This is a genomic window from Curtobacterium sp. AG1037 (assembly GCF_003349855.1).
Classification (GTDB): domain Bacteria; phylum Actinomycetota; class Actinomycetes; order Actinomycetales; family Microbacteriaceae; genus Curtobacterium; species Curtobacterium citreum.
In genome coordinates this window covers 113,240-166,659 of sequence record NZ_QQAO01000008.1, presented here as the reverse complement: position 1 = coordinate 166,659, position 53,420 = coordinate 113,240, and the positions used below count along the sequence as shown (strand labels likewise).

The window sequence follows — 53,420 nt, the reverse complement described above, 5'->3', positions numbered from 1 at the left end:
CCAGACCCTCGACTGGGACAGCCCAGCCGAGGCCCTGACCCGACTACTCTCAGAACCCCAACAAGGCGGTGTTGCAACCACCCCCTGAAACCGCCGGGCTGGACCCGACGGTTCCTGCTCCATCGACGGCGCAACGAGTCCGGCGCCGACACCGGCGCCGGCTCGACGTCCGCGCGCGCTCAGCGCGCGGCGCGCCGCAGCCGACGACGCCGGAGACGGTTGATCCGCGTCGCCCAGGTCGGCCCCTCGTAGAGGAACGCCGTGTAGCCCTGCACGAGCGTCGCCCCCGCATCGATGCGGTCCTGCACGTCCTGCTCGGTGGTGACCCCACCGACGGCCACGACGCAGAAGTCCGACGGCACCGCGGCGCGCACCCGCCGCAGGACCTCGAGCGACCGGGCAGCGATCGGCGCACCGGACAGACCGCCGGCGCCCATCGCCGCGACCTGCTCGGCCGGGGTCACGAGCCCGGTCCGCTCGATCGTCGTGTTGTTCGCGATGATGCCCGCGAGCCCGAGCGCCACCGCGAGTCCGGCGACGGCGTCGATCTGCTCGTCGGTCAGGTCCGGCGCGATCTTCACCAGTACCGGGGTCTTCCCGGCGGCGTCCCGCACGGCGGTCAGGAGCGGTCGGAGCTGGTCCTCCTCCTGCAGGCCGCGGAGGCCGGGCGTGTTCGGGGAGCTGACGTTCACCGCGAGGTAGTCCGCGAACGGCGCGAGGAGCCGGGTCGACTCCAGGTAGTCGTCGACGGCGTCCTCGACCGCGACGACGCGGCTCTTCCCGATGTTGACGCCGATCACCGGTCGCCCCGGGTTCCGTCGCGCGCGCTCGAGGCGACGGGCGGCGCGGGCTGCACCGTGGTTGTTGAAGCCCATCCGGTTGACGAGCGCCCGGTCGGCGATCAGGCGGAACAGCCGCGGACGGTCGTTGCCGGGCTGCGGCTTCGCCGTGATGGTGCCGACCTCGACGTGGCCGAAGCCGAGCAGTCCGAGGCCGGCGATGCCGCGGGCGTCCTTGTCGAAGCCGGCCGCAAGCCCGAATCGCGACGGGAAGTGGATGCCCATCGTCGTCACGCCGTCCTCGGCCGCGGGGCGGGAGTACCGCTCGACGATGCCGCTCACGACGGGGATCCCGGGCAGCGCCTTGATCACCCCGAAGGCCAGGTGGTGTGCCCGTTCCGGGTCCATGTTCGCGAACACGGCACGGAACACGACGGCGTACCCGCCGCGGACGATCCGCTCGGCGACGCCGCTCACGCCGCGCCGCCGGCAGGGTCCGCCGCGTGGTGGTCGAGGCGCAGCTGTCCGATGGCGTCCTCGAAGTCCTCGAGCGACTCGAACGCCTGGTAGACGCTCGCGAACCGCAGGAACGCGACCTCGTCGAGCTCACGAAGCGGCGCGAGGATCGCGAGCCCGATGTCGTTCGCATCGATCTGGCTCGAGCCCGAGGACCGCACGGTCTCCTCGACGCGCTGCGCGAGCACGGCCAGGTCGCCGTCGGTGACCGGGCGGCCCTGGCACGCCTTGCGCACGCCGGAGACGATCTTGTCGCGGCTGAACGGCTCGGTGACGCCGTTGCGCTTCACCACGTTGAGCGAGGCGGTCTCGGTCGTCGAGAACCGACGCCCGCAGTTCGGGCACTGGCGGCGGCGACGGATCGAGGTGCCGTCGTCACTCGTGCGGGAGTCGACGACGCGGGAGTCCGGGTGGCGGCAGAAGGGGCAGAACATGTCCGTCCCAGGCTACCGGCTTCCCGGTCCGTCCAGGCGCGAGCGGTCGGCTCAGGCGCGCCCGGTCCGCTCGGTGACCGCGGCGCCGTGGCCGGGCAGCTGCTCCTCGGTCGCGAGCGCGACGATGTGCGGTGCGACCTCGGTCAGGGCCGTCGCGGAGTACCGGATGACCTGCTGGGGGCGGAGGAACGTCGACGCGGAGAGTCCGGAGCCGAAGCGCGCCTGGCCGCCGGTCGGCAGCACGTGGTTCGACCCCGCCAGGTAGTCGCCGAGGCTGACGGGCGTGCTCGGCCCGACGAACACGGCACCCGCGGCGTCGATGTCCGCGAGCACAGCGTCGTCGTCCGCGGTCTGGATCTCGAGGTGCTCCGGCCCGTACGCGTTGCTGACTGCTGCCGCGTCGGCGAGCGAGTCCACCAGGACGACCGCCGACTGCGGACCGTCCAGGGCGGCCTGGAGGCGCGTGGCCGTCCCGAGCGCAGCCACCCGTTCCGGGATGGCCGCCTCCACCGCATCGGCGAACGACGCCGACGTCGTCACGAGGACGCTGCCGGCCTGCTCGTCGTGCTCGGCCTGGCTGACCAGGTCTGCCGCGACGAAGCCCGCGTCGGCGCTGTCGTCCGCGATGACGAGGATCTCGGTCGCTCCGGCCTCGGAGTCGATGCCGACGACGCCGCGCACGAGACGCTTCGCCGCGGCGACGTAGTTGTTCCCGGGCCCGGTGACCAGGTCGACGGGCTCGAGGCCGATCGACGCGACGCCGTAGGCCAGCGCGCCGACCGCTCCGGCGCCGCCCATCGCGTAGACCTCGTCGATGCCGAGGAGCCCTGCCGCCGCGAGGATCGTCGGGTGCACCCGCCCGCCGTGGTCCCGCTGCGGCGGGGAGACGAGGGCGATGGACCCGACGCCGGCGACCTGCGCGGGGACGACGTTCATCACGACGCTCGAGGGGTACACGGCCTTGCCGCCAGGGACGTAGAGTCCCACGCGGCGCATCGGCTGCCAGCGCTGGTGCACCTCGGCGCCGTCGGCGAGCGTCGTCACCGAACCGGCCGGCACCTGGGCCGCACTCGCGGCACGGACGCGGCGGATCGCCTCGTCCAGCGCCGCGCGGAGCTCCGTGGTGAGCCCGGCGACCGCGGCGGCGATCTCGTCCGCGGGGACCCGGACCTGCTCGGGCGCTCCCCCATCGAAGCGCTCGGCCTGCTCGTGCAGCGCATCGGCCCCGCGGTGTCGCACGTCGTCCACGAGCTCCCGAGCGGCGGCGACGGCGGACGAGACGTCACCGGCGGCACGCGGCATCAGGCGGAGGAGGTCGGCACGGGCGGGCAGGCCGCCACGGAGGTCGATTCGCTGCATCATGGGACGTCCAGCGTACCGGCGCTCCCCGACAGCAGTGCGTCCACGACGGGTCGGCACCCGCTGCCCCGTCCCCCGCCTGACGCAGCGACGGGGCGCGGCGTGCGGAACGCGACCGTGTGCGGGAGGTGGGCCAGCACGTCGGACCGCCACTGGGCCTCCTGGACGTCACCCGCCGGACGCAGGACGACGTGCCCGACGCGCCACGTCGTGCCCCGGCCGCCGGGGAGCCGCTCCGGGACGTGCCCCGCGACACGGAACGCCCGGAGCACCGCGGCCGAGGGCCGTGGTGCTCCGGGCGTCGTCACCGCTCTCCTAGACCAGGCAGCGCGGGCCGAGCAGGCTCTTCAGCTCGCCGAAGAGGTCCGGCGTCAGGTTGACCGGGAACGGCAGCTCGAAGGTGCGCGCGACGTCCTCCTTGAGGAGCCGCAGCCGCACCTCCGTCTCGCCCTGGTGCCGCCCGAGCACCGCCGCGAGCTCGGTGACCGTCGTCGTGGTGGCCTGGCGCTCCGGCAGGGACAGCGTGAGCGGACCGGACCCCATCGCGTCGCCGACGTTCGGCTGGAACATGCTGACCGCGTGCAGCGCCTTGCCGTCGTCGCGGACGTTCACCCGGCCGCGCAGCACGACGATCGAGTCGGCCACGAGCGAGGGCCCGAACTCGGCGTACGTCTTACCGAGGAACATGACGCCGATCTCGCCGCCGAAGTCCTCGATCTGGACGATGCCGTACGGGTTGCCGCTCGACTTCGCGACGCGGTGCTGCACGCTCGTCAGGAGCCCCGCGACCGTGACGGTCTCGCCCTCGACCGAGTCGTCCGCCGCGATGAGGTCGGCGATGGTGATCGACTGGTGCTTCGCGAGCTCGATCTCGAGCCCGGCGAGCGGGTGGTCGGACACGTAGAGGCCGAGCATGTCGCGCTCGAAGGCGAGCTTGTCGCGCTTGGCCCACTCCGGGCGTTCCGGCACCTGCGACACCGGGGCCGAGGACGGCTGTTCCTCGGCGACCTCGGCGAACAGCGAGTCGAAGTCGAAGCCGACGTTCCCGTGGGCCTCGTCGCGCTTGACCTTGACGGCGCTCTCGACCGCGCCCTCGTGGATCTCGACGAGGGCGCGGCGGCTGTCGCCGAACTCGTCGAAGGCGCCCGCCTTGATGAGCGACTCGACGGTCCGCTTGTTCGCCGACGAGATCGGGATCTTCCGCAGGAAGTCGTGGAACGACTCGAACGCGCCCTTTTCGGTCCGGGCCTGCACGATGTCGTCGACGACGTTGAAGCCGACGTTGCGGATCGCGCCCATGCCGAAGCGGATGTCGTCACCGACGGCCGCGAAGAAGCCGATCGACTCGTTGACGTCCGGCGGCATGACCTTGATGCCCATCCGGCGGCACTCGTTGAGGTACAGCGCGAGCTTGTCGCGCGCGTCGCCGACGCTCGTCAGCAGCGCGGCCATGTACTCGGCCGGGTAGTGGGCCTTGAGGTAGGCCGTCCAGAACGAGACCACGCCGTACGCCGCGGAGTGCGCCTTGTTGAACGCGTAGTCGGAGAACGGCAGCAGGATGTCCCACAGCGTCTTGATCGCGGCGGCCGAGTAGCCGTTGTCCTGCATGCCCTTCTCGAAGCCGGCGTACTGCTTGTCGAGCTCGGACTTCTTCTTCTTGCCCATCGCGCGGCGGAGGATGTCGGCCTGTCCGAGGGAGAAGCCGGCGACCTTCTGCGCGATGGCCATGACCTGCTCCTGGTAGATGATCAGGCCGTAGGTCGTGCCGATGATGTCCTGGAGCGGCTCCTCGAGCTCGGGGTGGATCGGGGTGATCGGCTGCTCGCCGTTCTTGCGGAGCGCGTAGTTCGTGTGCGAGTTCGCCCCCATCGGCCCCGGACGGTACAGGGCGATGAGCGCGGAGATGTCCTCGAAGTTGTCCGGCTTCATCAGGCGGAGGAGCCCGCGCATCGGGCCGCCGTCGAGCTGGAACACCCCGAGCGTGTCGCCGCGCTGCAGGAGCTGGTACGCGGCTTCGTCCTCGAGGCCCATCGTCTCGAGGTCGAGGTCGACGCCCCGGTTGCTCTTGATGTTGTCGAGGGCGTCACTGATGATCGTCAGGTTCCGGAGGCCCAGGAAATCCATCTTGATCAGGCCGAGCGACTCCGCGGCCGGGTAGTCGAACTGCGTGACGATCTGGCCGTCCTGCTCGCGCTTCATCACCGGGATGATGTCGATGAGCGGCTCGCTCGACATGATCACACCGGCCGCGTGCACGCCCCACTGCCGCTTCAGGCCCTCGAGCCCGAGTGCGGTGTCGAAGACGGTCTTCGCCTCGGGGTCGGTCTCGACGACCGTCCGGACGTCCACCGCCTCCTTGTAGCGCGGGTGGTCCTTGTCGAAGATCCCGGTGAGCGGGATGTCCTTGCCCATCACGGGCGGCGGCATCGCCTTGGTGAGCTTCTCGCCCATGCCGAACGGGAAGCCGAGGACGCGCGACGAGTCCTTCAGCGCCTGCTTCGCCTTGATCGTGCCGTACGTGACGATCTGCGCGACGCGCTCCGACCCGTACTTCTCGGTGACGTACTTGATCGCCTCACCGCGGCGCCGGTCGTCGAAGTCGACGTCGAAGTCGGGCATCGAGACGCGGTCCGGGTTGAGGAACCGCTCGAAGATCAGGCCGTGCCGGATCGGGTCGAGGTCGGTGATGCGCATCGCGTACGCCACCATCGAGCCGGCACCCGAACCACGACCGGGACCGACGCGGATACCGTTGTTCTTCGACCAGTTGATGAAGTCGGCGACGACCAGGAAGTAGCCCGGGAAGCCCATCTGGTTGATGATCCCGACCTCGTAGTCGGCGCGCTCCTGGACCTCTCTCGTGATGCCTTCGGGGTACCGGTACTCCAGCCCCTTCGCCACTTCCTTCTCGAACCACGAGTGCTCGGTCTCGCCCTCGGGGACCGGGAACTTCGGCATGTAGTTCGCTGCGGTGTCGAACTCGACCTCACACCGCTCCGCGATGAGCAGCGTGTTGTCGCAGGCCTCGGGGTGGTCGCGGAAGACGTGGCGCATCTGCTGCGGGGTCTTCAGGTAGAACTCGTCGGCGTCGAACTTGAAGCGGTTCGGGTCGTTCAGGGTCGAGCCGGACTGCACGCAGAGCAGGGCCGCGTGCGACTTGGCGTCGTGCGCGTGCGTGTAGTGCAGGTCGTTCGTGCCGACGAGCGGGATGCCGAGGTCCTTCGAGATCCGGACGACGTCCTCGATGACCCGGCGCTCGATCTCGAGCCCGTGGTCCATGATCTCGGCGAAGTAGTTGTCCTTGCCGAAGATGTCGCGGTAGTCGGCCGCGGCCTTGAGCGCCTCGTCGTACTGGCCGAGCCGCAGGCGTGTCTGGATCTCGCCGGAGGGGCAGCCCGTCGTCGCGATGATCCCCTCGTGGTACTGGTCGAGCAACTCGATGTCCATGCGGGGCTTGAAGTAGTAGCCCTCGATCGAGGCCCGCGACGACAGCCGGAACAGGTTGTGCATGCCCGTCGTGTTCTCGGCGAACATCGTCATGTGCGTGTACGCACCCGAACCGGACACGTCGTCACCGCCACCGTCGCCCCAGCGCACTCGGGTCTTGTCGGAGCGGTGCGTCCGCGGCGTGATGTAGGCCTCGGTCCCGATGATCGGCTTGACGCCGCCGGCCTTCGCGGCCTTCCAGAACTCGAACGCCCCGAACATGTTGCCGTGGTCGGTCACCGCAACCGCGGGCATGCCCTGCGCGGCGGTCTCGGCGACCAGGTCGGTCAACCGCGCTGCGCCGTCGAGCATCGAGTACTCGCTGTGCACGTGCAGGTGGACGAAGGAGTCGGAATCCGACACGGGACCTCCGGTTCGACGGATGGCTGCGGGGCGGGACAAGCCTAACCGCGGGCACCGACTTCTCCGCGCGTGTCGTCGGGGCGCTCGGTGCGCCCTGCGCGCTCGCGCGGCGCGCTCGCTCGCTCGCTCGACAGCGTCGCTCGAGCGGGCAGGACACGCCGTCGGTGTGTCGCCGAACGCGCACGACCGGTCGCCGGAGGCGACCCGTCGTGACAGATGTGGCGCGCTCGGGGGGCGGACCAGCACATCGAGCGCGGCACGGGCGGGCGGTGACCGAGTGGCGGACTGGAGGCGCGGGGCGGCGCCGCCACGGGCCTCCAGTCCGACGCTGTCCAGCCGCGGCCGACGCGAGCGGGCACGATCGACGCGAGCGGGCACGATCGACGCGAGCGGGCACGATCGACGCGAGCGGGCACGATCGACGCGAGCGGGCACGATCGACGCGAGCGGGCACGATCGACGCGAGCGGGCACGATCGACGCGAGCGGGCACGACATGCCGCGCGCGTTGCGCGGCGTGGGCAGTACTGGTCACCTCGAGGGACCGAGCGTGACAGATGTGGCCCGCTCGCGAGCGGACCGCCCCGCCTGCCCGGCTACGCCGCGCGGATGCGGTCCAGAGCCTGCTGCAGGTCGTCGGGGTAGGACGCCTCGAACGTGACCCAGTCCCCCGTGCGCGGGTGCTCGAACCCGAGCCGCACGGCGTCGAGCCACTGGCGGGTCAGCCCGAGCTCGTTCGCGAGCACCGGATCCGCGCCGTACATCGTGTCGCCGACGAGCGGGTGCCGCGTCGCCGCCATGTGCACGCGGATCTGGTGCGTCCGGCCGGTCTCCAGGTGCACCTCGAGCAGGGTCGCGGCGCGGAAGGCCTCGAGCGTCTCGTAGTGCGTGACGCTCGGCTTGCCGTCGGCCGTGACCGCGAACTTCCAGTCGCTCGACGGGTGTCGACCGATCGGGGCGTCGATCGTCCCCGAGGTCGGGTCCGGGTGTCCCTGGGCGAGGGCGTGGTAGACCTTCTCGACCGTGCGCTCCTTGAAGGCACGCTTGAGGTGCGTGTAGGCGAGCTCGGTCTTGGCGACGACCATCAGGCCGGACGTACCGACGTCGAGCCGGTGCACGATCCCCGCGCGCTCGGCGGCGCCCGAGGTGGCGATGGTGAAGCCGGCCGCGGCGAGGCCGCCGGGCACGGTCGGACCGTCCCACCCGGGCGAGGGGTGCGCGGCGACACCGATCGGCTTGTCCACCACGACGATGTCGTCGTCGTCGTGCACGACCGTCATGCCCGGGACCGCGACCGGGACGATGCGCGGGGGTTCCTTCGGCGACCACTCGACCTGGAGCCATGCGTCGGGGTGCAGGCGGTCCGACTTGTCGACGGTGACCCCGTCGACGGTCACGCCGCCGGCGGCGACGACCTCGGCCGCGAAGGACCGGCTGAACCCGAGGAGCTTCGCGATGGCGGCGTCGACCCGCTCACCGGCGAGCCCGTCGGGCACGGGCAGGGAACGCGACTCGGTCACGTCGCGTCGTGCCCGAGGGCGTCCCGGTCGTCGCGCGGGGCCCGGGGGTCCGGGGCGCCGGCGGTCCGAGCGGCCGCAGGAGCCGTGTCGGAGGGAGCTGCGGCGGCGTCCGCTCGGGCGTCGGCTGCGCGCTGCTGCTTCGCGGAGAGCGCCCGCGTGCCGTCGAGGTTCACGCCGAAGACGACGAGCAGGACGAAGACCACCATGCTCACGCAGATGAACGAGTCGGCGATGTTGTAGATCGCAGGCATCATCCACGGCGTCGAGATGAAGTCGACCACGTGCCCGCGGCCGAAGCCGGGCTCACGGAAGAGCCGGTCGAGCAGGTTGCCGAGCGCGCCGCCGAGGAGCATGCCGAGCACGATCGCCCACCACATCGAGCGGATGCGCCGGGCGAAGACGATGATCCCGACGACGACGGCCGTGCTGACGATCGAGAACACCCAGGTCATGTTCACCGCGAACGAGAACGCGGCACCGGGGTTCCGGACGTACAGGAGCTGCAGCGCGTCGCCGAGGACCGGCACGGCCTGGCCGTACGGCAGGTTCGCGACGACGAGCGCCTTCACGCCCTGGTCGAGCGCCACCACGACGACAGCGGCGAAGGCCAGTGCCGCGATCGCGCGGACACTGACCTTCGCTCGTGTTGCTGGTCGCGACAACGTCAGTTGCCGAAGCCCTGCGCCGAGGCCGGCGCCGGGGTGAGACCGGACTGCTCCGAGCCCGACCCGTCCAGCTCGGACAGCTGGGACTGGATGTAGCTCTTGAGCTGCGCACGGTAGTCGCGCTCGAACGTGCGGAGCTCGTCGATCTTGCCCTCGAGCTGACGCTGCTCCTGCTCGAGCACGGCGACCCGCTGGCGGTTCGTGTTCTCGGTGTCGGCGATGATCTGGCGCTGCTTCGCCTCGGCCTCGGAGACCAGCCGGGCGGCCTGCGCGGTGCCCTCGGCGATGAGCGCGTCGCGCTTCTCGATGCCCTCGCGCACGTGCTCCTCGTGCAGACGACGAGCGAGCGTGAGGAGGTTCGTGGTGCCCTCGGTGTCCTCGTCGGCGGGGACCGTCGAGGCAGCCGGCGCTGCTGCGGCGACCGGAGCGGGCTCCGGGGCGGCGGCGACGGGAGCCGGGGTGGGCTCGGGCTCGGGAGCGGCGGCCGGCTCCGGCTGCTCGGTCTTCTCGAGCTTCGGCGCCGACTCGGCGGCCTGCAGGCGCTGGCGGAGCTCGTCGTTCTCGGCCGTCAGGCGGCGGAGCTCGACCACGACCTCGTCCAGGAAGTCGTCGACCTCGTCCTGGTCGTAGCCCTCGCGGAACTTCGTCGGCTGGAACCGCTTGTTGACTACGTCTTCCGGCGTCAAAGCCATTGCCGTCACCTCAATAGAACTGCTGAACGTGTGGAACCACTTGCGTCACGACCGAACCTACCAGTCGTGCCGTGTGGTGCGGAGGCCCGCCGGGGCGGGCATCGATCCCGACCACCGTACACCGACGCGCGTGTCCGACCGTGACCTCTGGGCGGGCGTGGCGCGATTCGTGTGCGGGTGGTGGATCAGAAGGAGCGAGCGAGTCCGCCGACGATCACCCGGAGGATGATCACGACGAGCATCACGATGGTCCAGCCGAAGTCGAGCGCGACGGGTCCCATCCGCAGCGGCGGGAGCAGCCGACGGACGAACCGGATCGGCGGGTCCGTCAGCGTGTAGACGACGTCGGCGACCACGAGCATCGCGCCACGGGGACGCCAGCTGCGGTTGTAGGCCTGGACGATGTCGAACGCGAACCGACCCCACATCACGAAGAAGTAGAGCAGGAGGGCGAAGGACAAGATCCCGAAGACCAGTGACACGGTGGGGCTCGCTCGGCTCGGGTGCGGTGCTCAGGCGATCACCGCACAGGGGCTACTGGGCCGGGGTCCGGCTCAGGACTGGGCGAAGAAGGACGCCTCGATGTCGGACTCTACCTCAGCGGGCTCACCGCTCACCGCGACGTGCGCCGGCGACAGCAGGAAGACCTTGTTGGTGACGCGCTCGATCTTGCCGTACAGCCCGAGCGACAGCCCCGAGGCGAAGTCGATCATGCGGCGGGCGTCGGACTCGGTCATCTGCGAGAGGTTGATGATGACGGGGATGCCGTCTCGGAAGCTCTCGGCGATGGACTGGGCGTCCTTGTACTCGCGCGGGTGGACGGTGAGGATCTCGTTCATTTCCTGGACCGGGGTCGCCTTCTGTGCGGTCGTGTGCGCGCGCCGGAGCGGGGTGACCTGCGCGCCGCGCTGGTGGGTGTGCGTCTTGGGCTCCGCGGGCACCGCGGCGGGGGCGGCCGCGACGGGGGCCTCCTGCACGGGAGCAGCGGCGGGGACCGCGGTGGGGGCCGGAGCGGCCTGCTGGCGCGCCTGGGCGGGCGCCGGCTGCTGCTGCTCGTCCTCGTACAGTTCCTCGTCGGCGAGGCCGAGGTAGACCATCGTCTTCTTGAGCGGGTTGGCCATGGTTCCTCCGGAGTTCGTGCTCGTGGATGCCCTGGGACGAGGCTAGGGCGCGGTGGGCCGGTTTCCCGTGATTGCGGTCCCGATCCGGAGGTGTGTCGCGCCCTCGGCGATCGCGTCGGCGTAGTCACCGCTCATGCCGGCGGACACGTCCGTTGCGTCGGGCGCGAGCGAGACCACGCGCTCCGAGATCGTGCGGAGCCGGGCGAAGGCCCGTCGGGGCTCCTCGTCGAGCGGTGCGACGGCCATCACGCCGCGGAGTCGGATGGTCCCGGTGTCGAGCACGCGGGTCACCATCGCCTCCACGTCGTCCGGCTGCACCCCACCACGACCGGGGTCGTCGGTGAGGTTGACCTGCACGAAGCCGTCGACCACCCGCGGGTCCGGCTCGGCCTCGGTCGGCGCGAAGGCGTCCACCACCGAGTCGCGGTCGAGCGACTGCACCACGTCGGCGTACCGGCGCACTTGGCGGGCCTTCTTCGACTGGAGCTGCCCGACGAAGTGCCAGGTCAGGTCGAGGTCGGCCAGCTCGGCGGCCTTGGCCTGCGCCTCCTGGTGGCGGTTCTCCCCCACGTCCGTGACACCGAGGGCGGCGAGCTCGCGGACGAGCGACGCCGGGTGGTACTTCGTCACGACGACGAGCGTCAGCTCGTCGACGCTCCGACCCGCGGCGCGGGCCGCGTCCGCGATCCCGGACCGTACGGACGCGAGACGCGCCTCCGGTCCGTCGTCGGGTGACGAGGCGGACGGGAGGCGCGTGTCGGCTACCAAGGACGGCTTACTTCAGGAAGTCGGGGACGTCGAGCTCGTCGTCGCCGTCGAAGGCCGGGTCGGCCGCGCGCTGCGCGGGGGCCTCGTGCTGCTGCGACGCCCAGGACGGGCTCGTGGTCGCGGTGTCCTCCACCGAACCGGTCGCACCGGCGGCGGACGACGCGGCGCCCGACTCCGGGTCGACCCAGCTCGAGCGACGCTCCTTCTGCTGCGTGCTCGGCTCGCCACCGTCGAACCCGGCGGCGATGACCGTCACGCGGACCTCGTCGCCGAGGGTGTCGTCGATGACCGCACCGAAGATGATGTTCGCCTCGGGGTGGACCGCCTCCTGCACCAGGCGCGCGGCGTCGTTGATCTCGAAGATGCCGAGGTTCGAGCCGCCCTGGATCGAGAGCAGCACGCCGTGCGCACCGTCGATCGAGGCCTCGAGCAGCGGGGACGCCACGGCGAGCTCGGCCGCCTTGATCGCCCGGTCCGCCCCGCGGGACGAGCCGATGCCCATGAGCGCCGAGCCGGCACCCTGCATGACCGACTTGACGTCGGCGAAGTCGAGGTTGATCAGACCCGGGGTCGTAATGAGGTCCGTGATGCCCTGCACGCCGGCGAGGAGCACCTGGTCGGCGGTCGCGAACGCCTCGACCATCGAGATGCCGCGGTCGGAGATCTCGAGCAGGCGGTCGTTCGGCACGACGATGAGGGTGTCGACCTCGTCCTTGAGGCCCGCGACGCCGTTCTCGGCCTGGGACTGGCGGCGCTTGCCCTCGAAGCTGAACGGCTTCGTGACGACACCGATGGTGAGCGCACCGATCGACTTCGCGATGCGCGCGACGACGGGCGCACCACCCGTGCCGGTGCCGCCACCCTCGCCCGCGGTGACGAAGACCATGTCGGCACCCGCGAGGGCCTCCTCGATCTCCTCGGCGTGGTCCTCGGCGGCGCGACGGCCGACCTCGGGGTCCGCGCCGGCGCCGAGACCACGGGTGATCTCGCGGCCCACGTCGAGCTTGACGTCGGCGTCGCTCAGCAGCAGTGCCTGCGCGTCGGTGTTGATCGCGATGAACTCGACGCCGCGGAGGCCGAGCTCGATCATGCGGTTCACGGCGTTCACGCCGCCGCCGCCGACACCGACGACCTTGATGACGGCGAGGTAGTTGTGGTTCGTGGTCACGTCAGTCGGGCCTCCGGTTGAACCCTCAACCTCTACTTGAAGTTCAGGGGCAATGCTGGTAGATGTGGTACTCCCGACGACGCTACGGGTGCGCTCCGCGCACTGTCGCCCCGCCACGCCGCGTGTCGCGCGATTCCGCCTCGACATCGCCGGTCGACCGACGCACCGCCCGGCCCCGTGGTCAGGACTTCGCGCGGACGATGCCGTTGTCCGGCGCCGACACGTCGTACTCGACGACCGAGCCGGGGCTGCGGGCCTCGTGGTCCTTGACGAGCGCGGCGAGCAGGGCCGCCTTGGCGCTCGAGTCCTCGGGACTCCCCCACACCACCGTCGACCCGCCCTGCAGGGTGAGCGTCACGTCGTCGGCGGTCGAGGCGGCGACGTCGGTGACCTGCGCCCGCACGGTCGACGGCAGCGCGAGGACGACCTCGGTCATCGTGCGGAACACCGGCGAGCCGAGCTTCGCACGGGCGACGTCGGCGAGCGGCATGCCGTCCGGACGCGAGGGCGAGGACTGCACGACGATGCCCGCGGGGTCCACGAGGTCGAACGCGTCGCCCGACTGCACCGCGACGACCGGCGTCCGCTCGGTGACGGTGACGACGAGCGTGTGCGGCGGCACCTCTTCCGTCACGTAGCTCTCGATGAGCGGGAAGCTCGCGATGTCGCGCTTCACCTCGTCGAAGTCGAGCCGCGCGAGCGGGGTGCCGACCTGGTCGGACAGCGCCTGCCGGAGCGCGGCGTCGTCGACCCGGTTCGTGCCCTTGACCTCGATGGTCTGCAGCGCCATGAGCGGCGAGTAGACCGCCACCAGGAGCGATGCGCCGAAGACCACGACCACCACGCCCGCCGTGATCCAGGCCGCTCGGCGGTGGCGGGCGCGACGGGTGAACCGTCGGACCTCGGCCCGCTCGAGCAAGCGCCGGCGCCGCTTCGCGACGCGCGCCTCACGCGCGGTCTCCGCAGCGCGGACACCGGCACCGATCGGCGCGTCGCCGTGGTCGTCCCGGGTGTCGTGGCCGTCCGCCTCCGGGTCGGTCGACCGGGAGGCACGGTGCACGTCGAGCACGTCGGTCACGGTCGCGACGTGGTCGCGCTCGGCGGTCCGACGCGACGCGCTCGGGTGCTCTTCGTCCGGTGAGTAGCCGCGGAGCTGCTCGGCCACCGACGAGAAGCCGGCGCCGAGCCGCCGTCCGGCGGCACCCGCGAGCGCACCCGCGCGCTCCCGGTTGGAGGGTAGGGCCGTGCGGTCGGCCGTGCGGTCGTCGGCGGGACCGGCCGTCTCGTCGTCCGTCACGGGCGCGTCGGGCGCGGGGCGTGCCTCCAGGCCGTCGTCCGGAGCACCCGCGTCGGCGACCGGACGGGACGGACGGCGCGCCGACCAAGGAACAGGGCGCTGCCGGGGACCACGACGCTGCCGGGGAGCCGACGCGCCCTCGGCCGGACCGGCCGGCTCGTCCGGTCGGTCGTCGAAGCCCTCCGGCCGCTTCATCGCGCCGGGGTGTCCTCGTCCTGGCGCAGGGCGCCGAGCACCTGCGGGATGATGCGGTACACGTCGCCGCAGCTCAGGGTCATGATGATGTCGCCGTCGCGCGCGACGGCGGCCGCGCGGGCCGAGGCCTCGTCCCAGTCCGGCAGGAACTCGACGCGTGACTGGTCCGCGAAGCGCTCCTGGACCAGGGCGCCGGTGACGCCGGGCTCCGGGTCCTCGCGCGCGCCGTAGACGTCGAGCACCACCGTGTGGTCGGCGAGCTCCTCGTAGACCTTCGCGAAGTCGCCGGCCATCAGCCGGGTGCGCGAGTACAGGTGCGGCTGGTGGATCGCGATGATCCGGCCGTCGCCGACCACGTTGCGGGCCGCGCGGAGGGCGGCCGCGACCTCGGTCGGGTGGTGCGCGTAGTCGTCGTAGACCGACACGCCGCGCTCGACGCCGTGCAGCTCGAAACGGCGCTCGGTCCCGCCGAACGCCTCGATGCCCCGGATCGCGTCCGTCCGCTCGACGCCGAGCCCGGTGAGCACGGCGAAGGCGCCGACCGCGTTCACCGCGTTGTGGCGGCCCGGGACGCGCAGCGTCAGGTGGTGCGACGCACCGCCCGCGGTGAAGTCGACCTCGACGCTCGCGGCCTCGACGATGCGGTCGATCCGGACGTCGGCGTCGGCGGCCTCGCCGAAGGTGACGATCTCGGGCGCGTGCTCGCGTGCACGGACCCCCGCGGTGACGCGCTGCGCCCCGGCGTCGTCGCTCGACACGACGATGCGCTCGCTCGCCTTGCCGGCGAACTCGACGAACGCGTCGATGAACGCCTCCTCGCTGCCGTAGTGGTCGAGGTGGTCCGCGTCGACGTTCGTGATCAGCGCGACCGCGACGTCGTAGAGCAGGAAGGAACCGTCGGACTCGTCGGCCTCGACCACGAACAGGTCGCTGCTGCCGGGGGCGGAGCTCGTGCCGAGGGACTGGATGACCCCGCCGTTGACGAAGCTCGGGTCCAGGCCGAGCTCGACCATCGCCGTGACGATCATGCCCGTGGAGGTGGTCTTGCCGTGGGCGCCGGCGACCGCGACGAGGCGGTGCTCGGCGATGAGCGCGGCGAGGGCCTGGGACCGGTGCAGGACCGGCAGACCACGGCGCTGCGCCTCGAGCAGCTCGGGGTTGTCCGGCCAGAGGGCGCTGGTCACGACGATCGTGTCCGCCGCGCCGACGTTCGCCGCGTCGTGGCCGATGTGCACCTCGGCACCGAGGTCGCGCATCGTGGCCGTGGTCGCGGTCTCGCGGGAGTCGCTGCCGGTCACGCGGTGCCCCGCGGCGAGGAACATGCGGGCGATGCCGCTCATGCCGGAGCCGCCGATGCCGACGAAGTGGACCGTGCCGAGGTCGTCCGGGATCGGCTGGGTCAGGTCCGGCTTGATGGTCATCGTTCCTCCGTGGTGCTGGTCGTGCTCGGGGCTGCAGCCGCGTCGCGGACGAGCTCGGTCATCCGGTCGGCGCCGTCGCGGTGTCCGACGCTGCCGGCCCGGACGGCCATGTCCGCGATCCGGGCGCGGTCCTGCAGGATGCCGAGCAGGTGGAACGTCACCCACTGCTCGTCGAATTCCCCGTCCGCCACGAGCACCGCTCCCCCGGCGTCGACGACGTCCTTGGCGTTGTGCCGCTGCTCGCCGTTGCCGACCGGGTAGGGCACCAGGACGCTCGGCAGCCCAACGGCCGTGAGCTCGCACACCATGCCGGCGCCCGAGCGGGACACCACGAAGTCGGACGCCGCGTACGCCAGGTCCATCCGGTCGCAGTACGGCAGCACGTGGTAGCCGTCGAGGTCGCTCGGGCCGATGTCCGACTTGCCACCGACGACGTGCAGCACCTGCCACCCGGCGCCGACGATCGTCGCCGCCGCGCGGTTCACGGTGCGGTTGATGCTGCGTGCGCCCGAGGACCCGCCGGTCACGAGCAGCACCGGGCGGTCCGGGTCGAGCCCGAACTCGGCGAGGCCCTCGGCACGGGACACCCGGCGGTCGAGCGTCTCGATCTCGCGGCGGAGCGGCATGCCCACCACGCGGCCGTGCCGGAGTCGGGTGTTCGAGAAGGTCAGGCCGACGTGCTTCGTCAGGAACGCCGCGAGCCGGTTCGCGAGCCCGGGCTTGGCGTTCTGCTCGTGCACGACGATCGGGGTGCCGGTCCGCTTCGCGGCGATGTACGCCGGCGCGGCCGCGTAGCCCCCGACGCCGAGGACGACCTCGACGTCGTGCTCGCGGATGAGCTGCTCGGTCCGACGGACGGCGGCCAGGAAGCGGCCGGGGAACCGGAGTGCGGCGCCGTTCAGCTTCCGCGGGAACGGCAGGCGCGGGATCGTCAGCAGCTCGTAACCGCGCATCGGGACGAGCCGGGCCTCGAGGCCCTCCGCCGTGCCGAGGACGAGGACGCGGGCGTCCGGGTCACGCTCGGTCAGCCGGTCGGCGACCGCGAGCAGCGGGTTCACGTGCCCGGCGGTCCCGCCGCCGGCGAAGAGGTAGGTGCTCACCGGAGCCGTCCGTTCTGTGGTGCGGTGCCGCCCGCGCCGAAGGTCCTCGGGTCGAGGCCGGTGTCGGTGCGGCGGCCGGGGAGGTCGCGCGCGAAGGACAGCACGACGCCGATGGCGATGAGCGTCATGATGAGCGCGGACCCACCGGCGGAGATGAGTGGGAGGGGCACGCCGAGCACCGGCAGCAGCCCGAGCACGACGGCGATGTTGACGAGCGCCTGCCCGATGATCCAGGCCATGATCGCGCCGGTCACGGTCTTGACGAACGGGTCGTCCGACTGCCGGATCACCTTGATCATGCTCACCGCGAGGACGATGAACAGCGCCAGCACGACGACGGCGCCGACGAGCCCGAGCTCCTCGCCGATGATCGCGAAGATGTAGTCGTTGTCCGCCTCGGGCAGCCACGACCACTTCGCCTTGGAGTTGCCGAGCCCGACGCCGAACACGCCGCCGGACGCGAGCGCCCACATGCCGTGGACGGGCTGCCAGCAGAGGTCCTGGTACTGGTTCGAGTCGGTGCACCCGGACAGCCACGCACTGATGCGGACCTGGCGGGACGCTGAGGACATCGTGACGAACGGCAGCACGACCGCGATCGACCCGAGGATCACGAGCAGGTGCCGCGCCCGGGCACCGCCGATGTACAGCGCGCCGAGCACGAGGATGAGCATGATCATCGCCGTGCCCTGGTCGCCGCCGAGGAGCACCATGCCGAGCGGCAGCACCGTGGCGATGCCGACCGGGACGAAGATCTCCTTCCAGTCGTCGAGCTTGTCGCGCTTGACGTACATGATCGCGCCGATGCCGAGCGCGAGGGCGAGCTTGATCGCCTCGGACGGCTGCGCCGTGAAGGAGCCGAACCCGACCCAGTTCCGGTTGCCCTGCACCTCGATGCCGAGCGGTGTGTAGACGAGCAGCTGCAGCGCGAGGGCCGCGCCGAAGAAGCGCATCGCCCACTTCCGCCAGACCCGCGCCGGGATGCGGCTCGCGACGAGCATGAGCGGCACTCCGAGGACGGCGTAGAGACCCTGGCGCGACGCCGCACCGAAGAAGTCGTGCGTCTTGGCGTACTGCTCGACGCTCGACGACGACAGCACCATCACGACGCCGAAGACGACCAGGAACAGCGTGACGCCGAGGATCGTGTAGAACGTGCTCGACTCGGCGACGAAGACGTTCTTCACCGCGACGACCGCACCGTGCGGACGGCGGAGAGCAGTCCCGCTCGCGCCGCGTCCAGCGCTGCTGCCGGGACGCCCGCTACGGCTGCTCGGGAGATCCGTGGTCGCCATCGGCTGTGCCTCCCAGGTGCTCGTGGACCGCCGCCGCGAATCGTTGCCCCCGGTCCGCGTACGACCCGAACTGGTCGAACGACGCGGCGGCCGGGGCGAGGAGGACCGTGTCGCCCGGTCGTGCGACCGAGGCGGCATGCCGGACCGCCTCGGGCATGACCTGCTCAGTGTCCGTCGCCTCGACCTGGAGGACCGGGACCCCGGGCGCGTGTCGCGCGAATGCCTCGAGCACGGGCGTCCGGTCGGTGCCGATCACGACGACCGCGCGCACACCGGGACCGAAGCGCTCGACGAGCCCGTCGACGTCGACGCCCTTGAACAGGCCGCCGACGATCCACACCACGGTGTCGAACGACGCCAGCGAGGCCGTCGCCGCGTGCGGGTTCGTGGCCTTGGAGTCGTCCACCCACGCGACGCCGTCGGCGGTCGCCACGTGCTCGGTGCGGTGGTGGTCGGCACGGAAGCCCTGCACGGCGGCCCGGATGTGCGCGGGCTCGACCGAGGCGGCGCGGGCGAGAGCCGCCGCGGCCAGGACGTTCATCGTCATGTGCGGGCTCGCCAGCCCGGCCTGCTCGAGGTCGGCCAGGGTCGCGAGCTCGAGTGCGCTGTTCCGCCGGTCCTCGGTGAAGGCGCGGTCGCAGAGCACGTCGTCGACGATCCCGACGTCGCCGGGCGCCGGCACCCCCGGGGTGAAGCCGACGGCGCGGCAGCCCTCGACGACGTCAGCGCCCTCGACCATGCGCCGCGTGGCGTCGTCGGAGGTGTTGTAGACGCACGCCATCACCGAGCGCTCGTACACCTTGGCCTTGGCGGCGCGGTAGGCCTCGGCCGAGCCGTGCCACTCGAGGTGGTCGTCGGCGATGTTCAGGCACGCGCTGGCGAGCGGGACGACGGCGCCGTCGCCGGTGGTCGGCATGTAGTGCAGCTGGTGGCTCGACAGCTCGACCACGAGCACGTCGAAGCCCTCGGGGTCGCGGACCACGTCGAGCACCGGCACGCCGATGTTCCCGCAGGCGACCGCCCGGAGCCCGGCGGCGGCGAACATCGCCGTCGTCAGCTGCGTGGTGGTGGTCTTGCCGTTCGTGCCGGTGATGGTCACCCACGGCGCCGCGATCGGTCCGCGGACGACCTTGTCGCGCACGCGCCAGGCGAGCTCGACGTCGCCCCAGACGGTGCTGTGCTCGACGGCCCAGCGGACGGAGGCGTTGTGCGGCGGCAGACCGGGCGAGACGACGACCAGGTCCGGTGCCTGCTGCTCGAGCGCTGCGGGCACGGTGTCGAGCGCGGTGCGTTCGAACCCGGCGCCGATCACGTCGAGCAGCTCGACCGTGTCGGCGGGGCCGTCCGGCGCGTACACCGTGACGGCGCTGCCGAGCTCGACGAGGGTGTCGGCGACCGAGAACCCGGTGGCGCCGAGGCCGAGGACGGCGACCCGCAGCCCCTTCCAACCCTCGGCGTACCAGCTGTCGAGTCCGTCCAGGCGTTCAGCCGACACGCGCGATCCACTCCAGGTAGAAGAGCCCGACCCCGGCCGCGACGCAGAGCCCCGCGATGATCCAGAACCGGACGACGACGGTCACCTCGGCCCACCCCTTCAACTCGAAGTGGTGGTGCAGCGGACTCATCCGGAAGATCCGCTTGCCGTGGGTGATCTTGAAGTACGCGCGCTGCAGGATGACCGACCCGGTGACGATGAAGAACAGGCCGCCGATCAGGATCAGCAGGAGCTCGGTACGGCTGAGGATCGCGAGACCGGCCAGGGCACCGCCGAGGCCGAGCGAGCCGGTGTCGCCGAGGAAGATCTGCGCGGGCGACGTGTTGTACCAGAGGAAGCCGATCAGCCCACCGCACACGGCGGCCGCGACGACCGCGAGGTCGAGCGGGTCCGAGGTGCTGTAGCAGGCGTGCTCCGTCGAGGCGTCGAGCCGGACACCGCCGCAGATCTGGTTCGACTGCCAGAAGCCGATGATGACGTACGAGCCGATCGCGAGGATGCTCGAACCGGTCGCCAGGCCGTCGAGGCCGTCCGCCACGTTCACGCCGTTCGACGTCGAGACCGTGAGCAGCACGATCCACGCGAGGAACAGCACGGTGCCGATCACGGTGCCGAGTGCCATGAAGTCGAGCCACGGCACGTCCCGGATCGCCGAGATCATGGTCGACGCCGGAGGCTTGCCGTTGCCGGTCGGCACCACGAGCGCGATCGTCGCGAACACGACGCCGACGATCACCTGCCCGAGGACCTTCGCCCAGCCGCCGAGCCCGAGGCTCCGCTGCCGCCGGACCTTGAGGAAGTCGTCGATGAAGCCGACGAAGCCGAGTCCGACCATGAGGAACAGCACGAGGAGGCCGGACAGCGTCACCGAATCACGGCCGACGAGGTGTCCGACGAAGTACCCGAGCACCGCGCCGATGATGAGGACGATGCCGCCCATGGTCGCCGTGCCGCGCTTGGTGTGGTGCGACTGCGGACCGTCGTCGCGGATGAACTGTCCCCAGCCGAGGCGGTGGAACAGCTTGATGAACAGCGGCGTGGTCAGCAGTGTGAACACCAGCGCGACGGCGCCGGCGATCAGGAGTGCGATCATTCGGGGACACCTCCGAGGCGGTCGCCGAGGAATCGCAGTTCGGCGGACTTCGAGGACTTGACGAGGACGACGTCGCCGGGGCGCACCATCTCCTGCAGGGTGTGGACGGCGTCGTCGACGTCCTCGATGAACACGGACTCGCCGTCCCACGATCCCTCGAGGGTGGCGGCCTGGTGGATGGCCATCGCACCGCGGCCGACGACCACGAGCTGTCCGATGCCGAGACGGACGACGAGCCGGCCGATGCGGTCGTGCTCCTCCGTCGAGAACTCCCCGAGCTCGGCCATCTCGCCGAGCACGGCGACGGACCGCTCCCCCGGTCGGACGATCTGCGCGAGGGTGCGCAGCGCCGCGGCGGTCGAGTCCGGCGACGCGTTGTACGCGTCGTTGATCACGGTGACGCCCTCGGGGCCGCCCTGCAGGAGCTCCATGCGCCAGCGCTCGGCGCGCGTCATCGACGCGAGCGCAGCGGCGCCGTCCGCGAGCGGCACGCCCCACAGGTGGGCGACCGTGAGCGCGGCGGACGCGTTCATCGCGTGGTGCTCACCCAGGATGGCGAGCCGGACGTCGACCTGCTCCGTCCCGGCGGGACGGCTGTCGCCACCGCTCACGGGAGGCGCGGTGAGGGTGAAGCGTGTGCCGCTGCGGTCCGTCTCGATGCCGGTGATGCGATAGTCGGCCGTCTCCGACGTGCCGAACCCGACGACGTGGGCGGCCGTGAGGCCGCGCATCGACGCGACGCGGTCGTCGTCGACGTTCAGCAGGGCTGTGGCGGTCGCGGGGAGGTCGGTGACCATCTCCGACTTCGCGCGCTGCGTGGCCTCGATCCCGCCGAACTCGCCGGCGTGCGCGAGTCCGACCTTGAGGACGACGCCGACGTCCGGCTCGGCGATCGAGACGAGCTTGGCGATGTGGCCCTTGCCGCTCGCGCCCATCTCGACGACCAGGAACCGGGTGTCGTGCGTGATCCCGAGCATCGAGATCGGGGCGCCGACGTGGTTGTTGAACGAGCCCTGCGGCGCGACCGTCTCGCCCTGGGTGGCGAGGATCGTGCGGAGCATGTTCTTCGTGCTCGTCTTGCCGTTCGACCCGGTGATGCCGACGACGCGCAGCGGTGCCGGGCGCCCGTCGGCGTCCACGCGGTCCGCGGTCGATGCCCGGACGCGGGCGACGACCTCGTGCGCGAGCGCGGCGAGGGCGGCGTACCCGTCGGACACGACGACCTGCGCGGTGGCGGAGCCCTCGGGCAGGTCGACCACGCGCTCGGTGACGACGAGCGCCGCACCGGCCTCGGCGGCGGCCGGGACGAAGCGGTGGCCGTCGGTCTCCTCGCCGAGCAGGGCGAAGAACACGCTGCCGGGGCCGACGAGCCGCGAGTCCGTCTGCACGGACCCGTCGACGACCTGCTCCGGGGCGCCGCTGACGAGCTCGCCGCCGATCGCGGCAGCGATCTCGGCGAGGGTCACGGCGATCATCGGATCTCCTCCGCCGGGCCGCTGTTGGGCTCCCATCCGGCCTCGCGGAGCGCCTGACGCGCTTCGTCGCGGGCCGAGTAGGGCGTGCGGACGCCCTGGATGTCGCGGTAGTCCTGGTGACCGGGACCGGCCCACAGGATCGAGTCGCCCTCGCCGACCAGGCCGACGGCCGTGCGGATCGCCGCCTCGGGCGGGCTGACCTCGTGGAGCTCGTGGTCGGGGAACGCCTCGCGCGCCGCGTCGACCAGCGTCTTCCGGATGCTCGCGGCGTCCTCGAAGCGCGGGTGGTGGTCGGTGATCACGAGGATGTCGCTCCCCGCGGCGGCGACGCGCGCCATGTCGCCGCGCTTCGTCGTGTCGCGGTCGCCGTCGGCGCCGAACAGCATCAGGACACGGCCGGGCGTGAACTGCCGGACGGCGGCGAGGGTGTTCTCGAAGGCGTCGGCGGAGTGACCGAAGTCGACGTAGACGCTCGGGCCGTGCGGCCCGGACACCCGCTCGGTGCGACCGGGCAGGTAGCACTCGATCGCGCTGACGCGGGGGCCGTCCTCGGTCTCGTCCGGGTAGCGGCGGTGCCCGGACTCGAGCGCCTGGGCGATCGCGCCGAGCTCGAAGCCGCCCTCGACGAGCATGACGATCGCGAGCGCCGCGTTCGCCGCCATGTGCCACCCGATGAGCGGCACACGCGTGGTGAGCTCGCGGCCCTCAGGACCGGTCAGGCGGAACTCGGTGTAGGCCGCGTGTGCGGCGGTGACGTCGACGTGCCACTCGGCCTCGACGTCGGGGTGCACCGTGATGGTCGTCACCGGGATGCGGGAGTCCTGCACCACGCGGTGGCCCCAGTCCGTGTCCAGCGAGACGACGCCGCGGCGGGCGTGCTCGGGCTGGAACAGCGGGAGCTTCGCCTGGTAGTACTCCTCCATGTCGGCGTAGTCGTCGAGGTGGTCGTGCGACAGGTTCGTGAAGCCGGCCACGTCGAAGACGATGCCGTCGACCCGGTGCCGGCTGAGGGCCTGGGCGCTGACCTCGACGGCCACGGCGCGGACCTCGAACTCGCGCATGCGGGCGAGCAGGGCGTGCATCTCGCTGGCCTCCGGCGTGGTCAGACGGCTCGTCACGCTGAGCGAGCCGATGTGGCGCTCGGCGGTCGAGCTCAGGCCGGAGACCAGGCCGAGCTGCTTGAGGATGCCCTCGAGGATGTAGGACGTGCTCGTCTTGCCGTTCGTGCCGGTCGTCGCGAAGAGCTGCGGCAGGTCGGTGGCCTCGTCCGGGTGGGTGCGGTAGACCCACGCCGAGACGTCGCCGAGGGCCGCGCGCGGGTCCTCGACCACGAGCACCGGCAGCCCGGAGGGCTCTGCCAGGGCGGCGCCGTTGGCGTCGGTCAGGACGGCCACCGCGCCACGCTCGGCGGCCTCGGCGGCGAACTGCGCACCGTGCCGGTTCGCTCCGTGCACGCCGACGAACAGGTCACCCGGCTGCACCTCGGCGGCGCTCAGGGTGACACCCGTCGTCTCGACGGCGTCGACCGTCCCCATGACGCGCATGCCGAACGCGTTCGCGAGCTCGGCCACGCTCCTCGGGGTCGGGTGTTCGGGTCGGAGGACCGGGGGGATCCGTGCGGACAAGTGCTCCTTCTTCCTCACCACGTGGACGGGTACAGCTGCGCCTCGGACGTGGAGGGGGCTACTCGGTACTTCTCGAGCACCTGGGACATGAGTGTGCGGAACGCCGGAGCCGCTCCGCTGGACCACTTGTTGGTCTGCGGCTTCGTGAACGTCACCGTGACAACATACTGGGGGTCCTCGGCGGGTGCCATTCCGGCCACCGAGGTGATGCGCTGCCCGCCGTAGCCCTTCGAGCCCTCGGCGACCTCGGCGGTACCGGTCTTCGCGGCCACGTTGTAGCCGGAGATCGGCTTCATGCCGACGAGCGTGCCACCCGTGACGACGCTCTGCAGCATCTTCACCGTCTGCTGCGCGGCGGCCGGCGAGACGACCTGCGTCCCCTGCACGTCGGGCGCGTCGATCATCTTGCCGTCGGCCGTCTGGCAGCCCTTGACCATGTGCAGCGGGATCCGGACGCCGTTGTTCGCCAGGGTCTGGAAGACGCTCGCGACCTGGATCGCGGTCGTCGAGATGCCCTGGCCGAACATCGAGTTGATGTTCGTCTGGCTGCTCCAGTCGGGGGTGGCGCCGTACTGCATCGACGGCTGGCCCGGGTACTCGATCGCCGACTCGGGCTCGAACAGGCCGAACTTCTTCATGTACTCGTAGCGCTGCTGCTGCGTCAGGCGTTCACCGAGCTCGGTGATGCCGACGTTCGACGAGTTCTGCAGGATGCCGGTCAGCGTCAGGTTCTCGGTGGGGTGGAACTCCGAGTCCTGGATCCGTCCGCCCCACGGGAACGAGCGGGAGTACGGCACGACGGCGCGGTCGGTCGGGCTCGACTTGCCCTCGTTGATGAGCGCGGCGGCGATCGCCGCCTTGATGGTCGAGCCGGGCTCGTACGTCGCGGTCAGGGCGCGGGAGCCGTAGGCACCGGTGTCCTTCGTCGCGTCGACGTCGTTCGGGTCCACCGTCGGGTAGTCCGCGACCGCGAGGAGCTCACCGGTCTTCGCGTTCGTCACCGTGGCGGTCGCCGACTCGGCCTGCAGCTCCTTCGCCGCGGACGCGATGGTCTGCTGCGCCATGTACTGCAGGTCGCTGTCGATCGTGGTCTGCAGCGTGCCGCCGTCCTTGGCCTGCTGCTTCGTCACCGTGCTGCCGGGGAGCTGGACGCCGTCCTCGCCGCGCTCGTACGTCTCCGAGCCGTTCGTGCCCGCGAGGCACTGGTTGTAGGAGTACTCGAGGCCGGCCTGGGCGCCGTCGGTCCCCATGAAGCCGGTCAGGGCACCGGCGGTCGCACCGGTCGGGTAGATGCGCGCGGACTGCTGCTCCGGGTAGAGCCACGGCACCTCGAGGTCGCGGACGGCCTCGTAGTGCTTCACGTCGAGGCCCTTGACCAGGTACGCGAAGTCCGACTTCGGGTTCGCCGCGATGTTCTTCTGCATCGTGGCGACGTCTCCGCCGGACGCCTTCGCGATCGCCTGGAGGGCGTCGTCGACCGACACGTCCTTCACACGGGTGCCGCCGAGCTTGCCCTTGAAGGGTGCGACCAGGCGCGGGGCCGTCGTGATGTTGTAGCGGTTCACACTGTCCGCGAGCTCGACGCCGTTGCGGTCGACGATGTCACCGCGGGTGCCGTAGATCGTGACCGGGATGCTGCGCTTGGCCTTCGACTGCTCGTTGAGCTCGGCGGCCTGCACGACCTGGATGTCCACGAGACGGATCACGAAGACCGCCACGAGGGCGATCACCGCCATCATCACGATGCCGTAGCGCAGTCGGCGGTTGCGGATCGTCTTCGTCACGCGGTGCGGTCCTTCCCGGATGGTGCGGCAGGGTGTCCCGACCCGCAGGTCACCGGGTGGCGGGGGCCTGGAGCTGGTTCGGGTCGGACTCTACGTCGGGGGTGGAGGATGCCCCGGCCGACGCGCTGGACCCTGTGGTCTTCCCAGCGTCGCCGCTCGACGGTGCGCGCGTCGAGGACGCGTCCGTCGAGGGTGCGCTCGTCGCCGATGCGTCGGCTGCGCCGCCCGTCTCCTTGCTGGCGGCCGTGTCGCCGGACTTCGCGGCGAGCGGCACCTGGTCGAGCAGGGCGTTCGGGACCTGGTTGTCGCTGCTCGCCGTCGCCTCGTCCGGGGCGGCGGGCGTCGGCGTGCCGAACACCTGCCCGGTCTTCGGGTCGAGGTACACCGGCGTCGAGTTCGCGATCATCCCGAGGGACTGCGCGTTCCTGGCGAGGTTCTGCGGGGAGTCGAGCACCCGGAGCTCCTCGGACAGCGACTGCTGCGTCCGGGAGAGCGCGGTCTGCTCAGCCCCGAGTGAGCTGAGCGTGTACGCGCCCTGGCTCAGGACCATGCTGATGCCGAGCTGCGCGAGCAGCAGCACGCCGAGCGCCGCGACCGCCACCACCGCGTAGGCGATGCGGGGGCGGGCCCGTCGCTGCGCCTTGGTCGGGGCGACCTCGACGAGCTCGGGACGCTCGTGACGGGAGCCGCGGGGCGCACGGGGCGGGGCGACGGCAGGGTCGACGAGTGCGAGGTTCGTGCTCATGTCACTTCCGGATCCGCTGGGCCGCGCGCAGGCGCACGGGGATGGCTCGGGGGTTGGCGGCGCGTTCGGCCTCGTCGGCCAGTTCCGCGCCCTTGACGACGAGGGAGAAGGTGGGGGCGTGCTCGGGCAGCTCGACCGGCAGGCCGGCGGGGGCGCTCGAGGTGGTGCGCTCGACGAGGGCCCGCTTGACGAGCCGGTCCTCGAGGGACTGGTAGGACTCGACGACGATCCGACCGCCGACCGCGACGGCGTCGAGCGCCGCCGGGATCGCCCGCTCGAGGACCGCCAGTTCGGCGTTGACCTCGATCCGGAGTGCCTGGAAGACCCGCTTGGCGGGGTGCCCCTGCCGCTGCACGGCGACGGGGGTCGCGTCGTGCAGGACCTGGACGAGGTCGCCGGACATCTCGAACGGACGCTCGGCCCGCCGCGCGACGATCGCCCGGGCGTAGCGGCCGGCGAGTTTCTCCTCGCCGTAGCGCTGGAAGATCCGGCGCAGCTCGCCCTCGTCGTACGTGGCCAGGACGTCGGCGGCGGTCTGCCCCCCGGTCCGGTCCATGCGCATGTCGAGTGGCGCGTCCTGGCTGTACGCGAAGCCGCGCTCGGCCCGGTCGAGCTGCAGCGAGGACACGCCGAGGTCGAACAGCACGCCGTCCACCGCGTCGAAGCCCTCGCCCGCGATCGCGTCGGCGATCCCGTCGTAGACCGTGTGCACCAGGCGGACGCGGTCACCGAAGCGGGCGAGCCGCTCCCCCGCGATGCCGAGCGCGTCGGTGTCCCGGTCGAGCCCGATGAGCGTCAGGTCCGGGAAGCGCTCGAGCAGGCCCTCGGAGTGACCGCCCATGCCGAGGGTGGCGTCGACGACGACCTTGCCCGGGCCGTCGAGGGCGGGCACGAAGAGCTCGACGATGCGGTCGAGCATCACCGGCGTGTGCGGGAACTTCGGCTGGTCGTCGGCCATGTGCAGCCCCTCGGACTCCTGGGCCACGCACCCGGATCCCCATCCATGCGACCTGACACCGGGGAAGGTGTGTCAGGGCACCACGGCTGGGAGTCCCGATCCGCGGATCAGAAGATCCCCGGGATCACCTCCTCGTCGTTGTCGGCGAAGCCCTCTTCGACCTCGGCGTAGTAGGCCTCCCACGCGGGGGTCGACCAGATCTCGGCACGGTCACCGCTGCCGATGACCGTGAGGTCCCGCTCGAGCCCCGCGTACTCGCGGAGGTTCTGCGGGATCGTCACGCGGTTCTGCTTGTCCGGGGTCTCCGCGCTCGCTCCGGAGAGGAACAGGCGCATGTAGTCCCGGGTGCGCTTCGAGGTCATCGGCGCCGTGCGGATCCGCTCGTGCAGCTGCTCGAACGTGTCCGCGCTGAAGACCACGACGCAGCGCTCCTGCCCACGGGTCATCACGAGCCCGCCGGACAGTTCGTCCCGGAACTTGGCGGGGAGGATCACGCGACCCTTCTCGTCGAGCTTCGGGGCATGGGTACCGAGCAGCACGTCGGGGCCTCCCCTCCGCTCCACCGGACCGTCGTGTTCCCCACTTTACTCCACTTCGCTCCCCGCGAACCGGAAGCGGCCCCGTGAATTCCCCGGATCCCCCGGAATGGGGGCGTCCAGGGCAGGGTCGGCAAGCTGGCGCGCGGCTCACTCCCCCGGAACGACGGCGATCAGGGCGCGGCTCGACGCCGTGGAGGAAAGTGGAGGACTTTTGGAGGGTGATGGCGGTCCAAGGGCGCGCCGGACGGGAGGATCGTGGCGGTGCCGCCACGATCCTCCCGTCCGCCCTCCCCCCACCTGGCGCGCGATCCTTCCCATCGCAGGTGACCTGGGATGCCGATCCGCGCGTGGGATGCCGGGAGGAACGGCATCCGATGCGCGGTTCGGCTTCCCGTGCGCGGATCGACCTCCGACGCGCGGATCGGCACCAGGCGCGCCAGGAAACCACGCTCCCCCACGCACGACGACGGGGCCGGTCCCGAAGGACCGGCCCCGTCGTGGTGGAGGCGTGTGGAGGGGCTGCTACTGCTGCCCGGGGTCGTTGCGCTTGTCCCAGCGCTCGTTCATGCGGTCCATGAACGAGCCACCGGACGAGGACGGTCGCGCGGGCTTCGCGGAGCCACCGGACCGAGGCGCCTTCGCCCCGGACTTCGGCATCCGCATGCCCGGCCGCAGCGCCCACAGGACGCCGGCGAGCATGACGACGAAGCCGGGCAGACCGAGCCACGGCTGCTTGAAGGCGAGTGCGAGGACGACGATCGCGACGCCGACCAGCGCAGCGAGGACGCCCAGCGTGATGGACGTGTAACTCGGACGACCCTGGCGGCGCGTGACCCGCGCCACGAAGTCGGAGTCGTTCTGGTAGAGGCTGCGCTCCATCTCCTCGAGGAGTCGCTGCTCTTGCTCCGAGAGTGGCATCTCGTTTCCCTCTGTTCCTGGGGATGCTGTTGCCTGGCGGCATCGGGTGTCGACGTCGCCAGAAGTGGACCGATTCTATGTCTCGACCGCTCCACTAGGGTAGGGACCGTGGCTGAGAGTACGCGATTAGTGGACCTCGTTTCGGCGCGGATCGACCGGGCGCTCGACGAGCAGCGGGAGCGGCTCCTCGCCATCAGTCCCGACCTCGAGCAGTTCGACCGGTACGCCCGCGACCTGCTGTCCGGCGGGAAGCGCTTCCGAGCGCTGTTCTGCTACTGGGGATGGCAGTCCGTGGCGGGGCGGTCCGGCTCGTTCGACCCCCTGGCCGAGGGCTCCCGGCAGACCACGGCCGAGGCCGTCGTCACGGTCGCCGCCGCGCTCGAGGTCTTCCACGCGGCCGCCCTCGTGCACGACGACATCATGGACCGCTCGGACACCCGTCGTGGGCGTCCCGCCGCGCACCGCCGCTTCGAGTCCCAGCACGCGGAGTCCGGGTGGGCCGGCGACCGCGCCCTGTACGGCACGAACTCCGCACTGCTCCTCGGCGACCTGCTGCTGTCGCTCAGCGACTCGGTCTTCGACGAGGGCCTCGCGCTGCTCGACCCGGCACGCGCCCGCATCGTGCGCCAGGAGTTCCACACCATGCGGCTCGACGTCACCGCGGGGCAGTACCTCGACGTGCACGAGGAGACCGCCTGGCCGACGATCGACGAGTCCGAGCACCTCGTGCGGGCGCAGCGCGTCATCGTCTTCAAGTCGGCGAAGTACTCGATCGAGGCGCCGCTCGTGATCGGCGCCCTCGTGGCCGGTGCCACCGAGGCGCAGCTCGAGGGCCTGCGGTCCTTCGGCCTGCCGCTCGGCGTGGCCTACCAGCTGCGCGACGACCTGCTCGGGGTGTTCGGCGACCCCGAGGTCACCGGGAAGCCGGCCGGCGACGACCTCCGCGAAGGCAAGCGCACCGTCCTCATCGCCTCGGCGCGGAAGACCCTGGGGGCCGGTCCGCGCCAGCTGCTCGACGAGCTCCTCGGCGACCCGGACCTCGACGAGGCCCAGGTGCAGATGCTCCGGGCGACCCTCACCGAGTCCGGCGCGGTCGCGGCCGTCGAGCGCTCGATCGAACGGCACGTGCAGCGCGCGAAGGCCGCGCTCGACGCCGCACCGCTCACACCGTCGGCGCGCGACCAGCTGGTCGCGCTGGCCGACACCGTGAGCCGCCGCGTCGCGTAGACGGGGACGACGAGACGGACAGGAGGATCGTGGCGGCGCCGCCACGATCCTCCCGTCCGAGCAGTGGTGGGGTCTAGAGCAGTGACTGGGCCACGCGGCGCACCTCGGCCTTGCGGCCGGCGCGCAGCGCCGCGATCGGCGAGGTGCCGAGTGCGGGTTCCTCGCTGAGCATCCAGCGCACGGCCTCGTCGTCGGAGAACCCGTTGTCACCGAGGACGACGAGGGTGCCGCGGAGTTCGGGCAGGGGCTCGTCACCGTCGAGGAACTCGCTCGGGACGCGGAGCACGCCGCCGACCCGTGCCGGCAGCAGGGTCTTCTGCTCGAAGAGCCGGTGGATGCGACCCGGGGTCACGCCGAAGCGTTCCACGAGGTCGGGCACCGTCAGCCAGCGCTCGGAGAGGGTCGTGTCGTCGGTGGGTGCAGCGCTCACGCGCCCCATGTTGCCAGAGTGTCCGGCCACCTCGGCGCGTCCCGTTGGTCACACGAGTCACACACACCACATCCGACTCTCTGGTTGACTTGGGAATCAGCCCATGCCAGCGTTGAGTCACCTGTGAGTGCTCGCACACGCGCGCACGGCCCGAGATCAGGCCCCGAGATCAGGAGAGTCCCGTGGACAACGCTGCAGACGAAGGCGCCCGCCGCGCACGATCGGCCCGGTTCGCCACCATGCCAATCGTGCTCGCGGGGACGATCGCCGTGACCGCCGGCCTGACGGGCCCGATCGCGCACGCCGAGCCCCGGCACGACGACGACGCCGCGAAGAAGCGGCACGTCGACCAGGACCGCAACGTCGGCGACCGCCCGGTGTTCGGCACGGCCGTCGCCCGTCCGGCGGAGACCACGGTGACCACGGTGGCCGCCGTGCAGCGCACCCCGACGACCGCTGCGCCCACGAACTACACCGTCCAGCAGGGCGACACCGTCTCGGGCATCGCCGCCCGCTACGGCCTCTCCGCGCAGGAGGTCCTGGTGCGGAACGGCCTCGGCTGGAACACGATCATCCACCCGGGGCAGACCCTGCACCTGACCTCCCAGCCGGCGTCGGCCCCGGTCGCCGCCGCGTCGTCGTCGAGCACCGCGACCGGGAGCTACCACGTCAAGCAGGGCGACACCGTGTCGGGCATCGCGGCCCGCGTCGGCGTGTCGACCTCGGCGCTCCTCGGCGCGAACAACCTGTCGCAGCGCTCGGTCATCTACCCCGGGCAGACGCTCACGGTCCCCCGCGCCGGGACCCCGGCGCCCGCTCCCGCCCCAGCCGCGAAGCCCGCCGCGACGACCTCGACCGCGTCGGCCCGCTCGAACAGCGTGAAGATCGTCGCCGGAGACACCATCGCGGCGATCGCCGTCAAGCACGGGGTGTCCGTCAAGGCGCTCCTGGCGGCGAACGGCCTCAGCTACACGAGCACCATCTACGCGGGCAAGACGCTCGTGATCCCCGGCTCCGGTGCCGTCGCGACGACGTCCTCGTCCCGGCCGACGAGCGTCAACGGCGTCTCGCTCTCCGCCGAGCAGCGCGCCAACGCGGCCACGATCGTCTCCGTCGGCCGCACCATGGGCGTGCCGGACCGCGGCATCGTCATCGCCCTCGCCGCCGCGCTGCAGGAGTCGAGCCTCCGGAACCTGTCGCACGGCGACCGCGACTCGGTGGGGCTGTTCCAGCAGCGGCCGAGCCAGGGCTGGGGCGACAAGGCGACGCTGCAGGACCCGTCCGCCGCGACGAAGCTCTTCTTCCGCGGCAACCCCGGCAAGACGCGCGGACTGCTGTCCGTCCCCGGGTGGTCGTCGATGCAGCTGACCGACGCCGCGCAGGCCGTGCAGGTGTCCGCGTACCCGGGCGAGTACGCCAAGTGGGAGCAGACCGCCTCGGCGCTGCTCGCCTCGTTCTGACGCCCGGCCCGTCCGGGCGACCGAGCCGACTCATCCTCGAGATCGAGATTGGGTCACGACCGGTGCGTCAGTGCGGGACCGGCCAGCGCCGCTTCGTAGAATGCCGCCGATGACCACGAACGCCGCCACGGACCCGATGATCGGTCGCATGATCGACCAGCGGTACCGCGTGCGCTCCCGCATCGCGCGCGGGGGCATGGCGACCGTGTACCTCGCGACCGACGTCCGGCTCGAGCGCCGGGTCGCGATCAAGATCATGCACGGGCACCTGGCCGACGACCAGGCCTTCCGGGAGCGCTTCATCCAGGAGGCCCGGAGCGCCGCCCGGCTGTCGCACCCGAACCTGGTCGGCGTGTACGACCAGGGCGCCGAGGACGACACGGCGTACATCGTGATGGAGTACATCCCGGGCATCACGCTGCGGGACCTGCTGCAGGAGCACCACGCGCTGACCCCGGAGCAGGCGACGGACATCCTCCGCGCCGTGCTCGCCGGCCTGGCCTCGGCCCACCGCGCCGGGATCGTGCACCGCGACCTCAAGCCCGAGAACGTCCTGCTCGCCGACGACGGCCGGATCAAGCTCGGCGACTTCGGGCTCGCCCGTGCAACGACCGCGAACACCGCGACCGGTGCCGCCCTGCTCGGGACGATCGCGTACCTGTCCCCCGAGCTCGTCACGCGCGGCGCGGCGGACTCCCGGAGCGACATCTACGCGCTCGGCATCATGCTCTACGAGATGCTCACCGGCGAGCAGCCGTACAAGGGCGACCAGCCGATGCAGATCGCGTACCAGCACGCGAACGACACCGTGCCCGCGCCGAGCGCCGCCGTTCCGGGGGTCCCGCCGGAGCTCGACGACCTCGTCGCCTGGGCCACGGCCCGCGACCCCGAGGACCGCCCCCGCGACGCGCGCGAACTGCTCGACCACATGTCGGGCAACCAGCAGCGTGCCACCGGGCAGTACCGCACGGCTGTCCTGCGCCCCGAGAACGCGACCGCGATCCTCCCGGCCGGCGGCGCCTCGCCGGACTCGGCACCGGACACCGACGACCCGACGACCGTGCTCGACCGGACGCCGGCGGACACGCGCTCCCCGGTCCGCCGGGGTGCACCGGGCCTGCGACGCACCGGATCCCAGCCGGGCGTCCTCTCCCCCGCCGGGCAGCGCCTGGCGGACCTGTCGGCACGGCGCCGGAAGCGCGGCTGGATCGCCCTGGCGATCGTGCTCGTGCTCGTCCTGGCCGCCGGGGTCGTCGGCTGGGCGTTCGGACCCGGACCGTGGGGCAACGTCCGGATCCCCGAGGTCACGGGCAAGTCCGTCTCCCAGGCCCGGCAGCTGCTCGAGGCCCAGGGGCTCCAGACCGCCCGCGCGACGGCGACCCGCTTCGACGCCGTCGTCGCGAAGGGTCAGGTCTCCACGACGAAGCCCGCCGCCGACCGCGAGGTCCGGAAGGGCACGGCCGTCCAGATCGTCGTGTCGGACGGCCCGCGGCTGATCACCCTGCCGGCCATCGTCGGCCAGCCGGTGTCGACCGTGACGGCCGCGCTCGACGACGACTTCCAGCTGCAGGACGACCAGTACCAGTTCTCTGCCGACGCGCCGAAGGACACCGTCATCGCGGCGACCGGCGTCGGCACCGACGGTGCGACCGTCGACCTCGCGCAGGTGCAGCAGTACGGCGAACGCGGCCCGGTGACCCTCACGGTGTCGCTCGGACCGGTGCCGGACGTCGCCGGCAAGTCCGTCGCCGACGCCACCGCCGCCCTCGACGCCGTCGGGCTGACCGTGGGCGCGCAGTCCGCGCAGTTCTCGGACGACGTCCCGAGCGGCCAGGTCATCTCGCAGTCGGTGCAGGACGACCCTGCGAAGCAGGGCTCGGCGGTCGACCTCGTGGTGTCGAAGGGTCCGGCGCCGATCGCGCTGCCGGACGTCGCGGGCAAGACGGTGCGCGACGCCACGAGCACGCTCGAGGCCCTCGGGCTCCAGGTGAAGGTGCCGGACTGCACGAACATCCTGTGCCGCATCTCGGACTGGAAGTCTGTCCTGCCCGTGACCTCGACGGACCCGCCGGCCAAGTCGACGGTGCACCGCGGCGACACGATCACCCTCGCCTACGACGACTGAGCCCGTCCCGCCCGCCGCAGGCCGTTCCGCGCGTCGGAGACCGTTCCGCGCGTCGGGGCTCGTTCCGCGCGTCGAAGGACGTTCCGCGCGTCGGAGACCGATCCGCGCGTAGAACGTCGTTCCTTCCGCCCTCCGACGCGCGGATCGTCCTCCCATCACACCCGCGATGGGTAGGAACGTCGCGGGCGGTCGCACGGCGACCAGGCGACGAACGGGAGGCGCGGTGCCAGCTGGCACCGCGCCTCCCGTCCGTGAGCCCGTCCCGCGGGCCGCTCGTGGCTACGCCCGCTGGTACGGGTGCGCGCTGAGCTCCTCGGCGACGAGGAACGCGAGCTCGAGCGACTGCATGTGGTTCAGGCGTGGGTCGCACAGCGACTCGTACCGGGTGGCCAGGGTCGCCTCGTCGATCTGCTCCGACCCGCCGAGGCACTCCGTGACGTCGTCACCGGTGAGCTCGACGTGCATGCCGCCGGGGTACGTGCCGACCTGCCGGTGCGCCTCGAAGAAGCCGAGGACCTCGTCCACGACGTCGTCGAAGCGGCGGGTCTTGTAGCCCGTGGGCGTGGTCAGGCCGTTGCCGTGCATCGGGTCGGTGACCCAGAGCGGCTTCGCGTCCATGCCCTTGATCGCCTCGAGGAGCTTCGGGAGCTCGTCGCGGATCTTGCCGGCGCCCATGCGGGTGATGAACGTGAGCCGGCCGGGCTCGCGCTCCGGGTCCAGCTTGTCGACCAGGGCACGCATGTCGTCGACCGAGGTCGTCGGGCCGAGCTTCACGCCGATCGGGTTCCGCACCCGCGACAGGAAGTCGACGTGCGCACCGTCGATGTCGCGCGTGCGCTCCCCGATCCAGATGAAGTGGCCGGAGGTGTCGTACGCCTGCCCGGAGCGGGAGTCGATCCGGGTCATCGGGCGCTCGTAGTCCATGAGCAGGCCTTCGTGCGAGGCGTAGAACTCGGTGTGCTTGAGCGCCTCGAAGTCGGCACCGCAGGCGTCCATGAAGCGGACCGCGCGGTCGATCTCCTGCGCCATGTGCTCGTACCGGGCGTTCGCCGGGTTCGACGCGAAGCCCTTGTTCCACGAGTGCACCTGGCGGAGGTCCGCGAACCCGCCCTGCGTGAAGGCGCGCACGAGGTTCAGCGTGGAGGCGGCCGTGTGGTACCCCTGCACGAGGCGCCGCGGGTCGGCCTGGCGGCTCTCCGGCGTGAAGTCGTACCCGTTGACGATGTCGCCGCGGTAGGCCGGCAGCGTGACGTCGCCGCGCGTCTCGAAGTCGCTCGAGCGCGGCTTGGCGAACTGCCCCGCCATGCGACCCATCTTGATGATCGGCATCGAGGCGCCGTAGGTCAGGACGACGGCCATCTGCAGGATCGTCTTGACGCGGTCGCGGATGGAGTCAGCGGTCGCGCCGGCGAAGGTCTCGGCGCAGTCACCGCCCTGGAGCAGGAACGCGCGGCCCGAGGCGGCTGCAGCGAGCCTATCGCGGAGCTTGTCGACCTCGCCGGCGAACACGAGCGGGGGAAGCGTGGCGATCTCGGCCGAGGCGGCCTCGGCCGCGGCGGTGTCCGGCCAGGTCGGCTGCTGCTTGATCGGGAGCGTCCGCCAGTGGTCGAGGCCCTCGATCACGTCCGGATCCTGCAGGGCGACGAAGTCGGTCGACTCGAGCACGGTGGTACCTCGGGGGTTCTGGGGCGTACCGCCTGCGGCGCAGGCGCACCGGCGGGCGCCGGAGTCCTCAGATCCTACCGTCCGGGTGCCGCTGCCCGGTCCTTCATGACCTGCTCGCGGGCGCTGCTCGCGCGCTCCTTGACGCTCGTCGCGTAGACGTCGACGTACTCCTGCCGGCTCAGCCCGGCGAGCTCGTGCATGACCTCGTCCGTGACGCTCCGGAGGATGAAGCGGTCGGTCTCGAAGCCCTCGAAACGCGAGAAGTCGAGCGGCTTGCCGAACACGACGCCGACCCGCTTGAACTTCGGGAACTTCTGGCCGATCTGCTGCACCTCGCGCGTGCCGATCATCGCGACCGGCACGACGGTGACGCGCCCCTCGAGGATCATCCGGGCGATGCCGGTGCGACCGCGGTACAGCTTGCCGTCGGGGCTGCGCGTGCCCTCGGGGTAGATGCCGAGCTGCTCGCCGCGGGCGAGGACCTGGAGTCCGGTGCGGAGCGACGCCTCTGATGCCTTGCCGCCGGAGCGGTCGATCGGGAGCTGGCCGATGGCGTTGAAGAACGTCTTCGTCGCCCAGCCCTTGAGCCCCCGGCCGGTGAAGTAGTCGCTCTTCGCGAGGAACGACATCCGGCGGTCCAGCACGGCCGGCAGGATCACCGAGTCGATGAACGAGATGTGGTTCGAGGCGAAGATCACCGGCCCCTTCGCGGGGACGTGCTCGCGCCCGATGACCCACGGTCGGAACAGGGTGAGGATGAGCGGGCCGAGCAGGAAGTTCTTCAGCAGCCAGTAGGTCATCGTCGACTCCAGTCGTTCGCCGAGGCGACCCTACGCCGTGCGGGCGTGGATCCGGGCGAGGTCCGCGGCACCGACGACGCCGGCGTCGTTCACGAGCTCGGCGATGACGAAGTCGGGCTCCGGGTGGTAGCCGCGCGCCGGCAGGTTGCTCAGGTAGGCCTGCTTGATCGGCTCGAGCAGCCGGTCCCCCGCGCTGGCGACACCGCCGCCGAACACGAAGAGCTGCGGGTCGAGCACGGCGGAGAGCGACGCGCAGGCCTCGCCGAGGTGACGGCCGAGTCGGCGGAGGGCCGCGAGGGCGCCCGGGTCGTCCGCCAGGATCAGGTCGCCGACGATCCTGCCGTCGAGCTGGCCACCGTTCTGCTCGCGGGCGTCGGCCAGGGCGGAACCGATGCCGCCGGCGTCCGCGACGTCGTTCGCCATGCGCTGCAGGGCACGACCCGAGCCGTACTGCTCGATGCAGCCGCGGGCACCGCAGCCGCACGGCAGCCCGTTCGGGACGATGCGCAGGTGCCCGATCTCGCCGCCGGTGCCGAAGCCGCCGCGGAACAGGCGGTCCTCGGTCACGATCGCGCCGCCGACCCCGGTACCGATGGTCAGCATGGTCATGTCCGACACGAGCCGGCCGGCACCGAAGCGGAACTCCGCCCAGCCGGCGGCGTTCGCGTCGTTGTCGACCGTGATGTGCAGGTCGCCGAGCCGCTCCTGGAGCTTCTGCCGCAGGGGTTCGTTCCGCCACCGGATGTTCGGCGTGTAGTAGACGATCGACTGCGAGGCGTCGATGAAGCCAGGGGCCGCGACGCCCACCGCGCCGACCTCGTGGGCCGCCCGGAGTCGCGACACCATGGTCACGACGTCGTCGAGCATGGCGTCCGGGTCCGCCGCGTTGGTGGCCACGCGGTCCTCGGCGACGATCTCGCCGAGTTCCGTCACGACCGCTCCCGCGATCTTGGTGCCCCCGATGTCGATTCCGATGGCATGCACGAGCATCGACCCTACCGTCTCCCGGTGGCCACGGAGAACGTCCGCGACGCCCGGATGCACACGGAACCCCCGGCTGCTGCCCATATGCTGACGGTGTCGCCTCGTCGCTGAGGCGTCCTCGTATCGAATCGGCCGACAAGGGAGTCAACCGTGAACGATCAGCGGCAGCCCGCACCCACCTCCGCGCCCGACCACGGCTCCGCGGCCCGACTGCTCTCGGAGCGTGCCCGACGCACCCCGGACCGGCCGATCCTCGCCGAACGCCACGGCGACACGTGGACCACCATCACCGCGGCGGACGTGCTCGCCCGCGTCCGCGGCATCGCGAAGGGCTTCGTCGCCGCCGGCCTGGAGCCCGGAGCGCACATCGCGATCCTGTCCCGCACCCGGTTGGAGTGGACGCTGGTCGACTTCGCCGTGTGGACCGCCGGGCTCGTGTCCGTGCCCGTCTACGAGACGAGCTCCCCCGACCAGGTCCGCTGGATCCTGTCCGACTCGGAGACCGTCGCGATCGTCGTCGAACAAGAGGAGCACGCGCGCCGCGTGGCCTCGATCGCCCCCGACCTGCCGCTCCTCGGGCAGCACTGGACGATCGACGGCGGCGGGCTCGACGACCTGACCCGGCTCGGCGAGACCGTCACCGACGCCGAGCTCGACGCCCGCACCGCCGACGTGCACGGGCACGACGACGCGACGATCATCTACACGTCGGGCACGACCGGTCGACCCAAGGGCTGCGTCCTGCGTCACGACAACTTCACCGCGACCGTCGAGGGCGCGACCGAGGCGATGCCCGAGGTGGTCGCCGAGGGGTCCTCGACGCTCCTCTTCATCCCGATGGCCCACGTCTTCGCCCGTTTCATCGCGGCGATGTCCGTGTCGACCGGCGTGCTCGTCGGGCACGAGCCGGACACCCGCGACCTCATGCAGGCCGTGTCGACCTTCAAGCCGACGTTCCTGCTCGCGGTGCCGCGCGTCTTCGAGAAGATCTACAACTCCGCCGAGCAGAAGGCCGACCTCGGCGGGAAGGGCAAGGTCTTCCGCGCCGCCGCCGGTGTCGCCGTCGCGCACTCCGAGGCCCTCGCAGCCGGCCGGGTCCCGCTCGGCCTGAAGCTCCGCTTCGCCCTGCTCGACAAGCTCGTCTACGCCAAGCTCCGCGCCGCGATCGGCGGCCGGGTGCAGTACGCCATCAGCGGTTCGGCGCCGCTGTCCCCGCGGCTGTCGCACTTCTTCCGCTCGATCGGGGTGCTCATCCTCGAGGGCTACGGCCTCACCGAGACCACCGCCCCCGCGACCGTGAACCGGGCCGCCGAGCTCCGGATCGGCACGGTCGGGCGGGCCCTGCCCGGCGTGGAGGTCCGGACCGCCGACGACGGCGAGATCCTCATCCGCGGGGTCGACGTGTTCGACCGGTACTGGAAGAACGAGGAGGCCACCGCGAAGGCGTTCGAGGACGGCTGGTTCCGCACCGGCGACCTCGGCCGGCTCGACGGCGACGGCGTCCTCACCGTCACCGGCCGCGCGAAGGAGCTCATCGTCACGGCGAGCGGCAAGAACGTCGCCCCGGCACCGCTCGAGGACGGCATCCGCGAGCACCCGCTCGTCGGGCAGGTCGTGGTCGTCGGCGAGGGCAAGCCCTTCGTCGCCGCCCTCGTGACCCTGGACCGCGACATGCTCCCCGGGTGGTGCGAGGCGCGCGGCATCGTCCCAGGTCTCTCACCGCGCGAGGCCGCCTACGACGAGCGCGTGCACCAGGCGGTGCAGGAGGCGATCGACACCGCGAACCAGCGGGTCTCGCGGGCCGAGTCGGTCCGGTCGTTCACGATCCTCGACACCGAGCTCACCGAGGCGTCCGGGCACCTCACCCCGAAGCTCACCATCAAGCGGGCGATCGTGATGCGCGACTTCGCAGCGGACGTCGAGCACATCTACTCCGGCTCGAAGGTGCAGACCACCGCCACGCCCGTCGTGGCGTCGCGTCGTCGACGCGGCTGACGGTGGTCGGGCTGACGGCAGACTGGAGGCCCGGTGCCGGTCCGTGGGACCGGCACCGGGCCTCCAGTGCGTTGCCAGTCGGGACGGCGCCGCGGCGCCGCGCCCGGCTCAGCCAGCCTGCGCGACCTCCATGTCGACGTCGGCGATGACGCCCGTCGCGGCGGTCGCCACGGGGACCGGCTCGGGGCGGCGGTTGGTGCGGGTGCGGTGAGAGCTGAGCTCGTCGTTCTGTGAGGCCATGGTGCTCGTCCTGGGTGATGGGGTGACACGTCGGTGGGTGCCGACCGGGACACGGTACCTCCTCGTCAGGACGAACCGACAATCCCGCGAAGGGGTGTCACGGGAGACCGCAACGGAACGTGCGGTCCCGCGCCCCCGATCAGTGGAACCAGTCCTGCGCTCGGATGTCCCGCAGGGCCTGCCGGCGGGTCTCCGGGTCGAGCGTCATGACGTACACGGTGCCGTCGAGGTGGTCGCACTCGTGCTGCAGCGCCTCGGCCATCAGGCCGTCGCCCTCGAGCACCACCGGGTTGCCGTCGACGTCGACGCCGCGGACCTTCGCGTGCGGGAAGCGCCTGGTCGGGTAGCCCAGGCCGGGCACGGACAGGCAGCCCTCGTCCATCAGCTCGGGTTCACCGGAGACCTCGACGAGCTCCGGGTTGAGCACGTACCCGACCTGACCGTCGACGTTGTACGAGAACGCCCGGAGGCCCACGCCGATCTGCGGGGCGGCGACACCGGCGCGCCCGGGCTCCTTGACGGTGTCGATGAGGTCCTGCACGAGTTCACGGACGCCGTCGGCACCGATGCGGACCGGGTCGGCGGGCGAACGGAGGACGGGGTCGCCGAACAGGCGGATGGGACGGACGGTCACGTTACTGCAGCACCACCAGGAGGTCGCCGGCGTCCACCTGCTGGGTCGCCGGGATCGCGAGACGGCCGACGGTGCCCGACACGGGCGCCGTGATGGCCGCTTCCATCTTCATCGCCTCGATGCTCGCCACGGCCTGACCGGCCTCGACGACGTCACCGACGGCGACCTTGAGCGTCACGACACCCGAGAACGGGGCCGCGACGTGCTTCGGGTCCGCCTTGTCCGCGCGTTCGGCGGCCTTGGTCTCGACCTCGACCGAACGGTCGCGGACGGACACGGGGCGGAGCTGGCCGTTGAGGGTCGCCATCACCGTGCGCATCCCGCGCTCGTCCACCTCGCCGATCGCCTCGAGCCCGACGAACAGGTTCACGCCGCGGCCGAGCGGCACCACGTGCTCCTGTCCGGGGCGCAGGCCGTAGAGGTAGTCGACGGTCGGGACGACGGACAGGTCGCCGTACTGCTCGCGGACACTCGCGAACTGGCGCGTGGGCTGCGGGAAGAGCAGCCGGTTCAGGGCCTGCTGCCGCTCGGGACCGGGCGTCGCGAGGTGCGCGCGCTCGGCGTCCGGCACCGGGGTGACCTCGAGCCGGACGTCGCGCCCGGCGAGGACCTTCGACCGGAACGGCTCCGGCCAGCCACCGGGCAGGTCGCCGAGCTCCCCGGCCATGAAGCCGACGACCGAGTCCGGGACGTCGTACTTCTGGGGGTTCTCCTCGAAGTCGGCGGGGTCGGCGTCGACCGCGGCGAGCTGCAGGGCGAGGTCGCCGACGACCTTCGAGGACGGCGTGACCTTGGTCGGGCGACCGAGAATGCGGTTCGCCTCGGCGTACCAGTCCTCGACCTGCTCGAAGCGGTCGCCGAGGCCGAGCGCGATGGCCTGCTGGCGGAGGTTCGAGAGCTGCCCGCCCGGGATCTCGTGGTGGTACACGCGGCCGGTCGGCCCGGGCAGGCCGGACTCGAACGGCGCGTACGCGCGGCGAACGGCCTCCCAGTAGGGCTCGAGCGCGCCGACCGCGGCCAGGTCGAGCCCGGTGTCCCGCTCGGTGTGGGCCAGGGCGGCGACGAGCGCGGACATGCTCGGCTGGCTCGTCGTGCCGGCCATCGGGGCCGCCGCGACGTCCACCGCGTCCGCTCCCGCGCGGGCCGCGGCGAGGAGCGTGGCGAGCTGTCCGCCGGCCGTGTCGTGCGTGTGCACGTGGACGGGCTGGTCGAAGCGCTCCCGCAGGGCGCCGACGAGCCGCTCGGCCGCACCCGCGCGGAGCAGGCCGGCCATGTCCTTGATGCCGATGACGTGCGCGCCGGCCTCGACCATCTGTTCCGCGAGCCGGAGGTAGTAGTCGAGCGTGTAGAGGTCCTCGGCGGGGTCGAGCAGGTCGCCGGAGTAGCAGAGGGCTGCCTCGGCGACGGCCGTGTCGGTGGCGAGCACGGCCTCGAGCGCGGGACGCAGCTGCGACACGTCGTTCAGGGCGTCGAACACGCGGAAGACGTCGACGCCGGTGGCCGCGGCCTCGGCGACGAACGCGTCGGTGACCTCGGTCGGGTACGGCGTGTAGCCGACCGTGTTCCGGCCGCGCAGCAGCATCTGGATCGGCAGGTTCGGCATCGCGGCCCGCAGGGCGCTCAGTCGTTCCCAGGGGTCCTCGCCGAGGAACCGGAGCGCGACGTCGTACGTCGCACCGCCCCAGGCCTCGACGCTGAGCAGCTGGGGGGTCAACCGGGCGACGTGCGGGGCGACCGCGACGAGGTCCTTCGTGCGGACCCGGGTCGCCAGGAGTGACTGGTGGGCGTCGCGCATCGTCGTCTCGGTGACGGCGAGGGCGGTCTGCTCACGGAGCGACCGGGCCCACGCCGCCGGACCCATCGCGACCAGCCGGTCGCGCTGCCCGGCCGGCGGCGGGGTCGACAGGTCGACCGCAGGGAGCTTCTCGCTCGGCTCGACGGTCTGCGGGCGCCGCTCGCCGTTCGGCTTGTTCACCGTCACGTCGGCGAGCCAGCCGAGCACCTTCGTGCCGCGGTCCTTCGACACGTGGCCGCCGAAGAGCTGCGGGCGCTCCTCGATGAACTTCGTCGAGACGTCGCCGCGGGCGAAGTCGGGGTCGTCGAGCACGGCCTGCAGGAACGGGATGTTCGTGCTGACCCCGCGGATGCGGAACTCCGCGAGCGCACGCTTCGCGCGGGCGACGGCCGCCGGGAAGTCCCTGCCGCGGCAGGTCATCTTCGCGAGCATCGAGTCGAAGTGCGGGCTGATCTGCGCGCCGGTCGCGACCGTGCCGCCGTCGAGCCGCACGCCCGCGCCGCCCGGGCTGCGGTAGGTGGTGATGCGCCCGGTGTCCGGTCGGAAGCCCTGGGTGGGGTCCTCGGTCGTGATGCGGGTCTGGAGGGCGGCGCCGTGCACGCTGACGGTGTCCTGCGTCAGGCCGAGGTCGGCGAGGGTCTCCCCCGCGGCGATGCGCATCTGCGACTGCACGAGGTCGACGTCCGTCACCTCCTCGGTCACGGTGTGCTCGACCTGGATGCGCGGGTTGATCTCGATGAAGACGTGCTGCCCGGCGCGCTCGCCCTCGGTGTCCAGCAGGAACTCCACGGTGCCGGCGTTGACGTACCCGATCGACCGGGCGAAGGCGACGGCGTCGCGGTGCAGGGCGGCGGCGATCGACGGGTCGAGGTCCGGCGCAGGGGCGATCTCCACCACCTTCTGGTTCCGGCGCTGCACCGAGCAGTCGCGCTCGAACAGGTGGATCGTGCCGGCCCCGGTGCCCGTGGCGTCGGCGAGGACCTGCACCTCGATGTGCCGCGGCCGGATGACGGCCTGCTCGAGGAACATCGTCGGGTCACCGAAGGCGCTGTCGGCCTCGCGCATGGCCTCCTCGAGGGCGGCACGGAGCTCGGCCTTCGTCTCGACACGCCGCATGCCGCGACCACCACCACCGGCGACGGCCTTCGCGAAGACCGGGAAGCCGATCGCGTCCGCACCGGCGAGGAGCTCGTCGACGTCGCGGCTCGCCGGGGTGCTCGCGAGGACGGGGACACCAGCCGCGACCGCGTGCTCCTTCGCGGTGACCTTGTTGCCGGCCATCTCGAGGACGTGCTCGCCGGGGCCGATGAAGGTGATGCCGTTCGCCGCGGCGGCCGCCGCGAGCTCGGGGTTCTCGGACAGGAAGCCGTAGCCGGGGTAGATCGCGTCGGCGCCCGACTCGCGGGCGACCCGGATGATCTCGGCGACGTCGAGGTACGCGCGGACGGGGTGGCCCCGCTCGCCGATGACGTACGCCTCGTCGGCCTTCAGACGGTGCAGGGAGTTGCGGTCCTCGTACGGGTAGACGGCGACGGTCCGCGCCCCCAGCTCGTACGCGGCACGGAACGCGCGGATGGCGATCTCGCCACGGTTCGCCACGAGGATCTTGCTGAACACGACGTCCCTTTCAGCCCGGGTTGAGGTGTCACAACCCTACTGGCGGTAACGTGGCTCACCGTGCATGTACTCAGCGTGAGCTCCCTCAAGGGTGGTGTCGGCAAGACGACGGTGACGCTCGGCCTGACTTCGGCCGCGTTCGCCAAGGGACTGCGCACGCTGGTGGTGGACCTGGACCCGCAGTCGGACGTCTCCACCGGCCTCGACATCGACATCTCCGGACACCTCAACGTCGCCGACGTCCTCGAGAACCCGAAGGAGAAGGTCGTCCGTCAGGCGATCGCCCCGTCGGGCTGGACGAAGGGCTCGCAGGGCAAGGTCGACGTGCTCGTCGGCTCCCCCTCGGCGATCAACTTCGACGGTCCGCACCCCTCCATCCGGGACATCTGGAAGCTCGAGGAGGCGCTGGCGAACGTCGAGCAGGACTACGAGCTCGTGCTCATCGACTGCGCACCCTCGCTGAACGCCCTCACCCGCACCGCCTGGGCAGCGTCCGACCGCGTCACGGTGGTCACCGAGCCGGGGCTGTTCTCCGTCGCGGCTGCCGACCGTGCCCTCCGCGCGATCGAGGAGATCCGTCGCGGTCTCTCCCCCCGGCTGCAGCCCCTCGGCATCATCGTGAACCGGGCCCGCGTCCAGTCGCTCGAGCACCAGTTCCGCATCAAGGAGCTCCGCGACATGTTCGGTCCGCTCGTCCTGTCACCGCAGCTGCCCGAGCGCACCTCGCTCCAGCAGGCCCAGGGTGCCGCGAAGCCCCTGCACGTGTGGCCCGGCGAGTCCGCGCAGGAGATGGCGCGCAACTTCGACCAGCTGCTCGAGCGCATCATGCGCACGGGCAAGATCGGCCCGTACGCCGAGGGCGGCGCCGCCTAGGTCCGTCGCGCGGTCCGGCGCGGGTCGGCCGGGGGGGGCGTCGGCGAGCGAGCCAGATCTGTCCCGCTCGACCCTCGTCGGCGACGACCATTGCACACAGCGCGGTCAGCGCACGGTGTGTCCTGCACGTTCGGCGCCGACGGTCGTCCCGCTTCACGCGCGCGCACGGTCGAGCGCCGTGCAGCCGAGGCCTCGGCCGCGGCGCCGTGCGGACGGACAGCGGTACCCGTCGAGCGAGCAGGACACGCCGCGTGCTGTTCGCCGACCGTGCACTTCCGGTCGGGCACGCCCGTCGATCGGGACAGAAATGGCTCGCTCGGCGAAGACAGGCTCGGGTGCGCACACGGGCGGGTCCGCGCACGGACGAGCGGGTGTGCACGAGCGCGTGCTCGCGGATCGGAGGCGGCGCGCCCCGGCGTCAGGACGCGCGGGAAGCGCGGCGCGCTGCGAGCTCGTCGTCGGGGTCGGCCGCCGGGGTGGCGTCGAGCTCGACGAGGGAGCTCTCGACCTCGCGCAGGACCTTGCCGACGGCGATGCCGAAGACGCCCTGGCCGCGGGACACGAGGTCGATGACCTCGTCGTCGGAGGTGCACAGGTAGACCGAGGCGCCGTCCGACATGAGCGTCGTCTGGGCGAGGTCGGACACGCCCGACTCGCGCAGCTGGTTCACGGCGGTTCGGATCTGCTGCAGCGAGATGCCCGTGTCGAGCAGGCGCTTCACGAGCTTGAGCACGAGGATGTCGCGGAAGCCGTACAGCCGCTGCGACCCGGAGCCGGCGGCCCCGCGGATCGTCGGCTGCACGAGCTCCGTGCGGGCCCAGTAGTCGAGCTGACGGTACGAGATGCCGGCGGCACGGGCGGCGACGGTGCCGCGGTAGCCGTTCTGCTCGTCGTGTTCGGGGAGACCGTCGGTGAAGAGCAGGCCGAGGTCGTACCGGGTCATCTCGGACTCGGTACCGGGGGTGTCAGTCCCACTCATGTGCATGCCTTCCACGACGTTCGAGCTCCCACCCGAAGGTTCAACGACGGGTTGAGAGTTGTTCCGAGGTCCACGGTAGCGACTCGGACGCGGTGCGCCCGGTACATCCGCCCCGGCGCGTCCGGCGTGTCGAGGATACGCCCCGACCACCGACGACCGACAGGTGCAGCTGTCCGCCGGAGCAGGCCGATCGACCGGGCCGTCATCCGTCGAGACGACCGATGGCCGAGCGGATCAGGCTCGACCGGATGACCTCGAGGTGCGCCGCGATCTCCCGCGCGAGCTCGGTGGCCTTCGCCCGCGAGGTGGCGTCACCGCGGCGGGACACCGGCATGAGGGCGGACTCGATCAGCCCGACCTCGCGCTCGGCCACGCCCCGCATGGTGCGGAGGTGCCGCGGCTCGATCCCGGTCCGCTGCAGTTCGACGAGCGCCTTGAGCACCGCGACCGAGTCGTCGGCGTACGTGTCCGCGGCGGGGAGCAGTGAGGCCGAGACGGCGTCGGACAGGAGCATCGGCGTGGCGCCGGCCGCCCGGACGGTCTCGTCCCGTGTGAGGCGCCGCTCACGAGCGAGGATCGACGGCTTCGGCGCGTCCCCACCACCGGGGAGCACGGGGTCACGCCCGGCGTCGAGGTCGGCGAGGTAGTCCTTGATGACCTTGAGCGGCAGGTAGTGGTCGCGCTGCAGGCCGAGCACGATCCGGAGCCGCTCGACGTCGGCCGCCGAGAACTTGCGGTAGCCGCTCGCCGTGCGGATCGGCGTGACGAGCTCGCGTTCCTCGAGGAAGCGCAGCTTGGAGCTCGACAGGTCCGGGAACTCGGGTTTGAGGCGTGCGATGACCTGCCCGATGGTGAGCAGGTCCGGGACCGCGGACCCCGCACGGGCCGCGGCGGACCGCGCCGCCACTACGCGTTCGCCAGGCGCGCCAGGTCGACCCGGGAGGCGTAGAAGGTGAGGCGGAACTTGCCGACCTGGACCTCGGACCCGTCGGTGAGCAGCGCTTCGTCGATGCGGACGCCGTCGAAGTACGTGCCGTTGAGCGACCCGTTGTCCTTCACGCTGAAGGCCGTCCCGTGTCGCAGGAACTCGGCGTGCTTGCGCGAGACCGTCACGTCGTCGAGGAAGATGTCGGCGTCCGGGTGGCGCCCGGCCGTCGTGACGTCTGAGTCGAGGAGGAACCGCGCACCCACGTTCGGACCGCGGCGCACGACGAGGAGCGCCGACCCGGACGGGAGCGCGTTGATCGCGTCGCGTTCTTCGGTCGAGACCCCCGACTCCGCGGTGAGTGCTGCCCCCATGTCCATGCTGAAGGTCAGGGTGGTGTCGACCAGCCGCTGTTCCGGGGTCTTCTGACCGTCCGGTTGCGGAACCACTGGCTCTGGCATCGTGGACCTCCTCCTCTTGGCGCACCAGCGTATCGGAAACGGGTGACTCTCCGGCAGCCCCGAACGGGGCCGTGGACAAGTCGGGATCACGCGTACAGCGAACGTACCGGGAACACACCGATGACGGCCTGGAGGCGCGGTGCCGGCTGGCACCGCGCCTCCAGGCCGTCAGCCGGTCACCGCCCGACCGACGGCGACGCTGTCGGTGACCCCGTCGGCGCAGCGGACGGCGCGCCGGAGGCGGCCGTCGACGGGATCGCCTTGCCCGCCCGCTGGTCCGCGAGGATCCGCTCGATCTCCGCGTCCTTCAACCGCACCCAGGGCGACCCGTCGGGGTCGCTGGTGGAGGCCTCGGGGCTGTCGCCCGTGTTCCACCACTTCGCCTGGTACGGCACGCCGTGGAACAGGACCCGGTCGCCGGTGTCGTGGACCGCCTCGCCCGACCAGGCCGGGAAGGTCCCCACCGGCAGCGTCAGCGGCTGCACCGGGCGCTCCCCCGGCAGCACCGGGCCCACGAGTCGCCACGGCGTCTCGTACGCGCTGAGCACCGGGTCGTCGGGCAGGTCGCCGGAGGTCCACCACTTCGCCTCGTAGACGTTGCGGTGCCAGACGATCTTCGTGCCCTCGAGGTAGGCGGCTTCCGCGCTCCACACCGGGTACGGACTCGTCGAGGGGTCGTCCGTCGGCTGCTCGGTGGCGCTCGGCTCGGCCGTCGTGACGTCGCCGGCCGCCGCGGTGATCCGACCGCCGAAGCCCTTGCCGAGCACGTCCGCGAAGAGCTGACCGCCCTGGTCGACCCCGGAGCACGAGTTCGACACGGTGGACAGGTTCACGTAGTTCGTCCCGCACGTGGTGTCGCGGTTGAGGGACCACATGGACATCCGGCCGAGCCCCTGGTCGCGTGCCCAGGCGTTCAGCTTCCGCGCGTCGGCGAGCCCGAAGACCTCGTCACGGACGTCGTTCTGACCGATCATCGGCGTCGCACCGACCTTCCGCCAGAGCGTCGCGTCGCCGAGGGGCGTGCCGGCCCGGTCGTACAGGACCCCGAGCTGCCGGTGGACCTCCTGCAGGGTCTGCACCGAGGCCGAGTACATGCTCTGGCTCGACCCCTTCCCCTCGCCGTAGTCCATCGTCATCGCGTTGACCCCGGCCAGGTCGACGCCGGCGGCCAGGAACTGCGACACCGCCGTCGTGCCGTCCGTGGTCAGCCCGGACGGAGCGGCCGGCAGGGTGAGCCACACGGCGAGGGGGTGCCCCGCCGCCCGGCGTGTCCGCTGGAGCTCGGCGACCGCGGCCGCACGGCGCTCCCCCGCGGCGCGGTTCGTCAGGTCGTCGCCCTCGACGTCGAAGTCGACGGTGCTGACGTCGTACCGCTGCACCACCGTCGAGTACGCGGCGACGAGGGCCTTCGGGTCGGTGCAGGTCGTCGCGAGCTCGTCGTTCGCGAGTCCCCCGAACGAGACGCCGACCTCGCCGTCCTGCTGCTCGAGCCGGGCGATCCGACGGTCGAGGTCGAGCGTGTCCGCGGCGCCGTCCAGCGTGTACGCGGAACCCCAGGTCGGCGTGCAGGCGGCGTCGTGGTCGGCGACCACGAAGGACAGCATGACGTCGCGGCCCCGGGCGGACTTGACGTCCTCGAACGCGAAGGTCGGCGTGACCGTCACGTCGGTGTAGGCCGCGAACCACGGCTTCTCGGACTCGGCGGCGTGCGCGGACTGCCAGCGGTCGAAGCCGACGTACCCACCGGCACCGACGGCGACGACGGCCAGGACCGCGACGGCGACGCGGAGCGGCGACAGGCGACGCGCGGCCATCAGGCGGCGCTCCGCTCGTCGGCGCGGGCAGCGCCCTGCTCGGCGAGGGGCGGGCCCTGCTCGACGCGGGCCGGGACCTGCTCGGCGGCGCGGGCCGCCCGGCGGCTGTCCGGCGCCGCGCCGTGCGGCGTCGCGCCGTGCGGCGTCGCGCCGTGCGGGGCCCGGACGGCCTGCGGGCCCGTCGTGACGACGTGCTGCTCGGTCAGGGACCGGCCGCGGTCGCCGAAGTACAGCACCGCGCGCCAGTCCTCGGTGACGACCACCGGCTCCGGCACGAGCCCGCGGCGCGCCCGGCGCCGCTCGCTCCGTGCGGCCTTCCGGGCGGCGCGACGGGACCGCCGTGCCTCCGGGTCGTAGTACATCCACGCCGTCGCCCACATCCAGACGTCGACGACCGAGTTCCAGACACCGATGTACGCGACGATCGCGTACGAGGCGAGGACCGCGTTGAACACCGCGAACGCCGCGTTCCCCCAGTTGTGCGCCTGGGCGTCGCGGGCGAACGTGAACACCGAGAACAGCACCATCGCGTACGGGGCGAGGACGTAGAGCGCGGGGGCCGCCGTCCGGTCGCGGACCTTCGGCGTGCGGGCGAACGGGATCTTCTTCGCCGTGAGCATCTGCTGGACGCTCTTGAGCACCCCGGCGACGTTCACCGGCATGAGCACGAGGTTGAAGCCGTAGATCCGGAACACGTCCGAGCGCTTGTAGCCGCAGTACCGCAGGTCGCTGCCGAGCAGCCAGAAGTACGGCAGCGCGGCGAGCAGGACCATCGGGCTGAGCAGGCGCGAGTCGTACGGGTAGGCGAGCAGGAAGATCAACCCGAACGACGCCCAGGCGATCGACGCCATGTAGTTCACGCGCAGCGCCATCTCGACGACGCCGACCCGTTCGCCCCGGGCGCGGCGCTCACGGACCTGCCGGATGTACTTCGGCAGGATGAGGAGCCCGCCGTTCGCCCAGCGACGGCGCTGGACGACGAGCGACCCGAAGTCCGGCGGGGTCGCACTGTACGACAGCCGCTCGGGGTAGTTCACGAGCGTCCAGCCGTGCATCCCGAGGTCCACGCTCGACTCGGTGTCCTCGATCACCGTGCGGTCCTGCACGAACCGGCGGACCTCGAAGCCGCCGACGGTCTCGACCTCCTCGATGTCCCGCAGCGCCCGCGTCCGGATCACGGCGTTCGCGCCGACCCAGAAGGTCGCGGCGTACCGGGACATGCCCTGGTGCAGGATGTGCTGGATGTCGGTCGTCGCGCCCGCGAGCCGTTCGATGCGGGTCGCCGCGCCCCGGAAGGACGAGTACGGCGTCTGCGTCACCGCGACGCGCTCGTTCTCGGGCTGCTCGAGGAAGTACACGAGCCGCAGGCAGTAGTCGCGGAGCAGGACCGAGTCGGCGTCGAGGGTGAGCAGGTAGTCGGACGCGGGGACCACGAGGTCCGCGGCGGACTCGTCGGCGACCGGCCGGAGCACGGTGCCGGACGCGGTCTCCTCGGCGACGTAGGCACCGCCGAGCAGCCCGATGTAGGCGTTGAGGTTCATCGCCTTGTTCGCCTCGTGCGACAGGTTCGCGTAGCGCTTCCGCTCGAACGTCGTGACCTCGGCGGTGAACGTCCACGCGAGGCGGCGGTGCAGCTCGAGCACGCGCTCGGACGTGACCTCGGTGACCGTGGTCCCGCCGGCGACGGCGCTGTCGACCGCGGCCCCGAGCGCCTCGGCGGTCAGTCGGAGGTCGTCGGCCAGCCCGATGAGCACCTGGTCGTGGAAGAAGTGGTCGACGTGGTCGACGACCTCGTGCTCGCGGGCGTGCCGCCGGAGCCACGCGTCCGCCCAGCGGTGGTGCTCGACGAGGGTGCGCAGCGTCTCGACGCTCGCGCAGGGGGTCCGTGACGCCTCGACCTCGGCCGCGAACAAGGCCTCCTGGAACCGACGGGACGGCGCGGCGAGCTGCTGCTGGATCGTCGTGGCGACCGCCCGGGTGCGCTCGAGCTTGGCGGCGGTCTCCGGGTCGGTCGGGAACGGGGCGTCGTCGACGAGCAGGACGATGCGGAGCGCGGGGTACTCCTGCAGCGCGGCCGACCAGAGCGTCGTGGCGACGACGTCCGGCTCCTCGGCGTAGCTCGGCACGAGGACGGTCATCGGCGCGGTGTGCCCGGTCGCGAAGTGGCGGTCGAGCTCGGCACGGGGCACGCGGACGTGGGTGGCGAAGCGCTCGAGGGCACCCTGGCGGGCGACCAGGTGCATGAGCGCCGAGAACGTCAGGAACGTGACGACCACCAGGTACGACAGCGCCTCGGTCGTGAAGCGGAAGCTCTCCGTGCCGTAGTCGAGGAACTGCCGGATCACGGTGTACACCACGTAGGCGACCCAGAAGGCGATGGTCAGGATGATGGCGACCCGGCCGGAGACGAGCTTCCGGTCGCTGGGTCGCGCGTGCAGGGTGTCGAGCGGCTGGGTCCGCCGCTCGGAACCCCACTGCCGGCGTCGCGCGGGGGCGTCGCCTCGGTGTTCGGTCATGTCGGTCGTCGTCCTTCGGTGCACGTGGACCAGCGGCCCGTCGGGTCGGGAGCTGTCGGGGAGCCCGTGCGGTCGCGACGACCGTACGGCCGACGGTCGGCTCGTGGGGACCCTCGGACGGGGGGTCAGCGGGGTGTCGTGCGGGAAGCCGTCAGGACGTTGCGCGACGCCGCTGCGGACCGTGCGGGAGGACGCAGCAGCGCGCGCCCGCGCCCACGCCCGCCGTCAGCGCCCGCGCGCCAGCAGCCAGAGCAGGTACGGCGCACCGACGACCCCGGTGACGACGCCGACCGGCAGCGCGTTCCCCGGGATCGCGAACTGCGCGACGAGGTCGCTGGCGAGCGTGATCGCCGCACCGACCGCCGCCGTGATCCCGAGCGCGATGCGCCCCTTGCCGACCAGCCGTCGTGCGATCGGCGCTGCCATGAGCGCCACGAACGCCACCGGACCCGCGGTCGCCACGGCCCCGGCGGTCAGGCACACGGCGGTCAGGAGCAGGAGCACCTTCGCGCGGTCGGGTCGGAGCCCGAGCGCGGCCGCGACCTCGTCCCCGAGCGCGAGGACGGTCAGGCGGCGCGACTGGACGAGGGCAGCCGCGAGCAGGACCACGACCGCTACGCCGAGGATCCCGACGAGCCCCCGGTCGACGGCGTTCAGGCTGCCGGACAGCCACAGGAGCGCCGTGCCCGCCTGCTGCACGCTCCCCGAGGTGAGCATCCACCCCGTGATGCTCAGGCAGATCGCGGCGACGCCGATGCCGACCAGCACGACCCGGTTGCCGGTGATCCCTCGCCGCCAGGACAGCGCCGCGATCACGATCGACACGAGCACGGCCCCGACGACCACGACGGCGAACAGCGTCCCGCCGCTCGCGCCGAACAGCACGATCGCGGTGAGTCCGGCCGCGCTCGCCCCGGACGTGATGCCGATGACGTCCGGGCTCGCGATCGGGTTCCGGACGACGCTCTGCACGATGCCGCCGGCGACCCCGAGGGCCGCCCCGACGAGCACGGCGCCGGCGACCCGCGGACCGCGGAGCTGCCCGATCACGAAGTCGGAGACCGTGTCGCCGTGCCCGACGAGCGCGGCGCCCACCTGCAGCGGCGACAGCGGGATCTCCCCGACGCCGAGCCCGACGGTCACCAGGGCGACGAGGACCAGGAGGACGGCGCCGAGGACGGTGACCTCGCGGCGGACGGCGCTCACAGGCCGGTCACCACGCGCGAGCGGACGAGCCAGATGAACACCGGCGCCCCGATGAGCGCGGTCACGATGCCGACCTGCAGCTCTCCCGGGTACGCGACCACCCGGCCCACGACGTCGGCGACGAGCAGGAGCGCGGGCGCGACCAGGGCGGACAGGAGGATCGTCCAGCGTTGGTCGGGTCCGCTCAGCCGGCGGACGGCGTGCGGCACGGCCAGGCCGACGAAGGCGATCGGCCCGGCGGCGGCGACGGCCGACCCGGCGAGCAGGACGGTCACGAGGCCGCCGACGACGCGCACGAGGACGACCCGCTGCCCCAGCGACGCCGCGAGCTCGTCGCCGAGCGCGAGGGTGTTCAGGGAACGGCCGAGTCCGGCGGCGACGACGAGCCCGACGAGCACCGGCACGGCGATCACCCCGGCCGTGCCGAGGTCCTTGCCGGCGAGCGCCCCCACCTGCCAGAACCGCAGCTGGTCGAGCAGGCTCTGGCTCGTCACGAGGACCGCCGTGGTGATCGACGACAGGGCGGCGGCCACGACGGCCCCGGCGAGCGCGAGCCCGACCGGTGAGAGGCCGCGGCGGGCGAGCGCGGCGACCCCGTAGACCAGGAGCGCGGCGAGGCCGGCGCCGACGAACGCGAAGGGCAGGTAGGCCGCGGTGCCACTGATGCCGAAGACGGCGATGCCGACCACCACCGCGAGGGCCGCCCCGGCGTTGATGCCGAGGACGCTCGGGTCGGCCAGGGGGTTCCGCGTCACGCCCTGCATGACGGCGCCGGCGACGCCGAGGGCGGCGCCGGCGAGCAGCCCGACGACGGTGCGGGGTACGCGGTTCCCGAGGACGATGAGCCCGATCTCGTCCTGCCGT

43 protein-coding genes (1 of these 43 cut by a window edge) are annotated in these 53,420 nt (G+C 71.8%); 5 read left to right on the top strand and 38 right to left on the bottom strand.

Annotation, left to right across the window (positions count from 1 at the left end):
* Positions 1-179: 179 nt before the first annotated feature.
* From DEU32_RS12765 to DEU32_RS12645, 24 genes are all read right to left on the bottom strand, one after another.
* Positions 180-1,256 carry a quinone-dependent dihydroorotate dehydrogenase gene (locus DEU32_RS12765; RefSeq protein ID WP_114850879.1) on the bottom strand — a complete coding sequence of 359 codons (1,077 nt, stop codon included), beginning with the start codon at positions 1,254-1,256 and terminating at the stop codon, positions 180-182.
* Complete coding sequence (nrdR, locus tag DEU32_RS12760; protein WP_058741696.1) at positions 1,253-1,729, bottom strand: transcriptional regulator NrdR; 477 nt, start codon at positions 1,727-1,729, stop codon at positions 1,253-1,255. The genes DEU32_RS12765 and nrdR overlap by 4 nt, the downstream gene beginning before the upstream one ends.
* A gap of 51 nt (positions 1,730-1,780) precedes the next feature.
* Positions 1,781-3,091, bottom strand: coding sequence for a histidinol dehydrogenase (gene hisD / locus DEU32_RS12755; protein ID WP_114850878.1), 1,311 nt, complete (start codon positions 3,089-3,091; stop codon positions 1,781-1,783).
* A gap of 312 nt (positions 3,092-3,403) precedes the next feature.
* Positions 3,404-6,886: a DNA polymerase III subunit alpha gene (gene dnaE / locus DEU32_RS12745; protein WP_254631697.1), complete on the bottom strand. Its 3,483-nt coding sequence runs from the start codon at positions 6,884-6,886 to the stop codon at positions 3,404-3,406.
* Positions 6,887-7,532: 646 nt separating this feature from the next.
* Complete coding sequence (locus tag DEU32_RS12740; protein ID WP_114850875.1) at positions 7,533-8,456, bottom strand: RluA family pseudouridine synthase; 924 nt, start codon at positions 8,454-8,456, stop codon at positions 7,533-7,535.
* On the bottom strand, positions 8,453-9,118 hold the full coding sequence (gene lspA, locus DEU32_RS12735) for a signal peptidase II (protein ID WP_258554868.1): 666 nt from the start codon (positions 9,116-9,118) through the stop codon (positions 8,453-8,455). Before lspA ends, DEU32_RS12740 begins: the two co-directional genes overlap by 4 nt.
* A gap of 2 nt (positions 9,119-9,120) precedes the next feature.
* Positions 9,121-9,813 carry a DivIVA domain-containing protein gene (locus DEU32_RS12730; RefSeq protein WP_058743347.1) on the bottom strand — a complete coding sequence of 231 codons (693 nt, stop codon included), beginning with the start codon at positions 9,811-9,813 and terminating at the stop codon, positions 9,121-9,123.
* Between the two features lie 185 nt (positions 9,814-9,998).
* Positions 9,999-10,295, bottom strand: a complete 297-nt coding sequence (locus DEU32_RS12725) for a YggT family protein (protein ID WP_058743346.1) — start codon at positions 10,293-10,295, stop codon at positions 9,999-10,001.
* 72 nt (positions 10,296-10,367) lie between these two features.
* Positions 10,368-10,934: a cell division protein SepF gene (locus DEU32_RS12720; RefSeq protein WP_114850874.1), complete on the bottom strand. Its 567-nt coding sequence runs from the start codon at positions 10,932-10,934 to the stop codon at positions 10,368-10,370.
* Between the two features lie 42 nt (positions 10,935-10,976).
* Positions 10,977-11,702 carry a YggS family pyridoxal phosphate-dependent enzyme gene (locus tag DEU32_RS12715; RefSeq protein WP_114850873.1) on the bottom strand — a complete coding sequence of 242 codons (726 nt, stop codon included), beginning with the start codon at positions 11,700-11,702 and terminating at the stop codon, positions 10,977-10,979.
* Between the two features lie 7 nt (positions 11,703-11,709).
* Complete coding sequence (gene ftsZ, locus DEU32_RS12710) at positions 11,710-12,870, bottom strand: cell division protein FtsZ (RefSeq protein WP_114850872.1); 1,161 nt, start codon at positions 12,868-12,870, stop codon at positions 11,710-11,712.
* A gap of 181 nt (positions 12,871-13,051) precedes the next feature.
* Complete coding sequence (locus tag DEU32_RS12705) at positions 13,052-14,362, bottom strand: FtsQ-type POTRA domain-containing protein (RefSeq protein ID WP_114850871.1); 1,311 nt, start codon at positions 14,360-14,362, stop codon at positions 13,052-13,054.
* Positions 14,359-15,783: a UDP-N-acetylmuramate--L-alanine ligase gene (gene murC, locus DEU32_RS12700; RefSeq protein ID WP_114850870.1), complete on the bottom strand. Its 1,425-nt coding sequence runs from the start codon at positions 15,781-15,783 to the stop codon at positions 14,359-14,361. Before murC ends, DEU32_RS12705 begins: the two co-directional genes overlap by 4 nt.
* Positions 15,780-16,883 carry an undecaprenyldiphospho-muramoylpentapeptide beta-N-acetylglucosaminyltransferase gene (gene murG, locus DEU32_RS12695; protein ID WP_114850869.1) on the bottom strand — a complete coding sequence of 368 codons (1,104 nt, stop codon included), beginning with the start codon at positions 16,881-16,883 and terminating at the stop codon, positions 15,780-15,782. Before murG ends, murC begins: the two co-directional genes overlap by 4 nt.
* A complete protein-coding gene (ftsW, locus tag DEU32_RS12690; protein ID WP_229666894.1) occupies positions 16,880-18,070 on the bottom strand; it encodes a putative lipid II flippase FtsW in 1,191 nt (396 codons plus the stop codon). The genes murG and ftsW overlap by 4 nt, the downstream gene beginning before the upstream one ends.
* 76 nt (positions 18,071-18,146) lie before the next feature.
* On the bottom strand, positions 18,147-19,673 hold the full coding sequence (gene murD / locus DEU32_RS12685) for a UDP-N-acetylmuramoyl-L-alanine--D-glutamate ligase (RefSeq protein ID WP_114850867.1): 1,527 nt from the start codon (positions 19,671-19,673) through the stop codon (positions 18,147-18,149).
* Positions 19,663-20,766, bottom strand: a complete 1,104-nt coding sequence (gene mraY, locus DEU32_RS12680) for a phospho-N-acetylmuramoyl-pentapeptide-transferase (RefSeq protein WP_058742388.1) — start codon at positions 20,764-20,766, stop codon at positions 19,663-19,665. The genes murD and mraY overlap by 11 nt, the downstream gene beginning before the upstream one ends.
* Positions 20,763-22,241 carry a UDP-N-acetylmuramoyl-tripeptide--D-alanyl-D-alanine ligase gene (gene murF / locus DEU32_RS12675; RefSeq protein WP_114850866.1) on the bottom strand — a complete coding sequence of 493 codons (1,479 nt, stop codon included), beginning with the start codon at positions 22,239-22,241 and terminating at the stop codon, positions 20,763-20,765. The genes mraY and murF overlap by 4 nt, the downstream gene beginning before the upstream one ends.
* Positions 22,238-23,866 carry a Mur ligase family protein gene (locus DEU32_RS12670; RefSeq protein WP_114850890.1) on the bottom strand — a complete coding sequence of 543 codons (1,629 nt, stop codon included), beginning with the start codon at positions 23,864-23,866 and terminating at the stop codon, positions 22,238-22,240. Before DEU32_RS12670 ends, murF begins: the two co-directional genes overlap by 4 nt.
* Before the next feature lie 14 nt (positions 23,867-23,880).
* On the bottom strand, positions 23,881-25,650 hold the full coding sequence (locus DEU32_RS12665; protein WP_114850865.1) for a penicillin-binding protein 2: 1,770 nt from the start codon (positions 25,648-25,650) through the stop codon (positions 23,881-23,883).
* Between the two features lie 49 nt (positions 25,651-25,699).
* Positions 25,700-26,395 carry a hypothetical protein gene (locus DEU32_RS12660; protein ID WP_114850864.1) on the bottom strand — a complete coding sequence of 232 codons (696 nt, stop codon included), beginning with the start codon at positions 26,393-26,395 and terminating at the stop codon, positions 25,700-25,702.
* A gap of 1 nt (position 26,396) precedes the next feature.
* The gene (rsmH, locus tag DEU32_RS12655; protein ID WP_114850889.1) at positions 26,397-27,353 is read right to left on the bottom strand and encodes a 16S rRNA (cytosine(1402)-N(4))-methyltransferase RsmH; all 957 of its coding nucleotides are present in this window, start codon (positions 27,351-27,353) and stop codon (positions 26,397-26,399) included.
* Between the two features lie 107 nt (positions 27,354-27,460).
* Entirely contained in the window at positions 27,461-27,892 is a 432-nt protein-coding gene (gene mraZ / locus DEU32_RS12650) for a division/cell wall cluster transcriptional repressor MraZ (protein ID WP_058729729.1), read from the bottom strand.
* Positions 27,893-28,414: 522 nt separating this feature from the next.
* A complete protein-coding gene (locus tag DEU32_RS12645; protein ID WP_058742393.1) occupies positions 28,415-28,810 on the bottom strand; it encodes a DUF3040 domain-containing protein in 396 nt (131 codons plus the stop codon).
* A 108-nt stretch (positions 28,811-28,918) separates the two neighbouring features.
* On the opposite strand from DEU32_RS12645, the gene DEU32_RS12640 reads away from it, so the two are divergent.
* The gene (locus DEU32_RS12640; protein WP_058742394.1) at positions 28,919-30,037 is read left to right on the top strand and encodes a polyprenyl synthetase family protein; all 1,119 of its coding nucleotides are present in this window, start codon (positions 28,919-28,921) and stop codon (positions 30,035-30,037) included.
* A 73-nt stretch (positions 30,038-30,110) separates the two neighbouring features.
* On the opposite strand, the gene DEU32_RS12635 is transcribed toward DEU32_RS12640, so the two are convergent.
* Positions 30,111-30,476 carry an Rv2175c family DNA-binding protein gene (locus DEU32_RS12635; RefSeq protein ID WP_114850863.1) on the bottom strand — a complete coding sequence of 122 codons (366 nt, stop codon included), beginning with the start codon at positions 30,474-30,476 and terminating at the stop codon, positions 30,111-30,113.
* 230 nt (positions 30,477-30,706) lie between these two features.
* Between DEU32_RS12635 and DEU32_RS12630 the strand changes: the two genes are divergently transcribed.
* On the top strand, positions 30,707-31,927 hold the full coding sequence (locus DEU32_RS12630; RefSeq protein WP_114850862.1) for a LysM peptidoglycan-binding domain-containing protein: 1,221 nt from the start codon (positions 30,707-30,709) through the stop codon (positions 31,925-31,927).
* A gap of 109 nt (positions 31,928-32,036) precedes the next feature.
* Positions 32,037-34,052 carry a Stk1 family PASTA domain-containing Ser/Thr kinase gene (gene pknB, locus DEU32_RS12625; protein ID WP_258554867.1) on the top strand — a complete coding sequence of 672 codons (2,016 nt, stop codon included), beginning with the start codon at positions 32,037-32,039 and terminating at the stop codon, positions 34,050-34,052.
* A 279-nt stretch (positions 34,053-34,331) separates the two neighbouring features.
* Here pknB and DEU32_RS12620 read toward each other — a convergent pair whose 3' ends face one another.
* From DEU32_RS12620 to DEU32_RS12610, 3 genes are all read right to left on the bottom strand, one after another.
* Positions 34,332-35,675, bottom strand: a complete 1,344-nt coding sequence (locus DEU32_RS12620) for a class II 3-deoxy-7-phosphoheptulonate synthase (protein ID WP_114850887.1) — start codon at positions 35,673-35,675, stop codon at positions 34,332-34,334.
* 116 nt (positions 35,676-35,791) lie between these two features.
* Positions 35,792-36,517, bottom strand: a complete 726-nt coding sequence (locus tag DEU32_RS12615; RefSeq protein WP_058742399.1) for a 1-acyl-sn-glycerol-3-phosphate acyltransferase — start codon at positions 36,515-36,517, stop codon at positions 35,792-35,794.
* Between the two features lie 30 nt (positions 36,518-36,547).
* Positions 36,548-37,501 (bottom strand): ROK family glucokinase, encoded by a 954-nt coding sequence (locus DEU32_RS12610; protein WP_058742408.1) that lies wholly within the window; start codon positions 37,499-37,501, stop codon positions 36,548-36,550.
* A gap of 150 nt (positions 37,502-37,651) precedes the next feature.
* Between DEU32_RS12610 and DEU32_RS12605 the strand changes: the two genes are divergently transcribed.
* Complete coding sequence (locus DEU32_RS12605) at positions 37,652-39,496, top strand: long-chain fatty acid--CoA ligase (RefSeq protein ID WP_114850861.1); 1,845 nt, start codon at positions 37,652-37,654, stop codon at positions 39,494-39,496.
* A gap of 108 nt (positions 39,497-39,604) precedes the next feature.
* Here the strand turns inward: DEU32_RS12605 and DEU32_RS17560 are convergent, their stop codons facing one another.
* From DEU32_RS17560 to DEU32_RS12595, 3 genes are all read right to left on the bottom strand, one after another.
* Complete coding sequence (locus DEU32_RS17560; RefSeq protein WP_257222091.1) at positions 39,605-39,736, bottom strand: hypothetical protein; 132 nt, start codon at positions 39,734-39,736, stop codon at positions 39,605-39,607.
* A gap of 139 nt (positions 39,737-39,875) precedes the next feature.
* A complete protein-coding gene (locus DEU32_RS12600) occupies positions 39,876-40,370 on the bottom strand; it encodes a peptide deformylase (RefSeq protein ID WP_114850860.1) in 495 nt (164 codons plus the stop codon).
* A gap of 1 nt (position 40,371) precedes the next feature.
* On the bottom strand, positions 40,372-43,782 hold the full coding sequence (locus DEU32_RS12595; RefSeq protein ID WP_114850859.1) for a pyruvate carboxylase: 3,411 nt from the start codon (positions 43,780-43,782) through the stop codon (positions 40,372-40,374).
* Positions 43,783-43,842: 60 nt separating this feature from the next.
* Between DEU32_RS12595 and DEU32_RS12590 the strand changes: the two genes are divergently transcribed.
* Positions 43,843-44,655, top strand: a complete 813-nt coding sequence (locus DEU32_RS12590) for a ParA family protein (RefSeq protein ID WP_114850858.1) — start codon at positions 43,843-43,845, stop codon at positions 44,653-44,655.
* 418 nt (positions 44,656-45,073) lie between these two features.
* Here DEU32_RS12590 and DEU32_RS12585 read toward each other — a convergent pair whose 3' ends face one another.
* From DEU32_RS12585 to DEU32_RS12555, 7 genes are all read right to left on the bottom strand, one after another.
* Positions 45,074-45,634, bottom strand: coding sequence for a MerR family transcriptional regulator (locus DEU32_RS12585; protein ID WP_058729221.1), 561 nt, complete (start codon positions 45,632-45,634; stop codon positions 45,074-45,076).
* Positions 45,635-45,836: 202 nt separating this feature from the next.
* Positions 45,837-46,541, bottom strand: coding sequence for a MerR family transcriptional regulator (locus DEU32_RS12580; RefSeq protein WP_114850856.1), 705 nt, complete (start codon positions 46,539-46,541; stop codon positions 45,837-45,839).
* The gene (locus DEU32_RS12575) at positions 46,541-47,020 is read right to left on the bottom strand and encodes an FHA domain-containing protein (protein ID WP_058742405.1); all 480 of its coding nucleotides are present in this window, start codon (positions 47,018-47,020) and stop codon (positions 46,541-46,543) included. The genes DEU32_RS12580 and DEU32_RS12575 overlap by 1 nt, the downstream gene beginning before the upstream one ends.
* A gap of 176 nt (positions 47,021-47,196) precedes the next feature.
* Positions 47,197-48,834, bottom strand: coding sequence for a chitinase (locus tag DEU32_RS12570; protein WP_114850855.1), 1,638 nt, complete (start codon positions 48,832-48,834; stop codon positions 47,197-47,199).
* Positions 48,834-51,350, bottom strand: coding sequence for a glycosyltransferase family 2 protein (locus DEU32_RS12565; protein ID WP_114850854.1), 2,517 nt, complete (start codon positions 51,348-51,350; stop codon positions 48,834-48,836). The genes DEU32_RS12570 and DEU32_RS12565 overlap by 1 nt, the downstream gene beginning before the upstream one ends.
* 225 nt (positions 51,351-51,575) lie before the next feature.
* Positions 51,576-52,556 (bottom strand): iron chelate uptake ABC transporter family permease subunit, encoded by a 981-nt coding sequence (locus DEU32_RS12560; RefSeq protein WP_114850853.1) that lies wholly within the window; start codon positions 52,554-52,556, stop codon positions 51,576-51,578.
* On the bottom strand, positions 52,553-53,420 hold the 3' portion of the coding sequence (locus DEU32_RS12555; protein WP_220152785.1) for an iron ABC transporter permease. 125 nt of this gene lie beyond the right edge of the window; 868 of the gene's 993 nt are visible here — the last part of the coding sequence; the start codon falls outside the window, past its right edge — the gene reads right to left on this strand; its stop codon occupies positions 52,553-52,555. Before DEU32_RS12555 ends, DEU32_RS12560 begins: the two co-directional genes overlap by 4 nt.

Excerpts from the sequence above, each read along its gene's own strand:
- nrdR (WP_058741696.1), bottom strand. The coding sequence starts at position 1,729 with ATGTTCTGCCCCTTCTGCCGCCACCCGGACTCCCGCGTCGTCGACTCC.
- hisD (WP_114850878.1), bottom strand. The coding sequence starts at position 3,091 with ATGATGCAGCGAATCGACCTCCGTGGCGGCCTGCCCGCCCGTGCCGAC.
- dnaE (WP_254631697.1), bottom strand. The coding sequence starts at position 6,886 with ATGCTCGACGGCGCAGCGCGGTTGACCGACCTGGTCGCCGAGACCGCC.
- DEU32_RS12730 (WP_058743347.1), bottom strand. The coding sequence starts at position 9,813 with ATGGCTTTGACGCCGGAAGACGTAGTCAACAAGCGGTTCCAGCCGACG.
- DEU32_RS12720 (WP_114850874.1), bottom strand. The coding sequence starts at position 10,934 with ATGGCCAACCCGCTCAAGAAGACGATGGTCTACCTCGGCCTCGCCGAC.
- DEU32_RS12705 (WP_114850871.1), bottom strand. The coding sequence starts at position 14,362 with ATGAAGCGGCCGGAGGGCTTCGACGACCGACCGGACGAGCCGGCCGGT.
- murC (WP_114850870.1), bottom strand. The coding sequence starts at position 15,783 with ATGACCATCAAGCCGGACCTGACCCAGCCGATCCCGGACGACCTCGGC.
- mraY (WP_058742388.1), bottom strand. The coding sequence starts at position 20,766 with ATGATCGCACTCCTGATCGCCGGCGCCGTCGCGCTGGTGTTCACACTG.
- murF (WP_114850866.1), bottom strand. The coding sequence starts at position 22,241 with ATGATCGCCGTGACCCTCGCCGAGATCGCTGCCGCGATCGGCGGCGAG.
- DEU32_RS12660 (WP_114850864.1), bottom strand. The coding sequence starts at position 26,395 with ATGAGCACGAACCTCGCACTCGTCGACCCTGCCGTCGCCCCGCCCCGT.
- rsmH (WP_114850889.1), bottom strand. The coding sequence starts at position 27,353 with ATGGCCGACGACCAGCCGAAGTTCCCGCACACGCCGGTGATGCTCGAC.
- DEU32_RS12645 (WP_058742393.1), bottom strand. The coding sequence starts at position 28,810 with ATGCCACTCTCGGAGCAAGAGCAGCGACTCCTCGAGGAGATGGAGCGC.
- DEU32_RS12635 (WP_114850863.1), bottom strand. The coding sequence starts at position 30,476 with ATGGGGCGCGTGAGCGCTGCACCCACCGACGACACGACCCTCTCCGAG.
- DEU32_RS12630 (WP_114850862.1), top strand. The coding sequence starts at position 30,707 with ATGCCAATCGTGCTCGCGGGGACGATCGCCGTGACCGCCGGCCTGACG.
- pknB (WP_258554867.1), top strand. The coding sequence starts at position 32,037 with ATGACCACGAACGCCGCCACGGACCCGATGATCGGTCGCATGATCGAC.
- DEU32_RS12615 (WP_058742399.1), bottom strand. The coding sequence starts at position 36,517 with ATGACCTACTGGCTGCTGAAGAACTTCCTGCTCGGCCCGCTCATCCTC.
- DEU32_RS17560 (WP_257222091.1), bottom strand. The coding sequence starts at position 39,736 with ATGGCCTCACAGAACGACGAGCTCAGCTCTCACCGCACCCGCACCAAC.
- DEU32_RS12585 (WP_058729221.1), bottom strand. The coding sequence starts at position 45,634 with ATGAGTGGGACTGACACCCCCGGTACCGAGTCCGAGATGACCCGGTAC.
- DEU32_RS12575 (WP_058742405.1), bottom strand. The coding sequence starts at position 47,020 with ATGCCAGAGCCAGTGGTTCCGCAACCGGACGGTCAGAAGACCCCGGAA.
- DEU32_RS12570 (WP_114850855.1), bottom strand. The coding sequence starts at position 48,834 with ATGGCCGCGCGTCGCCTGTCGCCGCTCCGCGTCGCCGTCGCGGTCCTG.
- DEU32_RS12565 (WP_114850854.1), bottom strand. The coding sequence starts at position 51,350 with ATGACCGAACACCGAGGCGACGCCCCCGCGCGACGCCGGCAGTGGGGT.